Source organism: Rhodococcus sp. IEGM 1406 (genome assembly GCF_030056745.1).
Classification (GTDB): Bacteria; Actinomycetota; Actinomycetes; order Mycobacteriales; family Mycobacteriaceae; genus Rhodococcus_F; species Rhodococcus_F erythropolis.
The window spans coordinates 551827-607772 of record NZ_JASHKO010000005.1; the positions used below are offsets into that span (position 1 = coordinate 551827).

General features: G+C 59.9%; 65 protein-coding genes (2 of these 65 only partly in view). 26 read left to right on the plus strand and 39 right to left on the minus strand.

The genetic code is table 11. The features are described 5' to 3' along the window. The 17 genes from QM596_RS24590 to QM596_RS24670 all read right to left on the minus strand — a co-directional run. Positions 1-319: the beginning of a glycosyltransferase family 2 protein gene (locus tag QM596_RS24590; RefSeq protein WP_283310162.1), read on the minus strand. Its footprint begins 578 nt before the window's first position; only the first 319 of its 897 coding nucleotides appear in the window; the start codon lies at positions 317-319; the stop codon falls past the left edge of the window. Further along, on the minus strand, positions 316-1527 hold the full coding sequence (locus tag QM596_RS24595; protein WP_283310164.1) for an MATE family efflux transporter: 1212 nt from the start codon (positions 1525-1527) through the stop codon (positions 316-318). The genes QM596_RS24590 and QM596_RS24595 overlap by 4 nt, the downstream gene beginning before the upstream one ends. Beyond that, positions 1524-2735, minus strand: coding sequence for a glycosyltransferase family 4 protein (locus tag QM596_RS24600; protein ID WP_283310166.1), 1212 nt, complete (start codon positions 2733-2735; stop codon positions 1524-1526). Before QM596_RS24600 ends, QM596_RS24595 begins: the two co-directional genes overlap by 4 nt. Position 2736: 1 nt before the next feature. Continuing rightward, positions 2737-4047, minus strand: coding sequence for an O-antigen ligase family protein (locus QM596_RS24605; RefSeq protein ID WP_019747427.1), 1311 nt, complete (start codon positions 4045-4047; stop codon positions 2737-2739). Beyond that, positions 4034-5557 carry a sugar transferase gene (locus QM596_RS24610; protein WP_283310170.1) on the minus strand — a complete coding sequence of 508 codons (1524 nt, stop codon included), beginning with the start codon at positions 5555-5557 and terminating at the stop codon, positions 4034-4036. The genes QM596_RS24605 and QM596_RS24610 overlap by 14 nt, the downstream gene beginning before the upstream one ends. An 835-nt stretch (positions 5558-6392) precedes the next feature. Beyond that, positions 6393-6761, minus strand: coding sequence for a GNAT family N-acetyltransferase (locus tag QM596_RS24615; protein WP_349307330.1), 369 nt, complete (start codon positions 6759-6761; stop codon positions 6393-6395). A gap of 416 nt (positions 6762-7177) precedes the next feature. After that, positions 7178-8623 (minus strand): tyrosine-protein kinase domain-containing protein, encoded by a 1446-nt coding sequence (locus QM596_RS24620; protein ID WP_019747429.1) that lies wholly within the window; start codon positions 8621-8623, stop codon positions 7178-7180. A 682-nt stretch (positions 8624-9305) separates the two neighbouring features. Beyond that, complete coding sequence (locus QM596_RS24625; protein ID WP_019747430.1) at positions 9306-10631, minus strand: UDP-glucose dehydrogenase family protein; 1326 nt, start codon at positions 10629-10631, stop codon at positions 9306-9308. 52 nt (positions 10632-10683) lie between these two features. Further along, complete coding sequence (locus QM596_RS24630) at positions 10684-11652, minus strand: GDP-L-fucose synthase family protein (RefSeq protein ID WP_019747431.1); 969 nt, start codon at positions 11650-11652, stop codon at positions 10684-10686. Next, the gene (gene gmd / locus QM596_RS24635; RefSeq protein ID WP_020968749.1) at positions 11649-12680 is read right to left on the minus strand and encodes a GDP-mannose 4,6-dehydratase; all 1032 of its coding nucleotides are present in this window, start codon (positions 12678-12680) and stop codon (positions 11649-11651) included. Before gmd ends, QM596_RS24630 begins: the two co-directional genes overlap by 4 nt. Positions 12681-12780: 100 nt before the next feature. Then, positions 12781-13845 carry a polysaccharide pyruvyl transferase family protein gene (locus QM596_RS24640; RefSeq protein WP_020968748.1) on the minus strand — a complete coding sequence of 355 codons (1065 nt, stop codon included), beginning with the start codon at positions 13843-13845 and terminating at the stop codon, positions 12781-12783. Continuing rightward, positions 13838-15049, minus strand: coding sequence for a lipopolysaccharide biosynthesis protein (locus QM596_RS24645; protein ID WP_158510647.1), 1212 nt, complete (start codon positions 15047-15049; stop codon positions 13838-13840). Before QM596_RS24645 ends, QM596_RS24640 begins: the two co-directional genes overlap by 8 nt. Before the next feature lie 70 nt (positions 15050-15119). Further along, positions 15120-15659, minus strand: coding sequence for a DapH/DapD/GlmU-related protein (locus QM596_RS24650; RefSeq protein ID WP_020968746.1), 540 nt, complete (start codon positions 15657-15659; stop codon positions 15120-15122). Next, positions 15656-16945: a glycosyltransferase gene (locus QM596_RS24655; protein ID WP_024487405.1), complete on the minus strand. Its 1290-nt coding sequence runs from the start codon at positions 16943-16945 to the stop codon at positions 15656-15658. The genes QM596_RS24650 and QM596_RS24655 overlap by 4 nt, the downstream gene beginning before the upstream one ends. Before the next feature lie 17 nt (positions 16946-16962). Continuing rightward, positions 16963-17301, minus strand: a complete 339-nt coding sequence (locus QM596_RS24660) for a DapH/DapD/GlmU-related protein (protein ID WP_024487404.1) — start codon at positions 17299-17301, stop codon at positions 16963-16965. Positions 17302-17516: 215 nt separating this feature from the next. Further along, a complete protein-coding gene (locus tag QM596_RS24665) occupies positions 17517-18674 on the minus strand; it encodes a glycosyltransferase (RefSeq protein WP_283310176.1) in 1158 nt (385 codons plus the stop codon). A 110-nt stretch (positions 18675-18784) separates the two neighbouring features. Further along, the gene (locus QM596_RS24670; protein WP_502943434.1) at positions 18785-20305 is read right to left on the minus strand and encodes a sugar transferase; all 1521 of its coding nucleotides are present in this window, start codon (positions 20303-20305) and stop codon (positions 18785-18787) included. An 850-nt stretch (positions 20306-21155) separates the two neighbouring features. Here QM596_RS24670 and QM596_RS24675 point away from each other — a divergent pair. Together QM596_RS24675 and QM596_RS24680 are read left to right on the plus strand one after the other, a co-directional pair. Next, a complete protein-coding gene (locus tag QM596_RS24675) occupies positions 21156-22622 on the plus strand; it encodes a hypothetical protein (protein ID WP_232816784.1) in 1467 nt (488 codons plus the stop codon). Then, on the plus strand, positions 22616-24067 hold the full coding sequence (locus QM596_RS24680) for a glycosyltransferase (protein WP_029254697.1): 1452 nt from the start codon (positions 22616-22618) through the stop codon (positions 24065-24067). Before QM596_RS24675 ends, QM596_RS24680 begins: the two co-directional genes overlap by 7 nt. A 2-nt stretch (positions 24068-24069) precedes the next feature. On the opposite strand, the gene QM596_RS24685 is transcribed toward QM596_RS24680, so the two are convergent. Beyond that, positions 24070-25245 carry an O-antigen ligase family protein gene (locus tag QM596_RS24685; protein ID WP_283310179.1) on the minus strand — a complete coding sequence of 392 codons (1176 nt, stop codon included), beginning with the start codon at positions 25243-25245 and terminating at the stop codon, positions 24070-24072. 348 nt (positions 25246-25593) lie between these two features. Here QM596_RS24685 and QM596_RS24690 point away from each other — a divergent pair, with 348 nt between their 5' ends. Further along, positions 25594-25917 (plus strand): helix-turn-helix domain-containing protein, encoded by a 324-nt coding sequence (locus tag QM596_RS24690; protein WP_020968738.1) that lies wholly within the window; start codon positions 25594-25596, stop codon positions 25915-25917. 99 nt (positions 25918-26016) lie between these two features. On the opposite strand, the gene QM596_RS24695 is transcribed toward QM596_RS24690, so the two are convergent. The 4 genes from QM596_RS24695 to QM596_RS24710 all read right to left on the minus strand — a co-directional run bounded on the left by QM596_RS24695 (position 26017) and on the right by QM596_RS24710 (position 32398). Next, on the minus strand, positions 26017-26940 hold the full coding sequence (locus QM596_RS24695; protein WP_020968737.1) for a UTP--glucose-1-phosphate uridylyltransferase: 924 nt from the start codon (positions 26938-26940) through the stop codon (positions 26017-26019). 571 nt (positions 26941-27511) lie between these two features. Continuing rightward, positions 27512-28660 (minus strand): hypothetical protein, encoded by a 1149-nt coding sequence (locus QM596_RS24700; RefSeq protein ID WP_020968736.1) that lies wholly within the window; start codon positions 28658-28660, stop codon positions 27512-27514. 46 nt (positions 28661-28706) lie between these two features. Beyond that, positions 28707-30440, minus strand: a complete 1734-nt coding sequence (locus QM596_RS24705; RefSeq protein WP_019747446.1) for a glycosyltransferase family 39 protein — start codon at positions 30438-30440, stop codon at positions 28707-28709. Then, positions 30437-32398 (minus strand): hypothetical protein, encoded by a 1962-nt coding sequence (locus tag QM596_RS24710; protein WP_205907559.1) that lies wholly within the window; start codon positions 32396-32398, stop codon positions 30437-30439. The genes QM596_RS24705 and QM596_RS24710 overlap by 4 nt, the downstream gene beginning before the upstream one ends. A 306-nt stretch (positions 32399-32704) precedes the next feature. Between QM596_RS24710 and QM596_RS24715 the strand changes: the two genes are divergently transcribed. Continuing rightward, positions 32705-33427 (plus strand): hypothetical protein, encoded by a 723-nt coding sequence (locus QM596_RS24715; protein ID WP_019747448.1) that lies wholly within the window; start codon positions 32705-32707, stop codon positions 33425-33427. Between the two features lie 33 nt (positions 33428-33460). On the opposite strand, the gene QM596_RS24720 is transcribed toward QM596_RS24715, so the two are convergent. The 9 genes from QM596_RS24720 to QM596_RS24760 form a co-directional block, all read right to left on the minus strand. Continuing rightward, positions 33461-33658 carry a CsbD family protein gene (locus QM596_RS24720; RefSeq protein ID WP_019747449.1) on the minus strand — a complete coding sequence of 66 codons (198 nt, stop codon included), beginning with the start codon at positions 33656-33658 and terminating at the stop codon, positions 33461-33463. Between the two features lie 100 nt (positions 33659-33758). Continuing rightward, positions 33759-34022: a GlsB/YeaQ/YmgE family stress response membrane protein gene (locus QM596_RS24725; RefSeq protein ID WP_003943661.1), complete on the minus strand. Its 264-nt coding sequence runs from the start codon at positions 34020-34022 to the stop codon at positions 33759-33761. Between the two features lie 409 nt (positions 34023-34431). After that, on the minus strand, positions 34432-35016 hold the full coding sequence (locus QM596_RS24730) for a hypothetical protein (RefSeq protein WP_283310182.1): 585 nt from the start codon (positions 35014-35016) through the stop codon (positions 34432-34434). Next, positions 35013-35582, minus strand: a complete 570-nt coding sequence (locus QM596_RS24735; protein ID WP_020968731.1) for a DUF6286 domain-containing protein — start codon at positions 35580-35582, stop codon at positions 35013-35015. The genes QM596_RS24730 and QM596_RS24735 overlap by 4 nt, the downstream gene beginning before the upstream one ends. Beyond that, entirely contained in the window at positions 35579-35971 is a 393-nt protein-coding gene (locus QM596_RS24740; protein WP_019747452.1) for an Asp23/Gls24 family envelope stress response protein, read from the minus strand. Before QM596_RS24740 ends, QM596_RS24735 begins: the two co-directional genes overlap by 4 nt. Next, positions 35964-36143, minus strand: coding sequence for a hypothetical protein (locus QM596_RS24745; protein ID WP_003943629.1), 180 nt, complete (start codon positions 36141-36143; stop codon positions 35964-35966). The genes QM596_RS24740 and QM596_RS24745 overlap by 8 nt, the downstream gene beginning before the upstream one ends. Before the next feature lie 38 nt (positions 36144-36181). Next, a complete protein-coding gene (locus tag QM596_RS24750; RefSeq protein ID WP_223258031.1) occupies positions 36182-36370 on the minus strand; it encodes a hypothetical protein in 189 nt (62 codons plus the stop codon). A gap of 70 nt (positions 36371-36440) precedes the next feature. Continuing rightward, positions 36441-36725, minus strand: a complete 285-nt coding sequence (locus tag QM596_RS24755) for an Asp23/Gls24 family envelope stress response protein (protein WP_021343181.1) — start codon at positions 36723-36725, stop codon at positions 36441-36443. Next, on the minus strand, positions 36722-37186 hold the full coding sequence (locus tag QM596_RS24760) for an Asp23/Gls24 family envelope stress response protein (RefSeq protein WP_003943699.1): 465 nt from the start codon (positions 37184-37186) through the stop codon (positions 36722-36724). The genes QM596_RS24755 and QM596_RS24760 overlap by 4 nt, the downstream gene beginning before the upstream one ends. Before the next feature lie 186 nt (positions 37187-37372). Between QM596_RS24760 and QM596_RS24765 the strand changes: the two genes are divergently transcribed. Beyond that, a complete protein-coding gene (locus QM596_RS24765) occupies positions 37373-37951 on the plus strand; it encodes an RNA polymerase sigma factor (protein ID WP_020968728.1) in 579 nt (192 codons plus the stop codon). Beyond that, on the plus strand, positions 37948-38439 hold the full coding sequence (locus QM596_RS24770; RefSeq protein WP_225989303.1) for a hypothetical protein: 492 nt from the start codon (positions 37948-37950) through the stop codon (positions 38437-38439). Before QM596_RS24765 ends, QM596_RS24770 begins: the two co-directional genes overlap by 4 nt. Positions 38440-38659: 220 nt before the next feature. On the opposite strand, the gene QM596_RS24775 is transcribed toward QM596_RS24770, so the two are convergent. Next, positions 38660-38908, minus strand: a complete 249-nt coding sequence (locus QM596_RS24775; RefSeq protein WP_019747457.1) for a hypothetical protein — start codon at positions 38906-38908, stop codon at positions 38660-38662. A 165-nt stretch (positions 38909-39073) separates the two neighbouring features. Here QM596_RS24775 and QM596_RS24780 point away from each other — a divergent pair, with 165 nt between their 5' ends. From QM596_RS24780 to QM596_RS24795, 4 genes are all read left to right on the plus strand, one after another. Continuing rightward, a complete protein-coding gene (locus tag QM596_RS24780; protein ID WP_228117918.1) occupies positions 39074-39262 on the plus strand; it encodes a PI-type proteinase in 189 nt (62 codons plus the stop codon). A 259-nt stretch (positions 39263-39521) separates the two neighbouring features. Then, complete coding sequence (locus tag QM596_RS24785; protein ID WP_019747460.1) at positions 39522-39941, plus strand: STAS domain-containing protein; 420 nt, start codon at positions 39522-39524, stop codon at positions 39939-39941. Next, the gene (locus QM596_RS24790) at positions 39938-41425 is read left to right on the plus strand and encodes an alpha,alpha-trehalose-phosphate synthase (UDP-forming) (RefSeq protein ID WP_019747461.1); all 1488 of its coding nucleotides are present in this window, start codon (positions 39938-39940) and stop codon (positions 41423-41425) included. The genes QM596_RS24785 and QM596_RS24790 overlap by 4 nt, the downstream gene beginning before the upstream one ends. A gap of 136 nt (positions 41426-41561) precedes the next feature. Then, complete coding sequence (locus tag QM596_RS24795) at positions 41562-41939, plus strand: hypothetical protein (RefSeq protein WP_084325758.1); 378 nt, start codon at positions 41562-41564, stop codon at positions 41937-41939. Positions 41940-41963: 24 nt separating this feature from the next. Here QM596_RS24795 and QM596_RS24800 read toward each other — a convergent pair whose 3' ends face one another. After that, positions 41964-42266 carry a MerR family transcriptional regulator gene (locus QM596_RS24800; protein WP_084325759.1) on the minus strand — a complete coding sequence of 101 codons (303 nt, stop codon included), beginning with the start codon at positions 42264-42266 and terminating at the stop codon, positions 41964-41966. 358 nt (positions 42267-42624) lie between these two features. Between QM596_RS24800 and QM596_RS24805 the strand changes: the two genes are divergently transcribed. The 5 genes from QM596_RS24805 to QM596_RS24825 all read left to right on the plus strand — a co-directional run bounded on the left by QM596_RS24805 (position 42625) and on the right by QM596_RS24825 (position 44843). Next, positions 42625-42783, plus strand: a complete 159-nt coding sequence (locus QM596_RS24805) for a hypothetical protein (RefSeq protein ID WP_003943664.1) — start codon at positions 42625-42627, stop codon at positions 42781-42783. 84 nt (positions 42784-42867) lie between these two features. Continuing rightward, positions 42868-43413 (plus strand): Dps family protein, encoded by a 546-nt coding sequence (locus QM596_RS24810; protein WP_030535923.1) that lies wholly within the window; start codon positions 42868-42870, stop codon positions 43411-43413. Then, positions 43394-43621 carry a hypothetical protein gene (locus QM596_RS24815; RefSeq protein ID WP_279217751.1) on the plus strand — a complete coding sequence of 76 codons (228 nt, stop codon included), beginning with the start codon at positions 43394-43396 and terminating at the stop codon, positions 43619-43621. The genes QM596_RS24810 and QM596_RS24815 overlap by 20 nt, the downstream gene beginning before the upstream one ends. 48 nt (positions 43622-43669) lie before the next feature. Next, a complete protein-coding gene (locus QM596_RS24820) occupies positions 43670-44341 on the plus strand; it encodes an ANTAR domain-containing protein (protein WP_020968724.1) in 672 nt (223 codons plus the stop codon). A gap of 190 nt (positions 44342-44531) precedes the next feature. After that, entirely contained in the window at positions 44532-44843 is a 312-nt protein-coding gene (locus QM596_RS24825) for a WhiB family transcriptional regulator (RefSeq protein ID WP_037120154.1), read from the plus strand. A 9-nt stretch (positions 44844-44852) separates the two neighbouring features. Here QM596_RS24825 and QM596_RS24830 read toward each other — a convergent pair whose 3' ends face one another. Further along, complete coding sequence (locus QM596_RS24830) at positions 44853-45290, minus strand: hypothetical protein (protein WP_029254688.1); 438 nt, start codon at positions 45288-45290, stop codon at positions 44853-44855. A gap of 236 nt (positions 45291-45526) precedes the next feature. Here QM596_RS24830 and QM596_RS24835 point away from each other — a divergent pair, with 236 nt between their 5' ends. Both QM596_RS24835 and QM596_RS24840 read left to right on the plus strand, forming a co-directional pair. Further along, on the plus strand, positions 45527-45961 hold the full coding sequence (locus QM596_RS24835) for an ATP-binding protein (RefSeq protein ID WP_019747468.1): 435 nt from the start codon (positions 45527-45529) through the stop codon (positions 45959-45961). Positions 45962-46056: 95 nt separating this feature from the next. After that, positions 46057-46776: a SigB/SigF/SigG family RNA polymerase sigma factor gene (locus QM596_RS24840; protein WP_223258034.1), complete on the plus strand. Its 720-nt coding sequence runs from the start codon at positions 46057-46059 to the stop codon at positions 46774-46776. Positions 46777-46791: 15 nt separating this feature from the next. Here the strand turns inward: QM596_RS24840 and QM596_RS24845 are convergent, their stop codons facing one another. Continuing rightward, positions 46792-47040 (minus strand): hypothetical protein, encoded by a 249-nt coding sequence (locus tag QM596_RS24845; RefSeq protein WP_020968722.1) that lies wholly within the window; start codon positions 47038-47040, stop codon positions 46792-46794. Between the two features lie 316 nt (positions 47041-47356). On the opposite strand from QM596_RS24845, the gene QM596_RS24850 reads away from it, so the two are divergent. The 3 genes from QM596_RS24850 (at position 47357) to QM596_RS24860 (ending at position 49378) form a co-directional block, all read left to right on the plus strand. Then, positions 47357-47794, plus strand: coding sequence for an STAS domain-containing protein (locus QM596_RS24850; protein ID WP_070797274.1), 438 nt, complete (start codon positions 47357-47359; stop codon positions 47792-47794). An 86-nt stretch (positions 47795-47880) separates the two neighbouring features. Further along, entirely contained in the window at positions 47881-48858 is a 978-nt protein-coding gene (locus QM596_RS24855) for a YihY/virulence factor BrkB family protein (RefSeq protein ID WP_003943713.1), read from the plus strand. Positions 48859-49174: 316 nt separating this feature from the next. Continuing rightward, a complete protein-coding gene (locus QM596_RS24860) occupies positions 49175-49378 on the plus strand; it encodes a cold-shock protein (protein WP_003943666.1) in 204 nt (67 codons plus the stop codon). 128 nt (positions 49379-49506) lie between these two features. Here QM596_RS24860 and QM596_RS24865 read toward each other — a convergent pair whose 3' ends face one another. Beyond that, on the minus strand, positions 49507-49746 hold the full coding sequence (locus tag QM596_RS24865) for a CDGSH iron-sulfur domain-containing protein (protein WP_019747472.1): 240 nt from the start codon (positions 49744-49746) through the stop codon (positions 49507-49509). Here QM596_RS24865 and QM596_RS24870 point away from each other — a divergent pair, their 5' ends adjacent. Then, a complete protein-coding gene (locus QM596_RS24870; RefSeq protein ID WP_070797275.1) occupies positions 49747-50796 on the plus strand; it encodes an iron-containing redox enzyme family protein in 1050 nt (349 codons plus the stop codon). Here the strand turns inward: QM596_RS24870 and QM596_RS24875 are convergent. Next, complete coding sequence (locus QM596_RS24875; protein WP_019747474.1) at positions 50753-51451, minus strand: HemK2/MTQ2 family protein methyltransferase; 699 nt, start codon at positions 51449-51451, stop codon at positions 50753-50755. The two genes, QM596_RS24870 and QM596_RS24875, sit on opposite strands and share 44 nt — an antisense overlap. Before the next feature lie 110 nt (positions 51452-51561). Here QM596_RS24875 and QM596_RS24880 point away from each other — a divergent pair, with 110 nt between their 5' ends. From QM596_RS24880 to QM596_RS24900, 5 genes are all read left to right on the plus strand, one after another. After that, positions 51562-52329, plus strand: coding sequence for a GAF and ANTAR domain-containing protein (locus tag QM596_RS24880; RefSeq protein WP_047890189.1), 768 nt, complete (start codon positions 51562-51564; stop codon positions 52327-52329). A 233-nt stretch (positions 52330-52562) separates the two neighbouring features. Next, complete coding sequence (locus tag QM596_RS24885; RefSeq protein WP_019747476.1) at positions 52563-53267, plus strand: glycosyltransferase family 2 protein; 705 nt, start codon at positions 52563-52565, stop codon at positions 53265-53267. Next, positions 53264-54202 carry an acyl-CoA dehydrogenase family protein gene (locus tag QM596_RS24890; RefSeq protein WP_019747477.1) on the plus strand — a complete coding sequence of 313 codons (939 nt, stop codon included), beginning with the start codon at positions 53264-53266 and terminating at the stop codon, positions 54200-54202. The genes QM596_RS24885 and QM596_RS24890 overlap by 4 nt, the downstream gene beginning before the upstream one ends. After that, positions 54196-54954 carry a PIG-L deacetylase family protein gene (locus QM596_RS24895; protein ID WP_030535919.1) on the plus strand — a complete coding sequence of 253 codons (759 nt, stop codon included), beginning with the start codon at positions 54196-54198 and terminating at the stop codon, positions 54952-54954. Before QM596_RS24890 ends, QM596_RS24895 begins: the two co-directional genes overlap by 7 nt. After that, entirely contained in the window at positions 54951-55565 is a 615-nt protein-coding gene (locus QM596_RS24900; RefSeq protein ID WP_019747479.1) for a class I SAM-dependent methyltransferase, read from the plus strand. The genes QM596_RS24895 and QM596_RS24900 overlap by 4 nt, the downstream gene beginning before the upstream one ends. Before the next feature lie 52 nt (positions 55566-55617). Here the strand turns inward: QM596_RS24900 and tatA are convergent, their stop codons facing one another. After that, on the minus strand, positions 55618-55794 hold the full coding sequence (tatA, locus tag QM596_RS24905; protein WP_019747480.1) for a Sec-independent protein translocase subunit TatA: 177 nt from the start codon (positions 55792-55794) through the stop codon (positions 55618-55620). Continuing rightward, positions 55794-55946, minus strand: partial view of a Rid family hydrolase gene (locus tag QM596_RS24910; RefSeq protein WP_283310185.1) — the end only. It continues 519 nt past the right edge of the window; only the last 153 of its 672 coding nucleotides appear in the window; its start codon lies off the right edge, out of view — the gene reads right to left on this strand; the stop codon is at positions 55794-55796. The genes tatA and QM596_RS24910 overlap by 1 nt, the downstream gene beginning before the upstream one ends.

The window sequence follows — 55946 nt, forward strand, 5'->3', positions numbered from 1 at the left end:
TGAGGAGATTCGACAGCCAGTCGACATCGACGTACTCGTCGTCGTCGACGAAGACGATGTACCGACGATCTCGTGCACGGGCGAGATCGACCAGCGCACGTCGCGCCGGAGATACCCCGCCGAATCCGAGATGCAGTCGTTCGATCCCGTCGGCAACATACGTCGGTGTGGTGGATTCCGGGTCGTTGTCGCCTACTACGACCTGGGCGGAGACACCGGAAGCCTGGATCGATGCCCGGACGCTGTCGATGCATACAGCCAGTTCCGATTCGCGACGGAAGGTCAGAATCGCCACTATGACGCCGCTGGGATTCTTCATGAGAGGTCAACTTTCGGTCGGGCGCCACGGTTCATCGAGACCAGGAGTGCGACGCTCGCGCTGACGCACGCCGACGCGGCCAATGCTCCTGCGACGTGTACGGCGCTGTCGGTCAGTCCTGCCCCGAGAACGATCAGAAACTGCAGAGGCAACAGCAAGGCGCGAAATCTGTTGAGGTTTCCCGTCTTGTCCACGACGCGGATCGACGTGCCGACTCCCAGCAGAATCCCGTTGAACGCCACCGCCAACCCGCAGAGCAGAATGACCGGTATCAAGTTCGGAAAGTGCGGTCCGACCAGATGATCCATCAATCGCACTCCCGAGAGTCGAATCTCGAGTGTGAGACAGATCAGCGAAACGCAGATGATCGAAACCCAGAAGATCTGCAAGCCCACTCGGCGGCCGAGTGCCATGCACTCGCTCGCGCTCATCGCTTCGACACCACTGCCGAACTTACGCATCAGAATTGGCGAGATGCCCGCGAACATCAAGGACAGTGGACCGAGCAGTGTCTGGGCAGTTCTGATCTCACCGATCATCGAGATCGACGCCACCACGGTGAGTATCAAGAACATCGCTTGCTGCGCAGCTGATCCCATCAATATCTCGATCGCAAACGGCACGGATCTGTATCGGTGAGTGCGCGAGTACCTGACCGACGGCACCGGCGGTACCAGACGCATGGATGCGTGACCGAGCGCGAGCGCGACGAAGACACCGACCGTATAGGTCACGAGTGCAAGTGTCAGATTCTCGACCAGGAAAGCTGCAATAAGGACGAACGAGAGTGTCACGATCTGTATCGACGCAGAGATCCAACTCGCTCCGTCGTGCATCAGCATCGTGCGTATCACGTCCAAAACCACGAAACCAGCTGCAGCCAAGGCGTATACCGTGAGATTCATCGAGTCCGAGCCGGCGATCAGGAACAGTGCCCACACCGATGTCACCGATACCGCCGCCAGCACGATCGTGGGTGCCAACGCCGGTCCACGCTCGTCGGACCCCGCCCCTCGCGACAGCCAGACGTCGACGCCGATCGCTCTCCCCAGTGCCAGTGCCAACAGACCCGCCGATTGAATCACGGCAACCTGGCCGACTTCGATCGGACCACCGAGTCGTGCCACCGAGGTGAGAACGACAAAAGTGAGGACGCTCGAAAGCCCTTGATCGGCCATGAATGTCACATGCCGAGTGCGATCGTTCACGATCTCACCTCGTTGATGAGCTCACGCATCGACGTCGCCGCTTTGCGCGATGTGAAGCGATTCGAGTAGTGACGATAAGCGGATCTGCGTATCGCCGATCGGTCGTCCGCTCCGAAGATTCGGTCGAGGGCCTCGCGTATCGACGACTCTTCCAAGGTATGGAGAGGCGTTCCGCCCGGTCCGACGATGTCCGCGAGTGCACCGCTGGTTGCGTAGATGACCGGGGTGCCAACCGACATCGACTCGATCGCAACCCGCCCGAACGGTTCTGCCCACTGAGACGGCACCACGGACGCCGCACTGTCGCGGAGTATCTCGATCACATCTTCGTGTGAAGTGAATCCGGCCAGCGTGACGTTGTCGAGAGCTGCGCTTATGCTGGAGATCTCGCCGTACTGTGGTCCGTCACCGAGAACTGTGAGCGAGGGACTTCCAGCGCCCTGCGGCCAGTTGCGCACCAAGTCCAGGACGCCCTTCTCCGGTGTCAGTCGGCTGACGCACACAACCGCATCAGTGCTCCGGAACTCGGGTTCATTTTCTTCGAATCCGAAGTTCGGACGAACCACGACGCGGCCAGAATCGATCAGTCGTCCCTCGACCAGACGTGCTGTCATTGCGCTCGTTGCGACGAACCTGTGCTGCTTCCACCCCAAGACGCTCAGCTTGACCGCCGCAGCGCTCAGGTAGCAGACAAGGCTCTGCAGTCGGCTGTTTCCGTAGCATCCGTTGCGGACACAACTCGTGAAGTAATTGGTGGAACCGCATTCGGTGCACGTGCCATCTGCGCGCAACTTGGCTGACGGTGTGGCCAGGCGATAGTTCCGAACCGCCTGCAACGTAGGAATTGCGGCGGCTCGTGCGGCCACGAGCAACGAAGCCGAGAACGCCGGCCAGAGATTGTTCACGTAGACGATGTCCGGTCGCTCCGAACGAATGATGCGCAACGCATCGACGAGTACTCGAGGACTGAACACTGCGGTGACTGCCGCCCACGGTCCCCGGGAGATCTTGGAATTCTCGGTGGTGCACTGAACCGTCTCGTATCCGATCGATTCGAGGAGCTTGGATTCGTTCGCGAAGCTCTGCTCCTCACCACCCGGATTCCGATAGATCGCATGGAACATCAAGGCTTTCGGCGGCGTGGATCCACCGGCGGACGTCGGGTTCACTTCAGGCTTCGAACGCGCCACATCGAACGACTTGTACATCTCACTGACCTCCTCTTCGCTCCGGAGCGAACCCGTACGCACGACCCCTACGGATCGACAATTCGGCGTTGCCTGCACTGTGAGAGCGGTGCGTCGAGGGTCCGTACGGCGCCAGGAAGACCCATGCGATCAGCCACATGGCGCCGAAGAAGAGCGTCGACTCCGTCAAGTCCATCGAGAAGACGAGAACCATGATCGCGACGACGGCGATGTACTCCGTTCTGCTGCGAGCTCGCCCGAGCGCCGTGTTCAGAAGCAGGTAATAGCCGGCCAACAGCAGCAGGAATCCGATCCAACCGATCTGGAGACGAATGTCGAGCATTCCGTTGTGCGCGCTGGTCGCCGGAAAGGACAGCTTGGACCGGATCATCTGTCCGACAACGCTGTCAGGTGCCCAGACCGAGCCGAAGCCCCATCCGAGCAGGGGCCGCTGTTCGGCGTAGTACTCGGATACCGTCCAGAGATGCAGCCGGCCGGTCAACGTGACATCTCGCGAGAGTAGCGCTGCGACATCGGGTCCGAGCACCTTCATCGCGCCGGACACCCCGATGTACAGCCCGATGATCACCGTCGAGGCGAGGCGAGCGTTAGGTGTCCGTCGAAGGCACTTCAGAGCAAGCACTGTCGCCAGCGCAATGCCTGCAGCGACGAGACTGGTCTGGCTCCGGGCTTCGAACAACACGATGCCGGCAACAGCCAGCGCCGCCACCCACGGAATACGCTTGACGTCGGGAAGCATGAGCATGACAGCAACAAGGACAACTTCGATCGCAGCCATTCGGCCCAAAGTATTCTTGTGCGTGAAGATTCCGCGATAGGCAACAGTGCGGGTGTCCACATCGATGCCGGTCGAAGGATCGAGGACCACGACCATCAGCGACAGCACGAGTAGTACCAGCAAGGTGACGGCCACAGTCCGCACTCGCACCGGGAAGGTCAACTCGCGGGCGACCATGATTCCCGTGATCGCCAGGCACACGATGACGATGCCGGCGACGACGGAGTTCCGGGGCAACGTCGACCAGTACCAGCTGGTTGCCGGAACGCCGGCCGCGATCAGAAGCGTGAAGACAGGCCAGGACGCGTTGCGTGAGTATCGCCGGTCGAGGAAGTAGACCAACGCGAGTGTCGCCGAGAGAACGGCCGAACCGTGTACGAGCAACGATCCGAGCGCTGTCTTCTGCGTGTAGGCCTGAAAGGCTCCGCTCGCGCCGATGACTGCGATCACCAATGCCGTTCGCAAGATCAGCGGATTGTTCGGTGCCTCATTTTCGCAAGGCGCCGGTGCCGCATTCTTGTCAGTAGGCGCCATCACTTCCCACCACCGCCTTGAGCGTCTTCGCGACGATCATGACGTCACCCATCATCGACCAGTTGTCGACGTAGGAAAGATCAAGGCGGACAGTGTCTTCCCACGAAAGATCAGAACGTCCGCTGACTTGCCACAGGCCGGTGACACCGGGCTTGACCAGTAGCCGGCGACTGACCGCATCGTCGTACATCTCGACCTCGCGCCGAAGCGGTGGCCGAGGTCCGACGACGCTCATCTCGCGCCGAAGAACATTGACGAACTGGGGCAACTCGTCGATCGAGTACCGACGCATGAAGCGACCGACCGTCGTCACACGCGGATCATCTCGCATCTTGAAAAGCACTCCGGCGCCTTCGTTCTCCATCATCAGCGCCGTGACTTGAGAATCCGCATTCTGGACCATCGAGCGGAACTTGAGCATGGGGAACGGCTGCCCGTCCAACCCCATCCGCTCGGACTTGTACAGAACCGGCCCCTTGCTCGTGAGCTTGACTGCGATCGCAGCCGCCAGAAGCACCGGACTGATCACGGCGAGTACCACGGTCGAGAAGACGATGTCGAAGGTCGTCTTCGTGAACTTCTGCGCGCCGTGATAGCGCGGACGCTCGACATGGATCAGCGGAAATCCAGCGACCGGGCGCATCGACAGCCTCGGTCCGGACACATCCAGAATCCCTGGTGCAACAACAAGGTCCACATGATCGCGCTCGAGATCCCAGGCCAACGTGCGCAGCCTTTCCGGTCCGAATCGCTCCGACGCCGTCACTGCCACCGTGTCGGCACCGACCTGTTCGATTGCGTCCGTGACACTGTGCTCATCTCCGAGCACCGGAATGTCCCGACCGTTCACTGTGACAACTTCGCCCACGTCTCCTCCGTAGCCAGGTACGCAGACTCCGACGACTCGGTATCCATGGGCATCGTCGCGCTCGAGGTTGCGTGCAAGATCGACAACCGCCCCTCGCACACCGACCACAAGTACGGCAGTTCGAAATTCACCTCGGGCTCGCTCACGAGCAATCACCCGTCGCCAGATCCAACGACTCGCGATCAAGGCGGTCAATCCCATCGGAAACGCCACGGCGAGGTACAGGCGCGCGATCTCCAGGTGAAGGAGAAGGCTGGCAATCGCAATCAGTCCGAACAGGCGGAGCGTTCCGACAGCGATCAATCGGTACTCTTCAGGGCCGCTTCCGATCACGCGAGGAGATCTGGTGCGAAATATTCTCAACACGGCGAACCAGCCGATAATCAGGGCGAAAGACAGTGCGGTGTAGCTGAAATGGCCGAATGCTTCACCGTCGACGACATCCGCGTCGCTACCGAATCGCCACCATTGAGCCAGAAACACAACTGCCGCAACGATGATCGTGTCGGTGATCGCCAGACGACGAAGATACGCAGATTGCCATTTCCTGCGTGCGGAAACTCCACCAGCCCTCTCCGGCGCTACTCGTCGGTGTTGTTGTGGCCGTTCTTTCGTGGGCGCGGCCATCTCGAGAACCGTCATGTGTTCAGAAACCTTTCCCCATGCACAAAATTCGGCCTGAAGCTGTTCGCCGGCCGAGGTCCATCGGACCGCCTTGCCGAATCCCGAAACTTCGACAGCGAAGCAACTGCTCCGCATTGCTGCGTTCAGTGCGAATGGTCGCATTACGTGCGCCTTGCAGTTATCCCGGCGACTGTTGTCAGGCCTCGGCCCAACTGTCGATTTATGCGGCATTGCCGCAGCTCACACCCCATGATTGAAGCAGAGTCCACTAACGACCCAAACACAGGACGATCGGCGATTTCTCATCGCCCGCTGACGTCGCCAGCCTCGATATTGTCAGGACTCACGTCTTGGCAATTTTTCGGCTAGCTGGTCAGTACCAGTGAGGAGTTTGCCACATTCCGGACAGTGTGGCAATAGCGCTTTCCGAACTTCTTCCGAACGCCAGCGGTGAGGTCAGTTATTCACCCTCTAAGCAGGAGGGTGCGAACATTCCTCACCATTACCATTGCGTACCTATAGTTTTCATCGCCTTGATCAATTGGACTCCACGTTTGGACGGAAACCAGCACGCAGTTGGTAATCGCTCTGCAAACCATACTTTGATGCGTTCGGCGTCGCCTCAGACCTGGACGATTGTCCGGCACTTGGCCTCTGCGCGCTTGACTTTCGACTGGCCGGCAATGCGCGAACCTACGATCGGGCGACACCGAGAATTCAGACATGCGAAAGGAGGAGCCTGGACCGCCACTGACCGTCTATGCGGTGCAGAAAGATTTGCAGCACAATCCAATTCGAGAAGGGGGAATTGTGCAGCCGTTCGACTACAAAGCGGGGCGACCGCTACCGACGGCTATGTCCATGGCAAGCGTGCGCGGCCATGGCAAGTGTGCGCGGCCGCGTATAGGTCAACTGACGCTCGACATGCTCGTTGGCGCCCAGTAGCGGAGCGTGTCTCTCGAACAGCCGAGGTTGCGGTCGACTGATCAGCTGGGCGCACGCTCGCGAGTAGACCCCCGCAAACCTCGATGGCCTTGCGTGAACCCACGTTCATCTCGTTGCGGGCAATCAGGACTCGACCGAGGCCCACCGGTTGTGTGGCATACGTGAGAATCTCCTGCAGCGCCGTCGACGCGATACCTTGCCGGCGTTCCGGCGGCCGGACTCCATAGCCGATATGACCACCGAAATCGGCCAAGATCTCGTTCATGCTGTGCCGCATCTGGATAGCACCGAGATACCGGCCGCCGCGAGCGATCCACCAGTTGGTTGCCGGGACAATGTCGGGCCCCGTCCACGACTCTGGCTGCGCCAACAGCTACTGCACCCACTGCCTGAATCCAGCACGGGATGCCAAACCGAGATCTAGACGTTGCGCAACTCCAATCGCCGAACCGTGCTGGTCCGCCTGCGGTCCGCCATACTCGTCACACGACTCCAACAGGAAGCCACAACGGCTCGTCAGGCGCAACCAGATGAAAGCCACAGCGGCACCGGTCAAGTAGGACAGGTCAGACCGCAGCGTCGCAGACTCAGAGGACCCGACTAGTGAATTGCGTCCGATTCACCACATAGAGAAGGGCCCTCGAGCATTGCTCGAGGGCCCTGTGAGGCGTCGGGATTTAACGTACGACCAGATCAGTTGACTGTCGACGTTACCCTTCGTTCGCCGACTGGATTGCTGTCCACGGAACCTCCCACGGCCACGTCTGCGACAACCGGATCGGAATCGTAGTAGTACTTGTACTCGTAGACACCACGACCGTTCAGCGGGGTCATCGTGATGACAGTGCCGAGAATTGTCGCGCCCACACTGTGGAGATTGCCGACCGCCCTGCTCAGCTGATCCCTCTTCGTCGAGCCGTGACGAGCAATCACGAGCGCACCGTCCGCCAGCGCTGAAAGCACTGCAGCATCCGTAACCGGAAGCAACGGCGAGGCGTCGATGATGACGTAGTCGAACCTTCTGCGGAGATCGGTAAAGACTGCATGGGCAGTGTCAGTCCCCAGCAGTTCGCTCGGGTTCGGGGGAATCGGACCTGAAGCAAGAACCGTTAGGTCAGCGTTGCTCGTGACTTGAAGTACGTCGTCGAGATCTGCTTGCCCAGCCAAGACCGAGCTCAGACCGACGCTTCCGATAAGTCCAAGGTACTTCGAAACGCGAGGCTTACGGAGGTCACCTTCGACGAGACACACCTTCTTGCCTGCCTCGGCCAGCACGAGTGCGATGTTCACCGCGGTCGTGGTCTTTCCCTCGGAGGGAAGAGAACTCGTGACGACGATGACACTCGGTGGACGATCCACGGCCAGGAACTGCAGATTGGTTCGCAGTTCGCGGTACGCCTCGGCACTTGCGGAGTTGCCCTCGTGGAAGTTGATCGCTTGATGAACTTCGCGTTCCTTGTCGAACGGAATTGTTCCCACCATCGCCGCGCCGGCGATGTCTTCGACCACCTTGCGCTCTTTGACGGTGTTGTCCAGGCGATCACGCACGACAGCCAATCCGATCCCCAGCAGAAGCCCGATCGCGGCACCGAGCGCCACGTTCCGCGAAGTCTTCGGCGACACCGGTTCCGCGGGAGTTTGTGCTCGCTGCTCAACAACGACGCGCGCCGGCGCTGTGCCACCATTCGCGGGCGTACCCAGATCTTTGACCATCACGACAAACTCGTCCGACAGCGCATTTGCGATTTCGCGTGCCAGTTCAGGCGACGCATCTTGCACGCTCAAATCGAGAAGTACAGTATCCGGCGCCGATGTGGCGGTCACCTTCGACGAGATCTCCGCCGCGGACAGCCCACCCAATCGATCTGACCCCACTGCATCGATTGTTCGCTGCGCGAGCGTCTCCCCAGTGAGGAGCTTGGCGTAGGAGGTGACCAACTGCTGTGAAAGCTGGTTGCCTTGGTAAGCCTCGTTCACAGTCGTTCCAGTGGAAGTCGACACGAACAGGCGCGTGGAAGCCTGGTAGACCGGTGTCGCAATCAACGAGGCACCCAAAGCGCCCAAGATCACAACCACGGTGACGACAACGACTATTTTCCACCGTGCCTGCAAGATCTTCAGGTAGTCCCGTACATCCATCGTCGAATCTCCTTCGGCTCGAGCACGTAGTACGTATTCGAGTAGTAATCGACAGCCGCTTGTCGAGCCGCTGCACTCAATCCAGGCTGAACGAGGCAGCCAATCTTTTTATCGCGCGTCCCTGCGTCACAGAGAGGTCGATCCCGAAACAGGCAGGGACAAGAAACCTTCGTGGCATCTCACGCATCTCAGTTCGTGGTCCACACTTGACGGCACGACTACATGTTGACGCAGCGGCGAACCTGCGACACGGACATCGGGTCCAGTTCTCTTCGTCAGCCTCATCGGCCGACACCGCCACCTGGAGTTCACTGCACATCGAAGAGAGCGGACGTAACGTGCAGCCAGGCTGAACTCTACTGTGTCGTGGTTCTTTTCACCACCGCAACGCAGCATCGAAACCCCTCGATTTCGCCAGCCGAATGTGCTGACCACGCGAAGATCACACACCCGCAGCCGGCCGTAGGACCAAAGTCCGCGAACATCCAACAACGCCCGCCGCCACCGGAAGCCGGTGCACACCAATCGAACAGGGCAAACACCACTCGCCCCGAAATCGACGGGCGGCGATCGAAGTTTCCACACCGGAACAGTTCATCTACTGACGGACCTTCGTCCCAGACACGCGGGCACTCCCCTCGACGCCGTGCAATAGCCATCCCTCACTGATGGTTTCACCGATCTACGGCCTTCCAAGACCTCGATAGGTCCACCCTGCGTCGCGCCAGGTGGTCGGTTCCAGGCAGTTACGTCCGTCGATGATGACCTTCTTGCGGACGACCGCTTCGAGATCCGACGGCAACAACTTTCGAAACTCGGTCCACTCGGTCAGAACTAAGACGACATCAGCCCCTGCACACGCGTCAAGTGCACTCGAAGTGTAAGTGAGGGTGGGGAACAACGCCTTCGAGTTTCCCATGGCCTTCGGGTCATAGACATTGACGGCAGCGCCTTGGAGCTGAATCTGGCCGGCAACGTTCAGCGCAGGTGAGTCGCGCACGTCGTCGGAGTCAGGCTTGAAGGCTGCACCGAGAACCGCCACATTGGCTCCGAGTAGAGAACCACACGCTTCTCGAGCCAGTTCGACCATCCGAGTACGACGACGCATGTTGATATTGTCGACTTCGCGTAGGAAAGTGAGTGCTTGGTCTGCTCCCAGCTCACCCGCACGTGCCATGAAAGCACGGATGTCCTTAGGTAGGCAGCCACCACCGAAACCGATTCCGGCGTTGAGGAATCGCCTACCAATTCTCTCGTCGTGGCCGATGGCATCGGCAAGAACGGTCACATCCGCGCCCGACGCCTCGCACACCTCCGAGATCGCATTGATGAACGAGATCTTCGTCGCCAGAAATGCATTGGCTGACGCTTTGACCAACTCCGAAGTCGCAAGGTCGGTCACAACGAAGGGAATACCTTCGTTCAAGAGCTGCTCGTACACTTCACGCGCAACCGATTCCGCACGTCCGGGTCGATTACGGTCGACCCCGAGCACAAGCCGGTCCGGGTGAAGCGTGTCTTTCACCGCGTAGCCTTCCCGGAGAAATTCCGGGTTCCACGCCACCTCGACGTCTTGTCCGGCAGGGGCCAGTTCCCGTGCCCGCGAACCCAATCGCTCTGCTGTACCCACTGGCACAGTTGATTTCCCGAAAATGACGGTCGGCCTGGTCAAGAGGGGTGCAAGCGTCTCGATCACCGAATCGACAAAACGCATGTCGGCCGCGAACTCCCCCTTCTTCTGCGGCGTACCGACGCCGAGGAAATGGATGTCGGCGAACTCTGCGGCCTCCTCGTAGGAAGCCGTGAATCGAAGACGTCCCGCGGCTATGTTGCGGCGCAGCACTTCCTCGAGGCCCGGTTCGTAGAAGGGAACCTCCCCAGCTTCGAGCATAGCGAGCTTGTTCGGATCAACATCCACCCCGAGAACCTCGTGACCCAACTCGGCCATGCAAGCTGCATGTGTCGCCCCGAGGTAGCCGGTGCCGAATACCGCAATACGAGAAGTCATAACGATGTCTGCCTGTCGAAGTCGGGTTTACGTCGAATAATGCTGTAGTACTTCATGTCCTGATCGAATCGACATTCTGTCGATACCACTCCACGGTCGATGCGATCCCCGCACGAAGATCAATCCTGGGCTGCCACCCCAAATCTCGAAGCTTCCCGATGTCAAGCAACTTCCGCGGCGTCCCGTCAGGTTTCGAGTGATCCCATTCGATCTCGCCGTCGAACCCGATCTCGTCCGCCACGATCGCGGAAATCTCCGCGATACTCTGGTCCTCGCCCGTACCAACATTGACGTGTTCTGCTCCGTCATAGTGGTCGAGCAAATGAAGGCAGGCATCCGCCATGTCGTCGACGTGGAGAAACTCGCGCCTCGGCGTCCCGCTGCCCCAGTTCACGACTGACGCAGCTCCATCACGGCGCGCGTCGTCGAAGCGCCTGATGAGGGCCGGCAGCACATGAGAGCCCTTGGCAGAGAAGTTATCACCCGGGCCGTAGAGGTTCGTCGGCATCGCGGAGATCCACGGTCGCCCGAACTGCTTGCGAACAGCCTGTACCTGCAGGATTCCCGCGATCTTTGCGATGGCATATGCATCGTTCGTCGGTTCCAGATGACCGGTCAGTAGATACTCTTCGCGAATCGGTTGAGGCGCGAATTTCGGGTAGATGCAGGATGATCCGAGGAATAGAAGGCGATCTACGTCGAATTCGGCCGCCGCGTCCATCACGTTCACCTGGATGCGAAGGTTGTCGGAGATGAAGTCCACCGGCAGTGTGCTGTTCGCCAGTATCCCGCCCACTCTGGCCGCCGCGAGGACCACGTTCTTCGGCCTCTCAGCGGCGAAGAATTCGAACACGGCACCGCGGTCGCGAAGATCGAGTTCGGCGGACGTGCGACCGACAAGGCGATTGAAGCCGTCGGCTTCCAACCGACGCCAAATCGCTGAACCAACGAGTCCACGATGGCCCGCAACGTATACCGCGTCGCTCCGATCGAGGGACTTCTGCGTGTACTCCCCCGTCATCGAGCGTGCTCCCAATCCACCAGATTCGGACGGTCGATCCAGGGCTTGCCCTCACACGTCAGAGCCTCGATGTCCGCATCGACCATGATTCGAGCCAGCTCCGGGGTATGCACAGTCGCCTTCCAACCGAGCTTCTGCTCCGCCTTACCGGCATCTCCGATCAACGCATCTACTTCCGTCGGCCGCAGATAGCGCTCGTCGAAGCGCACGTGATCTTCCCAGTTCAGGCCGGCGTGCTCGAAGGCCACCGTCAGGAAATCCTTGACCGAGTAGTTACCGCCTGTCGCGAGCACGTAATCGTCCGGTTCGTCGGCCTGAAGCATTCTCCACATTCCCTCCACGTACTCCGGCGCATAGCCCCAGTCGCGGATTGCATCGAGATTGCCCATGTACAAATGGCTTTCCAGACCGGCCTTGATCCGCGCCACCGCTCGCGTGATCTTGCGAGTGACGAATGTTTCGCCTCGCCGGGGAGATTCGTGGTTGAACAGAATTCCGTTCACGGCAAAGATCCCGTACGCCTCGCGGTAGTTCTTGGTGATCCAGTACGAGTACACCTTCGCCGCACCGTACGGCGATCGCGGGTAGAAGGGAGTCTGCTCGTCTTGCGGAGGCGGTGTCGCACCGAACATCTCGGAACTGGACGCCTGGTAGAACCTGCATTCGAGACCAGCCATCCGGACTGCTTCGAGCAACCTGATCGACCCGATTCCCGTGGTGTCACCGGTATGTTCTGGCTCGTCGAAGCTCACCCGCACGTGGGACTGCGCTGCGAGGTTGTAGACCTCGTCCGGGCGTATCTGTGCGAGAAGAGTGACCAAACGCGCCCCGTCGCTGAGATCTCCGTAGTGAAGGAACAGTTTTGCATCCGGCGTGTGGGGATCCACATACATGTGATCGATTCGAGCTGTATTGAACGTGGACGACCTACGAATAAGTCCGTGGACCTCGTATCCCTTGCTCAACAACAGCTCGGCCAGGTATGAACCGTCTTGGCCTGTAATTCCGGTAATCAGTGCACGTTTCACTTGAAACTCCGTCCTCGAAGCAGATACTTGTCTGCGAGTAGTCATCGGCCGAATTGTGTTGTGTGGGAGTAACGAACCCACAACCAGAACTGAGAAACCCTCACGGCATTACTGCCCCCTTGATCCGCGATCTCAAATCCTCCAGTTCCGCGGCAGCGGAATCCATTCCGCGAGAGATACGGGTAGATTCGTCGTGCCCGAGATTCAAGCTGCCACCCGTCGCATCGTCCATCCAGGAGGCCTGCGGCGCGAGTACCGGTTCCAGCGAATCCCTCAGCTTCGGTACCGAACTGCTGCCCGCCATCACCGGTATCGATCCGCCTCGAGCGCTCAGGATCAAAACATGGAGGCGGTCACTGATGGTTACGGCAGCGCGCTCGTACAGGGCGCGGACAGCGGACTCCTGTTGCCGATGGGTCACGTCATCGTCCCATCCCACGTACTGAATACCCAGCGTTGCAGCAACTTCACGATTGTGGTTGTCGTCCTCGGCAACTTGGCAGCAGGCCACCAGATTCAAGCCGATTGCCTCGACCTGACTGTGGATCGACCGAAGAACCGCGTAGTTCACCGGTCGGTCATGCCGAAGTGAAAGCAAGGCTATTTCTCGGCTCGCAGATTCTCGGCCTGCAGACTTCGCTCCGTCGGATACGCCGGCCCGGAACGCGAGATCGGGATAGAACCGACTCTTGCCTCGCAGGTACTCACACGTCCTTTTGTCACGTGCCGCGTAGACGTCGGCTACGCCGACGAGGATCTTCTCGGGTACTGCCGCCATCGAGCTTCGCACCTCGATCGACCGTCCCAAAACGAGGACTCGTGTACCGAAAATGCGCAGCACCGCAAAGACTGTCACCAACAACGAGTGCTTGACGACGCTTGCTGCTGAAGCCCCCAGAACCGCCGGCCCAGGTGCCATCACGATCACTGCCCGCTTTCGGCGCACCGTATCGGACAAAATCGCTCGCCAGAAGCTGATACCCGAATCCATGACCTCGTCGGTTGGTTCCCAATCGAAGGCATCGACGTACTCCGCGCTCATACTGCCGGAAAAGACAACGGGTTTGAACCCCAGTTCACGCATGTAGTCGACTGCTGTTCGCCGTATCTCGATGTCACCCAGATTGCCCTGAGCTGCTGCGATACTCATGAAGAACCTACGCATGGGGATCCCTCCTCATTGCAACGACAACGACACAGGTCAGCAATGCGGTTTGAAGTACATAGCTGAGCGAGAGCGACCACCCCGCTCCGAGCGCCCCGTAACGGGGGGCAGCAAGCACGATTCCGACGAGGCAGATCAAGGTGCTCACAACCGTTATGTAGGAGACAATTTCAACTCTGCCCGTACCTTGCAGAATCGCATTCAATTGGGACGAGATCGCTGCGAAGATCAAACTGAAGCAGACGACCTGCATTACCGGTACCGCGTCTACGTACGCATCGCCCAAAATCGGTGGAACGAGCACAGGTATGGCAGCTGCGATCACACCGAAGATCACCGCGCTTGCGATGCATACGTACATCGCGGGTCGCAGAATGCCCTGGGTGATTCGCCCGGTCGTCGAGCGCGCCGCCGCCGGCATGAGAACTGCCGCAAATGATGTGGGAATCAGCCGCAACGGCGTGGTGATACGACTCGTCACGCCGTAGATTCCGGAGACGGCCGGCGACGTGACAAGTCCAACCAGCAGTACGTCGAAGTTGCGCGTCTGAGTAGCAACGGAATTCAACCAGAAGTGCGAAGACTTGCCGATGATCGACTTGTACGAGCGTCTCGATCTCACACGAGTGATCGCCGGTCCGAGCCGAATGGCCACGAAGACAGCGATCATCGAAGAGAACGCGAGGCCCACGGAATACCAGAACACTGCGTCGACTCCTGCGAGCCAAGCCGCCGCAACAAAAACGAGAGCAAGTGCTCGCCGGAGGAGCAACGACACCGCGTTCTGCCAGGTATTCCCGTCAGCGAGTGGTAGCGAGAGCAGCGTCTCGACGTAATTGTCCAGAACAACCCAAGCTGTCAACGGCACTACGAACCAAAGCTTCGGCTCGAAGACCGCGGCTACCGCCGCGGTAAATGCCAGCAATGCACCAACGGCCAGGTTGGCGCGGCGCGAGAACTCCAAGGTCGACGCGATGAGGGGGTCCTGGTCACCCAACGCACGGATCCGAACCAGAAATGGGGTGAACCCGAAGTTCAGAATGGTCTGAAGCACCAGTCCGACACCATAAGCCGCAGCGAAGATTCCAAAGCCGGACGGACCGGAGATACGCGCGAGTAGGACCATACTCAGTGCCTGAATCAACGCACCGACAAGACGTCCGCCGGCGATTCCCGTGAACTGAACCACCAGGGGGTTCGTCATCACCTTCATGTTCCACCACCCGGGCACTCGAACGAGTGCGGAACCCCGGCGCAGCGCGGTCGTGCGCCCTTCATGGTCGTCCGATCGACGAAACCGGGGCGCGGACGATCGAACTCGCCGGAACATCAGATGTAACAAGGCAATTTGCGCCGATAACCGAGTGGTCACCGACCGACGTGCCACGGAGAATTGTGGACCTGGCCGCAATCCACACTCCGTCGCCGATGACGATCGGTCCGTTGTCGAACTCGAAAGTCCGTGACTTTCTGCTGTGACTGCCCGCGCACAGAAAGACGTCCTGCGAGACACAACTGTTCGACCCGATACTCACCGGTTCGAGATTGAGGATCCATGCTCCCTCACCCACCCAAGTGTTATCACCGATCGACAGTTTCCACGGCCAATGGATCTTCACGCCGTGCCGAATCAGGACTGCATCACCGATCTGAGCGCCGAACAGTCTGAGAATGGCAACTCGTATGCGTGCCGGCACGAACCAGGCCCGGAACAGTGGTGCCACCGCGAGCCAGGCGACCTGCACTGATGCCGGACGTCCCTTGTCGTATCCTGCCCCGGTGAATTCACCGAGGGAGAGCTGCGGGTGTGTCATCGCGCTCGGGCTTGCGTCGGTCGAGTCGGCAAACTGTCTCGATTGATGAGTCCGTCGAAGAGGTCACCGAACGCCGTGGTGGCAGAGCCGGGAGACAAGGTTTCGTGCACGTACTCCCCCCCGCTTCGCGCGAGTTGAGCGGCACGGACGGGGTCGGATACCAGCATCTCTATTTCACGTACCAATGCTTCCGGATTTCCGGCGTCAACACGTACTCCCGCCCCGGACAGGGCGATCTCCTCGCCGGAGGCACTGTCCGAAGACGTAGCCGCGACGACGGGTACCCCTGAAGCGAAATACGATGTGAGTTTGCTCGGAACGGCCATACTGCGAAGATCGGCCAACTCGTTGAGAAGTAGTGCGTCCGCTGCTCGCAGCACATCGGTGAAGTCCTCGCCGCCAACAGGATCCATGAATTCGATCCCGGTGCATCCCTCGGACAGCTCTTCGAGATGGGCCCGCTGATTCCCATCCCCCATCAGCACGAATTTGATGTCGGACTGCCGCGGCCCAAGTAAACGCGCGGCGTCCACTACGTTCTCGAGCCCTTGCTTGGCACCCATATTGCCGGCATGCAGAACTATCTTCTGTTCCGGCCCCCAGCCCAATCGCTTTCGCGAATCTTCTCGGGTGCAGGCAGACTGGGAGAGATCCAGGTGGGTCCAGTTCCTGATGACTGTGACGCTGCTCGAGTCGACTCCGAGGTTGTCCTGAGCATGCTTCGCGAACCGTGGATGGATCACGACGACGTGATCGGACTTTCGCAAGATCCAGGATTCGGCTCGATCAACGAGAGACGACAGGCCTCCGCTCAGCTGACCGGTCTCGGACGCGCCCAGTCCGTAGAAGTCCTGCACCCACAGCACCACGGGTGTGCGCGACCGAAGGAGCCTGGTCCTGATGACAAATGCCGCCGAGGACAAAAGTGTAGGACTTAAACACAGTATGAGGTCTGCTCGATGGAAAAGAGTCGCCCAGGTCGCTCTCAAAGCGAAACTTGCCTCCATCAGAATTCTTCGCAGGAAGCTGGGATTCCGAGGGATGTAATGACGAAGTCTTTGAACCGTCAGATTTTCCGACTGCTCTACGGAGGACAGACCTGAGAAGCCATCCATCTTTCGCCAGAATGGATAGTGCGGATAGCCTGTCACTACCCTGACGTCAGCACCGGCATCCGCTATCGCATTTGCCAAACCCTCCGTGTACGGAGCGATACCGGTTGGCTCAGGAGAATAGTTTATTCCCACGATCAGGATTTTATTTCCCTGATTATCCATCGTGCTCATTTCCCTTTTCAGCTAACTCAGGACGGCAGTCCGTGCACAGCTTGCAGGTGTGCACTTCTCTGCGTGTCACTCTCGAATCGTTCGGCGACTTTCCGTGCCGGAACTCCGACATTCACCGAGAAACTCTCGACGTCGTTCGTCACGACCGAACCGGCTCCGATAACCGCACCGTCACCGATCTTCACACCGCTCAATATCACCGAACAGGCGCCTATCCATACGTCTGTTCCAATTTCGACAGAATCGCGGGCACCAGGCTGACGGTCCCCCACCCACGTCGACGCGAGCATCGGAATACCCACCTCGTCGATCGCGTGGTCTTCGCGCCCCACGATGTAGACGTTCATTCCGATCATGACGTGGGATCCGATGGAGCCATCTACCTGAATAACGGTTCGGGGTCCGACACTGACATTATCGCCGATATTCAGTCGGTGAGGCGCACTGATGATAGCTCCACGGCCGGCGTTGAAGTCGCGCCCTACTGAAACATTCCCGTTCGATATTGCGAGTCCATTCATAATTCCGCGAAGGGCTCGCCTGACACCTGACGGTAGGCGTGATCGGTTGCTCATCGTACGACCATCTCCTTGGGCCATCCCTCATTGTCGAATTCGACGACCTGACCTCGCAACGCAGCAGAGATCCCCGATGCCATGGTTTCGGCGGAATAGAGATCCCCGACCTTCGCTGAAACTTCCTCCGCTGGAACGGGATTGGAGACAAGATGCAGGAAGTAGTCTCGCAGCGCCGCAGCCAGCGACTCCTCGGTCGTCGGTGAGTAACTCTGCATAGGACCGACAGCAGCAAGTTCGATCTCGGGGGCGTGCGGGGCGTCCTCGGGGTACAGCATCGGGACTCCGAATCCCAAACTCTGAGTGACACTCAACCCGACGTATCCGGGAGAGATCGACATGATTGAGCGTGCGTAGATTTCAGCAAGTTCGATCGGACTTTCAATGCGACCGTGTACCACAACGGACTCTTCCAGACCTAATTCGAGAATTTGCCGTTCTATCGTTTCCACCGCATTGCCGAAACCCACGATTTCCAACACGGCACCCTCGTCTACGAGGCCCGATCGGTGGAAAGCTGGAACCAATTGATCGACGTTCTTCTCGGCAACCAATCGGCCGACATAGACAATTGATCTACGCGATTCGCCGATGTTACCAGCGTTGATGTCAGCGCGTTTGTACAAAGAATTGGGTGCAACCCAAACTGGTTGGCCTGGAACCTCGAGCTTGGCTGGGACCACACTGGCGTACCCGTAAAGAATGGTCCCCTGAGACAAGCGGCGCATCGTTCGCCGAAGGAAAGCCGTCTTCGACGAAGAACCTTGCCTGGGATGCAAATGGCCCCAAAGAAGAGTACGGCGACGCGCTATTCGCCGAAGGACCAAAATACTCCACGATGTGAGACTACGGGGATTCAAATCCAGGATAGTCACGGACGCGGAAAGCGGATTTTTCCAAGAACCCACCTGAAGAAGAACCTTGTCACCGAAGATTCCGATCCGTCGAACGGGGTCGTAGAAATCCTTGTCGATGCCAGTTCGCACCGTGGAATCCAGCCCGTAGTCCGAAGCGAGAATATCGAGATTTCCTTCTTCCATCTCACGCAACACCTCGATGCACGGATTCCGATAGGTTGGAATCACCGCCAAATACATCGAGTATTTTGTTGACGACATCGAGCCTGCTCCCCCAAAGTTCTCATCGAGCACCACCGATTGGCCAGTGTGCATTGCGCAGTTCCCTTACTTCGGATCCCAGGCAGAGTTCGCCGGGAATGGCGAATCGGATTCGCGATACGAATACGAAAGACTGACTGAACGGATCAGTATGCGCCGTCACTAGCCATTACGGCTTTGAGCGTCTTCACGACGATCATCACGTCCCCGACCATCGACCAGTTGTCGACATAGGACAGATCCAGCCGAACGGTTTCTTCCCACGAAAGATCCGAGCGCCCGCTCACCTGCCACAAACCGGTGATACCCGGTTTGACCAGCAGTCGCCTTTTGACGGCCCCGTCGTATGCCTCTACCTCACGCCTCAACGGCGGTCTCGGGCCAACTACGCTCATCTCGCGACGGAGCACATTGACGAACTGAGGCAACTCGTCAATCGAAAACTTTCGAATGACGCGCCCCACCTTGGTAACCCGAGGATCGTCACGCATCTTGAACAGGACGCCGGCGCCCTCGTTATCCGACAGCAGGCTGTCGACCTGCGTCTCTGCGTTCTGAACCATCGATCGGAACTTCAGCATCGGAAAGGGAACCCCGTCCAATCCCATTCGCTCCGACCGATAGAGCACAGGACCCCGACTGGTGAACTTGACTGCCAAGGCCGTCACGATCAAAACGGGACTGATCAAAATGAGAATGACAGATGCGAAAACGACGTCGAAGGCTGTCTTGGCGAACCGTTGAGCACCATGGTATCGCGGACGTTCGACGTGAATCAGTGGAAGGCCCGCCACCGGCCGCATCGACAGTCGCGGACCGGAAACATCCAGGATTCCCGGTGCCACAACAAGATCGACGTCCTTACACTCCAGATCCCAGGCCAGTTTCCGCATACCGTCGTAGCCGAGGTGTTCCGTCGCCGTAACCGCCACCGCATCGGCACCGACCAAATCGAGTGCGTCGGTCACGTCGTGCTCGTCGCCTAGGACCGGTATTTCGTTGCCGTCGACCACTATGACTCTGTCGCGACGTCCTAGTTGACTGGGTTGGCAGACGCCCACTACCCGGTACCCGTCACCGGGAGCTCGTTCGAAGGTCTGGGCCATTTTCTTGACTGCAACCGGGCTTCCCACGACCAAGACGGACGTCTGAAAATCGCCGCGAGACCGCTTCCGCGCGATCACCTTTCGCCAGATCCAGCGGCTCGCCATCAGTGCGGTCAGACCGACCGGAAATGCGAAGGCCAGATAGAGCCGTGCGATGTCCAACTGCAACAGCAAGCTGACAATCGCAATGAGACCGAAGAGGCGAACTGTCGCGACGAAGATTCGTCTGTACTCCTCGGGGCCGCTGCCGATCACACGAATCGAGCGAGTGCGGAAGATCCCCAAAGACGATAACCACATCGCCGCCAATGCAATTGACACACCGGTGTAGCTGAGTTGCCCGAGGATTCCGGGGCTTACCGCACGGCCGTCTCCGCCGAATCGTAGCCATTGAGCCAGAAAAACCGTCGCCACGATGATCACCGAATCGCCCAGGAACAGCCTTCTGCGGTATGCCGTTTCCCATTCCCTCCGAGAAGTCGATCCGCGGCGGAGGTCGGGCACTGCGCGGGGAAGCGTGTGCTTGGTCTTGCCCAGTGTGGACACGTCGAGCGCCGTCACGTGATCAGTCCCTTCCTCATTCGTGGAATCCGTGTGTCGTTGAATCCGTGTGTCGTTGACAGGTGTTGAGCGTGATTCACCAGATTTGAGCAATCCACTGGAACAGCAAATTGCTCGCTTCGATCCGAGGAGTGCAATTGTTCGAGAATCGGAACGCTCTCACGCTCCGATTGGATTACATTGCAGCACTGTCCGAGCGCAGGATCAAACGCAAAGTCATCCCAGTTCAGGCCTGTAGCCGCCCACACCCCCACCTATTCCAATATGGCCGCAGCGCAAGCGCTTTGCCTCTCGCCCTTCCGCGGCGGATCGACTGGAACAACTGGACGAGAAATCGATTCAGAAGCAACTATCGCGTTACTTCAACGAAAGTGCGGCAAACGGGAGGACCTTACTCGCCAGTAGGCGGTTGCCACAGGGCACCGCATTACCGATACCGCCTGAACAGAGGATCATTTCCATTGGTAACCAACGCTATGACTTTCGCCGACAGAAGGTGCCTGCGCCGTTGGGGACCTACGTCCCCGACAGGGATCTTGGTCCCTATTGCCGTTTCGATGTGCAATTCGAAGGCGAATAGCACTACAGCCCTTGCTGATACAGGCATCAACATCAGAACAAGAACAGGTCGCTCGTCCAGTTCGCAACTAACCGGCCCCGAAAAGAAATTTTTCCTTCGTCTCAATATGTGAGATTCTTAGCCGGCTTCGGCCATTCCGCATCGGCCGGTGTGCGGATTCGCACCTTGCGATCGATCACGTAAGGTCGACAAAAGTCGGGTTCGCTGACACAACCTCGCTGCAGCCGACACGGCCGGAGTAGACGACCAGTTCGAATAGGACTACATATCTTGAAGATTCGCGACCTACGCACGCAGTCGGGAATTATCCCCCGCCTCACAGTACGTTGGCTGATGATTGCAGCCGCGACAATCTTTGCTTTCTGGCCTACCTGGACCAATTTGTGGAGGAGCACCGCGAGCGGTACCGCCATCGGATACGTTTTTGTCCTCCCCTTGCTCTGCCTGATAGCCGCCGTCGGAACAGATTTGCGGCGAGGCCCGGACCTTCCGATCCACGACCGCGAGACGGACAAGATTGTCGGCGGTATCGGCTTACTTGTCTCTCTGGGTTTACAGGCACTCCTCATGCCACGTTTTGCCGAGAACTATGAACTGATGCATATCGATGTAATCGCGGCTTGGGTATTCGTCTGGAGCGCAGCGGTTCTCATGTTCGGGCTGCGTCCGGTGAACCGCTACTGGGCAATCTGGGTTGTTCCGATCGTCCTGGCGCCGCTCATCTACCGCACGCTGGCGACTGAACTCGGCGGCACTCGATTCGACTACAGCATCATCATGGTGCTGGTCGCTTCGGCCGCAACGACGATCGCCGTCAGTAGGACCTGGAGACGAGGATTCGCCGGGTTCGTCGGCTCGTCCGTCCTGGGTGCCGCCTTGGTCTACTATCTCTCCCGTCAGTACCCGACTGCACCCTTGTTCAGCATCCAGCTGCTACCAGCACTAGGTAGCGCTTTACTGGTAGGCGGGTTCTTCTACCTGTACGAGCGACGTGGAAGGTCATGGAAGCCGTTCGAGCGTCCGCTCCGGAATCCTTCGACGTCGACCAGCAACTGGACGATCCTGGTGGTGTTCGCCGCGGCGATCGTGATGTTCTTTACGCCGGTGCCCACCGCTCAGGGCGTTCCGGTCTCGGTAGGCCCGCCGGCGACTGCTGATCCACGCCTCATCGTCCCCGCTGGTTGGCGTGAAATCTCGACCAACGAATACGATTGGCCGAGAAAATACTTCGGTTCCACTTCGGCACTCACTCGCCAGACGATTCGTGCTGATACGCCCAATCCTGCCTGGGACACCCAGATGCGCCCACGCACTGTCCAAATGGACGTTGTTCAAGTGCGTCGCCCGTCTACTCTGTCTGTCTATCCGAGCAATACAACTTATGATCTCCAGAACGCACGTGTCAGCCCCACCGTACGAGTCGAGTTGAGTCGTGGAGTCGTCGCGGAAATGTACACAGTTGTCGACGACTCCCTCCTACTCACCTGGAGCAACCTCAATTTCGTGTGGACACGCGGCGACGGTGCCGCACAACGCGTCACACTCTTGACAGTGGACAATCATGAACCGAATGCCTTGTTCCCCGAACCGAAACCATCAATGGCTTCGAATGGAAGCAACACCTTGGCCGTTCTACTCAGAGGCCGGATATCGACTGTGGACAGCGAATCTCAGTACAAGGATCTAGGTATGCTCCAGTCACTCGGAAGGCTCGTCGTGGAGGCACAGAAGTGGTAGATCCCGATCTCTCGGTTGAGGGCGAAAGCTCCGAAGAATTCAAACGAGCCGCACTCCACGACGCTGTGAACGGACTGCGTGAACGCAAACCGATTTCATCGGCATCAGTTGCGTTCTATCCGTGGCAGCGCAACATCCTGCTCCTGATTCTCGTGATCACCATGGTGTGTCTGGTCTTCTTCCTTACTCCCACGCTGATCGTTCTCACATTGGCGTGCACTCTCGGTTACGTGTGGGCGATGGTTGATCGACTCGTGCTGTTCACAAGAGGTTTGGATGCTTCCTCGATCATGACGATCAGCGATCAAGAGGCAAGCTCGCTTTCGGACGAAGAACTCCCGCACTACACAATCCTTGTTCCGGCATACAACGAGCCGGAAGTAGTCGGAGACCTGATTTCCGCTATGCGCGCGATCGACTACCCCTCGGACAAATTGCAGGTGCTCTTGCTCCTCGAAGAGGATGACACTGTCACTATCGAAGCTGCGACTGCCGCCGGAGTCGATGCTGTGGTGAGTATCTTGAAGGTCCCTGCTGCAGATCCGCGCACCAAACCCAAAGCCTGTAACTACGGATTGCACTTCTCTACGGGCGAGATAATCACCATCTACGACGCCGAGGACTCTCCGGATCCGCTCCAGTTACGTCGTGTGGTAGCAACTTTCGCAAAACTTCCATCGAATACTGCGTGCGTTCAGGCGAAACTCGCATTTCACAACGGAACTCAGAATTTGTTGACCGCATGGTTCACGGCCGACTACGCCCTCTGGTTCAATTTCATCCTCCCTGGGCTGATGCGCAGTCAGTCACCGATTCCTTTGGGGGGCACGTCCAATCACCTTCGGCGAAGTGTGCTCGACGAGATCGGCGCCTGGGATCCCTTCAACGTCACGGAGGACGCAGATCTCGGAGTTCGCATCGCCGAGAGCGGCTACCGGACCGCTGTTCTGAACTCGACGACGCTGGAGGAGGCCAACAGCGACACGATCAACTGGATCCGACAACGCTCACGCTGGTACAAGGGCTACCTGCAGACTTGGCTGGTTCACATGCGTCAACCCGTGAAACTGTGGCGCGGACTCGGCACGGTCGGATTTCTACGCTTCACGATCTTGATGGCGGGTACACCCGTCGTGGCGACGCTGAACATGGCATTCTGGCTGATCAGTCTCGGATGGATCCTCGGCCAGCCTGAGGTCATCCACGACGTATTTCCCAACTACGTCTACTTTCCGGCACTCGTGTCACTCGTCTTCGGTAACGCTGCAGTCCTTTACATGAACTTGGTGGCGTGCCGCGAGACGCGGAATCCCATGCTGCTGATTGCCTGCCTCACCGCTCCGCTCTACTGGGTACTGATGAGCATCGCAGCCATAAAGGGCACCTATCAGTTGATACGCAATCCGTCGTACTGGGAGAAAACCTTCCACGGACTGAACACGTAGCCTCAGTTCCCGATCGGAGATTGTTGCGCCGGTTGAGCTTTGGAGCTCGCGGTCCGATCGCTGTCGGTCGAAAGACACGCAAACGCGAGTACGACCGGTAGCCAGTAGTATGCCTGCTCGAAAAATGCCGATGTCAGAGCGAACGTCATCATCGAGACCAGAACGCCGGCCGCGGCGGCGTTCTTGCCGGACTTCATCGATCTGAACGCAACCAATGCCGACGCGCAGATGATCAGTGCCACAGCCAGGGCAAGCACCACCCCGCCTTGGTACCAGGATCGTAGAAACACATTGTGGACGACTGTGACGTTGTCGAACGAGGCCGCATTGGCCGCGTTCAAACCCACCCCGGACAGCGGATGCGCACGAATAGCGTCCCAAGCGAATCCGTAAGTATCGTTACGGATCTCTAGAGTGCTGACGGCCTTGGTCTGCCCTGTGACCTGAAGGTATCGATCGGCCGGCGTCTCCAGGTGCTTTCCGAACTCGGTGTAGGTGATTTCGATCCAGAAGAGGACGGAGGCACCGACAAAACTCTTGACGATGGTGGCGATCTTCACTCGCGAAGAAATCGCCACCACGATCAATCCGATCGCGCACGCCGACAACGAACTCAAGCTACCGGTTGCCAGCAGTCCCACCGCGTTCACAATCGAGATCAGCACCAGAACGACCCGATTTCCGACCTTTTGCACTGCAGCCCCCAGGCACAGAATCAGCGCAAGTGAGGACATGATGCCCAGAACGTTCGGGTGACCTGCCAGACCTGGAGCACGACCGTTCACAACACCGAAACCGAAGACGGATGAACCTGCCAATTGGATAGCGGCGACCAGAGCAGAAACCGATTGGCTTGCTATGAACGCAATACATACACGCCTGACAAATTCCGGATCGCGCCGGACATTGGCGACCATCACAAATATTCCGAGCCCGAGAACAATGAAGAGTTGGATTCCAACGTAGAGATTTCCGGTGACGTCACTGCCACGCGTTGCTGTTACCGTGGCGACAAGAGCGGCGTAGCCGGCGATCAACCAGACGCCGACAAACTGCGGCCGAGCAACTCGTCCCAGTGCTACTGACGCCACGATGACCGCAAGCACTGCCATCGCCCACAACTGCGTGACGGCGCCGGGCAACGAGCGGTATATCGGAACTACGACCGCGATCGCCATCCAGACGGCGGTAGTCGGCGACAAAGGAATTCTGCCTGTTCGCCCTGCCGTCGGAGCGGCATCATCCCGAAGGCCTTCAGGTCTGATTTGACTCGGCGTTGTCATTGAGTTCCTGCTTCCGACAATCGAATTTTATGCATTTCACCCTCAATTTCACCCTTCGCCAACGCCGGGCTGAATAATCCCCGCTCAGCGCAGAAGTCAGCCTCAGTCGGCGACGTCGCGTAACTGCAAATAAGCGAATCGTCGACGTAAAACTTTGCCACGACATGGCAGATATCCAATTGTCCTCGACTCGTGGCCGAAAGGAAGTGGCATATACCTCTCGGCTCAGGCAATATGACCGCTATGAGTGGTTTCTCCGCATGGGTCGAGAATCAACTGGAACTTCGCTCGTTCGGCGACATCCAGGAAGCTGCGCGTGCGCTGAAGATTCGACCTTCCGAGCTGAGTCGATGGCTGTCGGCCAAGCGCCCTCCCACGCAGGACACGATGCGGACGGCATGTCAGGTCTTCGACGCTCCGATCATGGAGGTCCTCGTAGCCGCCGGTTATCTGACCTCTGAGGAGGCGGAGCCTGGAACGACTCCACCGTCGGTCGTCGCGACGATTGCGACACAGTCCCTGGTGGACGAACTCACCCGACGCGGTATCGACAAACGCAGCGAATGAATCCGGGCTACCGACATTCACATACGCACTAACCGAAAATGGTGCGGATTCTCTTGCACCAAAACATATTCCGATCTCAGCTGTCATGGACGGCATTCTTCAGTACGTCAACTGCGGATCCGGCTGATCCAATCGTTCCTTGAGCCAGACTCGCAACTCCGGACCGTACTCGGTGCGACTGAGCGCATGGTCGAGAGATGCTCGCAGAAAGCCTCCCGGGTTACCCAGATCGTGGCGGGTTCCGTGATGGACGACGACGTGAACCGGATGCCCCTCCGCGATCAACAGCGCTATCGCATCCGTCAGCTGCAGCTCACCACCTTGCCCAGGCAAGATTCGCCGGAGCGCATCGAACACGGCGCGATCGAGCAGATAGCGTCCGGCTGCGGCGAGGGTGGACGGAGCATCCGCCGGGTCCGGCTTCTCCACCATGCCGACGACCGCGAGCACATCGGGGTCATCGCCTTCCTCAGGCGCTTGGACGTCGAATACTCCGTACGCACCCACACGATCGGGCGCGACGTCGAACGCGCACAGCACAGAACCACCACGCTCGGCACGGACCTTCGCCATAGCGTCGAGAACGCCGCAGGGGTGAACCAGGTCGTCGGGAAGCAGCACCGCGAACGAGTCCTCGTCGGCATCCAACACCGACTCGACAAGACCGACGGCATGACCCAAGCCGAGCGGGGTTTCTTGGACGACAGGCTTCACCGATATGAGGCCAGGTGCTCGACGCACACGCTCGAGCAGATGGTGCTTTCCACTCGCGGCGAGCTTGCCCTCGAGCACCAGGTCCTCGACGAAGTGACCGATCACCGATGCCTTGCCTGGCGCGGTGACGATCACCAAGCGTTCTGCACCGGCCTGAGCCGCTTCGCTGGCAACCAGTTCTATCCCGGGCGTATCCACGACGGGGAGTAGCTCTTTCGGGATCGTCTTGGTGGCCGGAAGGAAGCGGGTCCCCATCCCGGCAGCCGGTACCACCGCAGTCCTGAAAGGCCGTTCAGAGTATCCAGTCATCGTTCACCTCTCCGCTCACGCGATGCTCCACACACTTACCGTTACGCGCATGCAGCGGTCGTCCCCTCATTTCGACGACCGAAAGCTCACATCGCATGTACAGCCTGCGCACAAGGTCTACCGGGCAGCCGATGCCGTCGCAAGTCGACTCGAACTCGGAATTCGTTGCGCGCGAGAGCTACACACCACCCCACATTGTCACTTCCGCGAGGGCCGCACCGAACTCCGCTCACTACCCGTTACCGCGGCGAACGGTCGTGCCCGCATTTCGACGTCAATCGGAAAGGGACTGCTCTGTCAACCAAAGGGGCAGGTACAGCGCAACTTCCGTTGCCGGCGTCTCGATTGGACCGTCCTCGCACAACCGGACGTAGGTCCTGCGGGTGCCACGTCGATAGTCCTGCTTGGTCCCGCGGGCCTTCAAGTTCGGTTATCCGCAGGTGAATGCCACTGAATACCATTGGATGCAAACGAAATACGGTCATCACGTCACAACGCCAGGTTCAGGTTGTTATCAGATCGTGACCATACTCCCACTGGGCGGAACTCCTAGTGGACTACCAGCAGTGTCCTAACTTGCCAGTGAAGCGATCACGTCGAAGAGTGGATCGTCGGGCCCGATGTCCATTGTGCACTCGTTCGGCCGCGGATCCGGTACGAAGGCCCACAGGAGAGCTCCGGCCGTGCCGGCCGCCTTCTGCCCCGTCAGCTTCGTCTCGATATTCGTGGCTCGGGTTGCCAATGATTCACAACTGCCCGCCAATTCGCCTGTCTCAGCGACCAACAACGGCTTCGAGACGTTCGTGGCCTGTTCGATGCGACGCGCCAGTCCGTTCCACTGGTCGCCCGGAAGCGGAACCCCGTCTGCTCCGTAGTCGTGATACTGCAGAATGTCGACGAAGTCGGACTCGCTCACGTATTGGTAGTCGTCACCAGCAGTGCCGCACTGACCGCCCCCGACGTATCCCGCCGTGATCAGGGTGTTCGGATCGATCGCCCGAAGTTCGGCGCCTGCCGTGTCGAAGAACTCCCGCAACACCTGCGCGGAATCAGACGGGCACGTTCTTGTCCACCAATTGCAGGCGGCGTCGGTACACAGGCTCGGTTCCGGCTCCCCCACCAGTTCCCACGCCGCGACGGAAGGCTCGTTCTTCCAACGGTCGACGGCGGTGTGCATCCAGTCCTGAAAGCTCATGGTGGCTCGACCTGGGATCAGGTTCGCAACCTTCCAGTCGTCGGTGTACCAGTCCCTGGATTTGAACAGCCCGTCATCACACCCGCTGTCCTGTGGTGAGAGCACCGGAATCGTGAACTGGTTGTGTCGCGCCGCAGCGTCGAACACCGCGTCCATCGGTCCGAAATCCATCTCCCCGGACACCTTGTTCACCGCGAGCGCTTGGAAGGCGTTGAAACGCGTGACGGAATTCGGTGGCAGAGAACCGAAGTAGGCATCGAGATCGACCATCGCGCCACAGCCGAAGTTCACCGACCAATCAGTGGCCAGTTGATAAGCATTGAGCCCGGTGGGCCACCACGGCTGTCCGTCGAGTGTCAGTCCGCTCGACGACGCTCCGACCCGAACCGTCTTGGGCGAATCGGCAACCACCGGCGTCGTGAACATTCCTGTCACGACCGCGACGGTTGCAAAGCTGACTACAGCGGCAGCGATACGGCGACGCACTGTGCCACGCACACGCGGACGCGCTTCTTCAGAAGACATCTACAACCATCCACGTCATACGGACAATCCTCCCACACGAATTCCCTCATCGACCCGTTTGACGTTCACCGGTCACGCGATACAAACGCCAGGCCGAAGGGTCCATGCCGCCGTCGTTGGGCACCTCGAGCACCAGTGCTCCCACACCGCCGGCACCAGTGTCGTACATCGTCGGATAACGCCGATTGACCGCGTCCGACACACCGCGACCGGTGTTCGGAACCGACAGGATGTACTCGACGTGATGTTCGGCCGGGTTGTTCAGTACGCGCACGAAGTCCGCATCGGAAGGCACGACGAATTGCCGAGGGTTGTTCGACGACGCCACGACGGCATAGCTCTGTACGGTGTCGAGCAGAACCGACCCCTCCGGCAGAGCCAAGTCGTCCAGGTACCTGGCGATGCGACGCTCGGCCGCAAACGTGCGTAGATTCGTCTGCTCCTCCAGGTTCTGGCGGCCCGGAATGATCGCGCTGGCAATGGAATGCTCGAGCACTGCGATCCGCGCACTACCCATCGCGACAAACGTGACCAGCGTCGAACCGACCAGCAAGCACAGGGAGATCACAAGAGGTAGAGACGGTCCCGCCTGCTCGGGGTACGTCGACACCGAGCGCGACGCAGCAGCCCCTGGTCGACGCGTGATGACCGGCGCTCCGCGAGGAGCGATCAGGACGACCAATACGAAACACAGCGGAATGATCGAAATGTAGAAGCGCAGAAGAGGAAACGTCGATCCCATCAGGTAGAGCAACGTCTGCGCTCCGAGGATGGCGCCGAACAGCACAAGAGGCACCACCACTTCGGTGTCGCGCCGCCGAAGTGCGTAGATGACTGCCAGGACCACGAACACCGGGAGCGCCGGCCCGAGTACCGCCATTTCGGTGATCGAGAACGCAAGGCGGGCAACCGGTGAGTCGGTTCCGGCACCAGCCTGTTCCAGGATGGAACTGTTCCCGTACACCGACGAGAACTGTTGGAACGCTTGACCCGTGATGAGCCAACTGGCAAACGACCACAAGGCGAAGGCCAGGAAACCCGGCATCAGCACGACGGCGCCGTCGAGCGCTGCTGCCCAGAGCCGCAAGCCAGGTCCTGCGCCCTCGCCCCGCTCCTCCGCTGTCGGTTGAAAACGAAGCCAACTCACCACGGTCACCAGCACCACCGCGACAAACAGGGGTGCCAATGCGTCGTATCGAGTGAGGTACGCCAGAGCGAACGCGAGGCCCGCACCGATGAGGTCGTGTACGTCGTCGCTGCGCATCCACCGAATCAGTCGACGTGTCGCCCACAGAACGAAGAAAAGGAACGGAGCTTCGCTCATTCCGCTCGCCGCGTACATGACGATCATCGGATTGACAGCGAACAGCACGGTAAGGACGACGGTGACCCATCGCGGACACCCACGGTCGCGGCTGATCCCGCGTATCTGAATCACCGCGCCAGCCATGAAGGCCGCGGACATCACGACCGCAGTGATGTTCCACCGCAGCAGATCCGGCCACCAATGACCCATCAGGCCCATCGGAATCTGGACTGCCGCCGTCAACGGGGTGAACACGAATCCGATCGCCGCGAAGTGCGGATCACGGCTGAGCAGCATCGCCGACACCGCGGCGACACGACTGAGCGAATCGGTGAAGATGAACCCGATACCCGCGTTCATCCATACGCCCAACGCGGTGTAGATCGCGAAGAGCACGACGAACATCCGCCATGGCTTCCGGCCCGGTAGATCGTGGACCGCGACGGACAGGGCCGGGCGATCGGTGACGGTCACTGTCCGCGACGCCGAGCCACGAGCACACCACCGACGGCAACAGCGATCAGAACCACGGTCCCGAATCCGATCCAGCCGATCGTGACCGCGCTCAGTCCGGTCTCTTCTTCGGCCGAGGTCGCAGTGCCCAACGGGGCGACGTCGACTCCGACGTCGAACGGCTCACCTCCGCGAGGTGCGACCAGTAGATCGCCGGTCAGTTCTGCGAACCGGTCTTTCCCACCTTCCAACCAGTTGAGCAGACCGTCGGCATCGGCCGCATCACCCTCAGACGTCAGCGCCACTACTTCGTTGTGCGAACCCGAAACCACCTGCAAGGCACCGTATTGTCCACCGAATTCCAGACCCTGCAAGCGCAGGAGACCTTGATCTGCCGTGTCCATGGGTAGAGCCACCGGAGTGGGCAGCGTCCCGTCCGCCGCGATCAACAACGCCGGCAGCGAACTGGTCGCCGCGTCGCCGAACGGGAGCACGCGCGGTTGCAGCGGCAGATAGCTCAACCGCTGCATCGCGACAACGAGGCGCTGGGCTCGAACGAGATCTGCGAAATCACCGTGACTCAAACCGACATCGAGTGTGGGCAGCATCGACTGAGGCAAGGACTGGAATCCTCCAGGCGTCGGCGGGAATCCGGTAGTGGACGTGATGGTGCTGGCCGGATCCACAGTGAGCGAAGAAGGGCTACTGGTGCCGCACTGGAAGTCGCCGGTCACATCCATCGAGACCTCGAACGTCAAGTCGCGACGCAGGAGTTCGTTCGGAACATCGACGCCGATGTCGAAGCGCCCTGTCTCGTTAACCGTCTGCGAGGCGAGTCGTCTATCCCCGAGTGAGATCGACAGTTCTCCGTTACGCGAATTCGGTAGCGGGACATAGGAACCAATCATTCGCACCGAGACATCCTTCATCGGACGCCCCAGTTGCGACTGACTGAACGGGACGCCGACCTCGATGTGATTGAGACCGGAAGCCGTCAGCGTTCCGAGCTTCAGCTCACCGACGGTGATGGCGTCCTGGGAAATCTGGGCAACCGCGTTGTCCGGTGACGCCAGCGCTCTGCTCGCCGCCCAGTAGCCGTCGAAGTTCGCCGCCAAGAGACTGACCTGAGGAACGAGCATCTTGTCGTCCCCTGAAATCCGCAGCACGGGTGAACCATTCGGCGCCGTCGCGAGATCGATGCCGGCGTCCCCACTGTTACCGAGCACTACAGCTCTCTCGAACAGTCCCGGCTCAGCGGAGGGCAGACTCTGGCCGTTCGGCAGCTGCTCCACCACCACGGCACCAGGCTGACTTCCGTACTTGTTGACAATCGCTGCACTCAGTTGCAAAGCCGCACTCTGCTGCGCCCCTGACGAACCATCCGTGACGTAGATGGTTGCCTTCCTCAAAATCGGTGGGAAGAAGGTTGCAACAGTTGTGGGCTGTCGCTCTGCACCGTCGTAGGCGACAAAGGCATCCCGGAGCGCGAGGGGCTGGTATCTCGTTCGGTCGTAGCAGCGGTCGTCGACGGGAACTAGGTGAGCGATCATCGACACGGTCACACTACGGTCGACCACTTCGAGACCTTGCAAGGGAACCGAAATCGGTAACCCGGCCCCGGCCTGCCCGGCGTCGAAGTCGACGCGGCTCACCAATCTGCCGTCCGAAGTCACTTCGAGCCAGCCCCTACTGAAGTCGGTCGGGGCGGTCAGGATTCCGGTCACGGCTGTTGCGGTGAGTCCGTCCGGCACCGGCACGGTCACCAACACTGGTGCGTCATCGGAAGAGAACACGATGTCCGTTCCTCGGCCGAGTTCGGTGAAGGAGATCGGAGTTGTGGCTGCGGCGACCACCGAAGTATCTGCGTCGTCCTCGAAATCCTGGGCCGAGGCGACACTGCCGAGAGGAAGCAACAAAGTCACCGCGACAGCCACCGGCATTGCCAGCGCGCGCGTCAGCCAGGTTCGAGAGTGGCCCATCAGCGTGTCTCCTCGACATTTCTTGTTTCCGCGCAATCACCAAACACAAATCACGAGTAGCAATCTCGCCAGTTCGCGACGGTCGCAGGTCCGATCGCACCGTTACGGACAAACGAACCATAACGACCAATTTGTGCGTTTGGCTAATTATCCCGACCGGCGAGACTTTTGTTACGGCGCGTCACATGATTAGCAATCGCTGCCGCTGGGAAGCCGAAAGAAACCGTCCGCAAGCCCGTCAACACGCCTGAACGTCCGTCCAGTCTGGGCGCTTCGGGGGGCGGAGAATTCTCAGACAAGGAAGCTGTGACGCTCAATTCGATCATCCCCGCCGGCAAGAGCGCGATCGGAAAGCTGGTCGGCGCACCGTTCCACTTCGCATCATCGCTGCGCATGGCCAGGGTTTTTCACCCGCACGGGATCGAACTGAAGGGAACATTGAAGCCGGCCACCCCGTGGTGGCCGGTAACGGAGTCGTCGACGATTACCGTCACCGCTCGAATGTCGAAAGCACTCGGAATTCCGGGAGACCTACCCGACATACTTGGCCTGGCGCTTCGGTTGCACGATGTCGGCGCAGATGAAAACCCGTGGGACATTCTTCTCGCAACATCAGGACTTTCTACCTTCTCGAAAATGTTTCCAGCTCCGGCTTTCTCGTGGAACGGCGCGAGATACAGCACACTGGTTCCTTACTCACGCGCGGGCGGGGCCGCGGCGTGGCTGATCGTGACACCGCGCGGCGTCCACCCGGCCGGCACTTCTTTGTCTGCATTAAAAGCTGCGGTCGATCATTCCCCGCTGCACTTCTCCGTGTACCTCGCGAGAATTCAACTTCAGTTGATACCGATCGGACATCTCTGTCTCGACGAAGTCGAGGACCACCCGGATTGCCTCCAGCCGTCCTTCGATCCGATCCTGAACAGGCCGGCACACATGCGCATGCTTCCGGAGTGGCTCGCGGAAACGCGGAAGCTAGCGTATCGCGGTAGCCGCGACGGCCGAGGAGACACACAAAAGCGCGGTTGACCGGACATGCCGGTCAACCGCGCCGAAACTCATTCAGCTTGTGAACTTGTCCTTGATATCCGAGACCTTGTCACTGACAGTGTCGCCGGCCTTCTTGACCTTTGCCTCGCCCTGATCGGCAACACCTTCGGCAGCCAGATCGTCATTGCCCGTGGCATTTCCGATCTTTTCCTTGGCTTCGCCGATGAGATCCTCAGCGCGGTGCTTTGCCTTGTCGATGAAGTCAGACATGTGTTTCTCCTTCTTGAATTCGGTGTGGATTCGGTCGTGCGTTCGGCCGTGGGATTCGGCCTTGGGATTCAGTCGAACTCGAACTGCGTGGACAAATGTGTCAGCGCTTTCCGGTGACTGCCTTGACCAGGAACAGCAAGATGACTGCACCGAGAAGGCAAGTGAGGAAGCTGAAGATCCAGCCTGCACCCTCGACATCGACGCCGAAGACTCGAAGCAGGAAACCACCGATCAGGCCGCCGATCACACCGACAACGATGTTGAGGAAGATCCCCTGCTGCGCATCGGTTTTCATGATCTTACTGCCGATCCAACCCGCCAGCCCACCGATGATGATCCAGGCGATGATACCGAGAGGAAGCATTTGAACTCCTTAGAGTAAAGAGGGACGGCGCAATGAGTGACTGCCGGTGAAGGGAGAGTTCCGAGCGATCGGCCCGCGCAACTAGACCGTGATCGCGGGTTGTGTTTGCACACAACCAGACTCTCCGCCGCACGACGCGGGGGATCGTGCACTCAGTAGCAGCCACATTGTCTGCTTACCTTTCTATCAGGTGTTCACGACAGAACCAAAATGACTGGCGATTCACCACATACGAGAAACGACACTCACCGACGCGCACATGATCAGCGTCACTACGATCGCGATCGCCATCGAAGTGACGGTCGCAAGGAGCACCGTGACACACAGTGCCACAGCAACATCCATGACTCTGTGCACGATCGGGAGGTCTACCAATACCCGGTCACCGGGAGGCTCAAACCTCGATTGATCAGAGAGTTCTCGGCTCATCGCGTTTCGCGCTTTCCACGGCGATGTGAGTTCTGGTCGCGGCGGATGGATCACCGACCATCGACTCGACTTGATCCCCCGTGTCAGTGACGCGAGAAATCAACTCGGACAACGTTTCCGATCCGGATACGACGCTACGTCTCAATGTCACTCGCAAATCGATCGTGCGAACTCCACGATCGAGCAACGCTTTTCCTCGGACACGCGACACTTCGTCGAAGTCCTCCAGTGATGCGCTCGCCCCTTCCGCCACCGCACCCAGATCCGCGGTGATGGAATTGTGTGAGTTCGACCCAGGGACCGTGATCTCCTTCACCCGACGCAGCGGCACATGCGCGATCAACCACCGCAACGCGAGGAGGACTAGCAATACTCCCCCAGCTCCGACAGCCCATGGCCACCACGAGTGATCGACAAGATCTTCAGCCCACGGGATCTCGATACGCGCCGGGAAATCCTTGATCGCGTCGAGATTCCACAGGATCGCTGCAACTCCCAGCGCTACCGCGAGCATCCCCACCACGCATGTCGCCACGCGATCCATCGCCGTCGCCGTCCGAGTCATGACATCGATCCCGTCTGGATACGAACCTTGATTCGCGGCGATGGTGACAGCGACCCGGCCAAGTCCCCCAGCACCGCACGGATCTCCGATTCAGCGGTCGCGGCTCCATCGGGCGTGACCGAGGCCTTCACTTCCAGCTTGCGCCGGGTCGCGTGTGACGAAGCGGATCGAACCTGGGCCAGTGACTCGACGCGAACAGACGCTATCGCCGCTACATCGGCGGGATCGATCCATGTATTCGCGACTCCGACCAAGGCATTGGCAGTCTTTCGTCGCGGTTTGAGTCCGAGGATGACGAACCACAGGCCGAGAACGACGGCTGCGATCCCCGCCGGCAACATCCAACCCTGGTACGCGAGCCCGTCCACATATGCGGCAGCACTTGGTATCCACTGCGACCCGGTGATCACGCCGGTATCCACCAGCGCGTCGCGGACGCCGACCACGCCGAGCGCGAGTAGCGCCGCGGCGATGAGGAATCCCGTGACGGCCGATCCGGGCGCCGCAAGGGGAACAGGAGCAGCAGCCCTCGAGGCAGTGGGTGGTGCGACCTTGTCGGCGGTCATCGCACTTTCCTTCCCGCGTCACGCTTGGTCGATGCCGGGAGAACGCTCACGATCGCCACGTCCACGCCGTCTACGTCCAGGCCCGATACAGACTGCAACTGGGTTGTCACGTTCTCTCGCACCGCGGTACCGATGACCGACAAGGATCCGGGCCACTCGATCGCGATGTCCACCTTGGCCCGTACCCGCTTGCCGGATACCAGCACTCGCGCCCTCGGCAATTCGCGCCCGGTCAGTTTGTCCATGCCGGCGGCGTGATGGCGCACCCCCGGGGTTCCGCGCGTCGCCTCGAGAACCAACTTCTGCGCGACTCTGTCTCGAATCGTCAGCGTTCCGCGATCGCCCGGCTCACCAAGCACAGACGACTCCGGTCGAGCTGTCTCAGCCACGTCCGCGACCCTTCAGCATCACACCGAGATCGAACTCGCCGTCACGCTGACCACCGACGAGGTATCCGATCACACCGAGAACCAGAGCGATGAGGAATCCGGTGAAACCGCCTGCAGCAGCTGCGACTCCGAGAAGTAGTCCTGCCAGTAGGCCGACAGTCGAGGTGGTCATGTGAATCCTCCGTTGTGGATGATGTTCGATGGTGCCTGTCAGATCTCGGTGTAGGTCTTTGCACCCGGAAACCGAGCGCGCACCCGCGTGTACTGGGCCCGAACGGGTTTGGCTATCTGTCGCATCGTGCCGCGCAGCGACGTGCGCACAACCACACCGATCGGGGATGCGAAGTCCCGGTCGACGCGTTCGAGTGCTCGATTGAGCGCGTCGGCAGATCCGCCCACGTCGGGGTGGTAGTTCCTGATCGCCTCTCGGCGTGCGGATCGTCGATCGGGAACTGAACCCCGAGAGTGCTCAGGCATCGCGTCCACGACCGACTACGTCTTCCACTGTCACGTTCACGGGGCCTGTAACGAGTCCTGAAACCGCTTGGCGGATACGTAAAGCCGTGTCTCGAACGGCGGCGTCGGCGAAGATGCACACATGGATGTCTGTCGACGACTCCGTCACCCGCACGCCGACGACGCGGCGACCGGGGAGGTACGTGCCAACCTCGCCGAACATTCCGGCATGAAGCGAGGCGACCCCAGGTACCCCCGTCACAGCCGCCGCGATGGTGTCAGCGATTTCGGAACTCACTGCACCCGTGCAGTCTTGGGCTCGCCGGTTTCGTCGTCGCTGCCCTCGTCGAGGTGGACGTCGTGAACTGTGATGTTCACCTCGGTCACTTCGAGACCCGTCATCCGTTCGAGCGCCGCAATGACGTTGCGGCGAATGCCGGTGGCCAGATCGGCGAGCGATACGCCGTACTCGGCCACGATGTCGATGTCGACCGCTGCCTGCTTTTCGCCGACCTCGACCGATACTCCCTGGGAGTGGTTGACACTCGCGCCGGGGATCCGCTCGCGCAGTGCCCCGACAACCCGGGACGCTCCGCCGCCGACGTCGTACACACCGCTCACCTCTCGCGTGGCGATGCCGGCAATCTTCGAGACAACGGTGTCGGCGATCGACGTCTTTCCTTGAGAGCTCACGAGAGCCGAGTCGTTCGATGATGCAACATCCTTCGTAGATGCTGTCGCAACCTGTGTGCTGACCATTGTCATCTCCTCCTGTTGATCGATCTACCTGTGTAGTCGTCACTCGAAGGCAAAACCGAATGCCCCAGTCAGGTGACGTGCATCACTGACACTTGTTAGTTACTGTCCGTAACATTCAACGCCCCGGCCGGGCGAACAATCTTCGAACGCAGCCGAGTTTTCCGCATTTCCGCGAGAGGAGCGACTGTGGCGTTACCGCACACACAGGGGCTCACCGAAGCACCTGACGGCTTGGACACCGCAACGGTGGACGCTGCGATACTCGGCGACCGAGAAGCATTCGAGTCACTGGTGCACTACTACGGACCTGCACTTCACCGCTATGCGCGTCGAATGCTCGCAGATGAAGGCGACATTCTCGAGGTAGTCCAGGACACCTTCGTGGCCGCGTGGCGCCGACTCGATTCATTTCGTGGCGAATCGTCGATGCGAACATGGCTTTTCGCGATCTGTTCCCGAAAGATCGTGGACAGCTATCGAATCAAGAGAGCGCAACCGATCGACGACAAGCTGCTGGATCCTCTCGTGCCGTCTCCCGAGGCCGGCCCGTTCGACACGACCTCGAACGCCGCGTTCCTGGAGGCACTGGAAGAAGCGTTGGGTGAATTGCCTTATCGCCAGCGTGCGGCCTGGACGCTGCGAGAGGTGGAGATGCTCACGTTCGTTCAAATCGGCAAGATTCTGAGACTCACTCCGGATGCAGTGCGAGGGCATCACCATCGTGCACGGGCTAACCTGAGTGAACGAATGACGAGGTGGCGATGACTGAATCACGAACCGACGCATTGATGGCGCACGCATCCGACGTCCTGCGGAACGCTCCCGAGCCAGGCTGGGATCGAATCAGCGACAAGGTGATCCGGGCGCTACGGTCGACCTCGGCGTCCGGTTGGCCGCTCGACGCACACGCGTCCGAAGGTCCACGTCTAGGCACGGTGTCGGTGAGCGATCACGTACTCCGCACCCATTTGGCCGCCGAGATACGTTCTCGACACCACTGCTCGCCGAGCAGTATCGAGTTCTTCGTCGACGGCCACGAAATACGTTCACTACGTATCGAACTGGCAGCGCCATACGGAGTGGATCTGGCCGAACTGTCGGACCGGGTTCGATTCACCGTCGTCGATGTCGTTCACCTGATCCTCGGTGACATGGACCCACCCGTCTCTGCAGAGAGCGTCCACATCGCCGTAGTCGACATCGTGGATGATCTACCTGCCGAGGAGAACACCAAAAGCCACTCCGAGCACTAGGTGTTTGTTCGGCAAGTGTTTGGGAACCCGGCACTCATGACCACGCCCCCACCACCGGATCCGGGCCCCGTCCCCGATCCGGGGTCGCCGACACCACCCGCGCCGGCACCACCCGATCCGCTGAATCCCCCGCCCGTGCCACCGACTCCGACGCCACCGAACCCGTATCCCCCGGATCCGATCCCGCAGATCTGAAGTCAGCTGCCCCGAACTTCAGACTTCAGCCGCCGAGTTCGGCGATCATCTCGCTCAACGATTCTGCGGCGATACGTAGTTCACCTTCGTCGGGGTTGTCGGGCGAGGACGGTAGGCGCTCGGCCAACTGCTCGCGAGTGACAAGCGAGATACCATCGAGGCCGAACCCTTCTTCATCGGGGACGTAGATCTCGATCTCACCCCCAACCGCTACCAATTCCGAATGGGGCCCGCTGCCCAGCAGTGCACGCAGGTGTTCGGTCGTCACGGTCATATGGTTCACGTGAAATCTCCTGCTTCGGTGACAGCTGACTTTGCCGGTATGGCTCGACGTGACGTACTGACTCGACGTGACGTACTACCCCTATTGAGTACCCCTCGCGGGTGAGCAAGAAACGACAAGTACATGAACACCAACCTTCAGAGAGACGCAGCCACCATGAGTGAACGAAATTCCACCGACCGCACTGATCAGACGGACGAGCCGCAGACCACCGGCACCGACCACGGTCCCGGAACCGGGGCCGATGCCGCACACAAGGACGTTCAGACCGATCCGTCGGGCGAGCGTACGTGGGCCGACGAGGGTGGAGCCTCGAGTACCGGCCCGGCAACCGACACCGACTGATCGCGCAAGAGCTCAGTCATCGGGACCAAGGTCCCGTGGGCCGACGCTCACGGGTCCTTGAAATCCTTACGGATCTAACGCTTTTCACCTGGGTTTTCGCGATGCGGTAAGGTAGGCACTCAGCACGGTTGAGTACCCAGCCGTTGAAGACGAGCACGGTTCGTGCGTTGCTTCCCGTGCCGTTTCCCGGTTTCGAACGAAACCGTTTCGAACCAGACCGTTCGAACGAACCGTTTCGAGCAATCCGTCAGGAGTTTCGATGAACGAGTTTTCGAGAACTACAGATGAGCGTACGGACAGTCCCCCCACATTCACCACGACGTGTGCGGAAAACATTCAATCACTCGTGGTCAGCGGCGAGATCGACGTCCGGTCCCGAGCTGATTTCGCTGCCTGCGTCGACGACCTGATCGGTGAGCGTCACCCGTTCGTACTCGACTGCTCGGACGTCCAGTTCATCTCCGTCGGAGGTCTTTCCATCATCGAGACTCTGTCGGCCAAGGCACGAAGGCTCGGCGTTCCTTGGACGCTCGTCGCAGCGCACCCCGTCAGGCGCCCGCTGTCTCTTCTGAAGATGGACGCAGACATCGTGTTCACCGACTCGACAGCCGAGGCGGTCACATACCTGTCCTCGACCACCGTGCTGGACGAGACCCTGGCGGAGCCGATGTCGGCGTGAGTACCGATCTCGAAAAGCTCTCCGAATTCGTCGTCGTCGCAAACCGACTACCCGTCGATCTCGAAACCGACGAGGACGGTGGCAAGAACTGGAAGCGAAGTCCGGGTGGACTCGTCACTGCTCTCGAACCCATCCTGCGACAGCGAGACGGCGCTTGGGTCGGCTGGCCGGGCGTCGCGGACGAGAAGGTAGATCCCATAGTGGTTGACGGCCTTCGTCTGTTTCCCGTCGAGCTGACCTCTCAGGACCTCGCCGAGTACTACGAGGGGTTCTCCAACGACACGCTGTGGCCGCTCTACCACGACGTCCTGGTGGCACCGACGTTCGAACGGTCGTGGTGGCACACGTACGTCGCGGTCAACCAGCGGTTCGCCGAGGAAACCGCCCGTTGCGCCGCGGACGGAGCCACCGTCTGGGTGCAGGACTATCAATTGCAACTCGTGCCGGCAATGCTGCGCGAACTGCGCCCGGACCTGACGATCGGGTTCTTCCTTCACATTCCGTTTCCTCCGGTCGAGCTCTTCATGCAGCTTCCGTGGCGCAAGGAGATCGTCAAGGGAATGCTGGGCGCCGATCTGATCGGCTTCCACTTGCCTGGTGGCGCAAACAATTTCCTGTTTTTGGCCCGAAAACTACTCGGACTCAAGACAACGACCGCGGGCGTCGGTGTTCGAAGTGCGCTCGGGCATGTGGATTTCGACTCTCGCGTCGTCAAGGTGGGGGCATTTCCCATCTCCGTCGATTCGGCCGAGCTGGAGCGCCAGTCGAAGAGCGAATCGGTCCTGCGCCGCGCACGCGAATTGAAGGAAGAGCTCGGAAATCCCGAAAAAATCCTGCTGGGAGTCGACCGCCTGGACTACACCAAGGGCATCGACCTGCGACTGCAAGCCCTCAAGGAACTCCTCGACGAGGGCCGCTTGGATCCGGAGAAGTACACGATGGTGCAGCTCGCCACGCCCAGTCGTGAACGCGTGCAACACTATATCGACCTTCGCAGTGTCATCGAGGAACAGGTGGGCCGCATCAACGGCGACCACAGTCAGATCGGCCGCCCCGTAGTTCACTACCTGTATCAGCCGGTCGACCGCGAAGAACTGATCGCACTGTTCGTCGCTGCCGACGTCATGCTCGTGACGCCGATGCGTGACGGGATGAATCTGGTGGCCAAGGAGTACGTGGCCTGCCGAGGCGACCTCGGAGGCGCTCTCGTTCTCAGCGAGTTCACCGGTGCTGCAATGGAATTACGACAGTCATACCTGGTCAACCCGCACGATTTGGACGGCGTGAAGAATACAATCCTGACCGCAGTTCATCAGGATCCGAAAGAGGGCCGTCGCCGTATGGCTGCGCTGCATCGCCAGGTCATGACGCATGATGTGCATCAGTGGGCCGAGTCGTTCCTGACTGCACTTTCGCCGCCCGAACCGCGCCCGGACAATCAGTTCGTCACGGAGCGCGAGTCTGACTTTGCACGCAACAACTGACCCCGTGGGCTTGCGTCAAGGGTGAGCGGAGACTCGAGCTAGGATTGGTTTCAGTTCATCGTCAAGCAGCGGCTGCGAACTGATCTCCTCAACATAGCCGTGCAATGCTGCATCGGCCCAGAAAGACAGGCCGACCATGCCCCTCACGGTGAAGTACTCCGAAACCTACAACGACGCTCTCATCGCGCTCGCTGCTGCTACTCATCGGCCGGCCAATGTGGTGAACCTGTTCGGCGAGTACGCCATTCGTGTCGATCTCGAATACAACCGTTATCTTCTGGCGACCAATACCGCGGCCGGACTCTCCGATCGACCCGACAACGGAGAATCGTGGCTGGTGCGGTTCTTCCAATCCGAAAACACCGACACACCGGATCGCCTCCTCGCGGAAGCGTCGCATCAATGGTTGGTCGATGCTTTGGACGCCGTGCTCGAACAGATCGAAGCGGCAGGCAACAAGATCTCCGCCGACGCGGACTTCGGCGACCCTACCCGTACCGAAACTCCATCCTGAACGGCATCGTATGGAGCAACGCTACTAGTCACCCTCGTCGGTCAACTGGCTGATTCGAGCCGCTAAGACTGCATTCTCGGCCTCCAGGGACAGAATCAGACGGATACCGACAAGATTGACTCCGTCGTCGATCAGCGCGGTGATTCGTCCGAGCGTATCCAGGTCGGCCTCGCTGTACCGGCGTGTACCGCCATCCGTGCGGGTTGGTGTGAGCAGGCCCCTTCGCTCGTAAAGGCGCAGCGTCTGAGGTCCTACCCCGGACAGTTCTGACATCACTGAGATCCCGTATACGCCGCGCAGCGCCCGGGTCTGGGATTCCGACGTCACTGGAACCTCCTAGTTCGGTGTCGGCTGTCTCAATCGGCGTCATCCGACCTTAGCATCATCACGCAGTGAATCTGACGCCCAGGACATAGATTCAAGCGTGTCCAGGGCCACTCATGACAAAAATCGTCGAGCCGAGAAGGCATGTAATGGCAGATCAAAGCCGATTTCGACAAGATCGCACAGCGAGCTTCCATTAGCTGTCGAATCGAAGTAGCCTTGCCAATTATCTACATCGGCTGATATAGATTTTGTAGCACTTGAAAGCGCCATAACCGGCACTCGAAGGTGTAGAACACTCAGACGTCGGAGTCGGTGGTTCAGCCGACTCCCTCACGGCACACTCTTCACCGGGAGCAAGATGACGACGATCGACATCCCGCCCACACAGGGCGAGAGCACCACCGGCATCGGAATCACTGTTGCAAGCGCGACTTTGACAACCGAAGAGGTCAAGCGCCGAATCGCGATGATGTACGGCGACCCGGTGACAGAGGAGCCAGTAGCACTCGCGCACTGAACCTGACCGACACGCGATCCGATTGACGATGGCGCGAGACCGCCCCGTTCGCGGGCGATCCCCATCAAGACGAGAGGAAAACATATGTCCGAGTTCACCGTACCGGGACTGAGCAGCGCAGACGGTTCGTCCGTCGCCGATATTCTGCAGGAACGCCTCAGCGCCTACAACGACCTTCATCTGACGCTCAAGCACGTCCACTGGAACGTCGTCGGACCCAACTTCATTGGCGTGCACGAGATGATCGACCCACAGGTAGAGCTGGTTCGCGGCTACGCCGATGATGTGGCGGAACGTATCGCGGCACTGGGCAACTCCCCCAAGGGCACAGCGGGAGCGATCGAGCGCGATCGGACTTGGGACGACTACTCCGTCGGCCGCGACGACGCTCGCGCCCATCTGGCTGCGCTCGACCTCGTCTACACCGGGGTCATCACCGACAGCCGCACTGCAATCGACAACGTCGGCAAGATCGATCCGATCACAGAAGACATGCTGATCGGCCAAACGGCACAGTTGGAGAAGTTCCAGTGGTTCGTTCGTGCGCACCTCGAGAACTCCGGCGGCAGCCTCGTACACGAAGGCGCGTCCACCGAGCAGGATGCCGCAAATGAGGCGCGTCAGAGCTGACGCACCGTCCGCGATTTCGGCCGATCGGGGGTCGGCCGAAATCGCGATCCCCACAACAGGAAAGGGCAAGAGCATGTCTGCGGACTCGCGCGGCACGTCGGCACAAACACGTCGCGAGTATCAGATGTTCGTGTTGCAGCAGCGTTTGTTGTTCGGATCGATCGTGGCAGGCACCGCCCTTGGAGTTCTCGCGATCAATTACTTCTGAAATATCAGGGGCCGCAGCCGTCGAAGACAGGACAGAAACGACACAATCATGAGTTCGAGCACTCTCCGCTCGATCGTTCGAAGCGATCGATTTGCGGCAAGCACTTCTTCTCTTCTGCTCGTGGACAGCGATTTCCGTATCCAGGGCGCAAACGACGAATACCTTGCCGTGTCCGGCCGCAGCCTCGATCAGTTGCACGGAGTGGAGGTGTTCGAAGCCTTCCCCGACAATCCCGACGACTCGTTTGCCGACGGAATCTTCTCGTTGACAGCGTCATTCGAGCGCACGATGCACTCCAGAACTCGGGACGCACTGCCGACTCAGCGTTACGACGTGCGCGATGAGCGAGGTAGTGGGCTGTTTGTCACGCGCTATTGGAATACGGTCAATTCCGCCGTCACCGATGATGACGGCAGGGTGATCGGAGTGCTTCATCGTGTGTACGAGGTTCAACGACCCCAGGCTCAGCAGTCCAGTTCAGCGTCAGACGTCCTCACCCGCCTTCGCGCGGAAAACGACGAACTGAGAAGAGCTTTGGATTCTCGGCCCGTGATCGAGCAGGCCAAGGGATTACTGATGGCCGAGCGCGAGTGCTCGGCCGACCAAGCCTTCGACCTTCTGGTCGAGATGTCGCAGGAATGGAACGTCAAGGTGCGCGACATCGCTGGTGGTCTTGTCGCCGCAGCAGAGAGACGTGCCGTCGATCAAAAGAATTCCTGACGACCGGGATTCGAAGGTTGTACGGCTGGGTAATGACCGACCAGAGGTACCCCCGAAATCTTCCCCTCGAGGGAGGAGCCTCGAAGGTCCCGCCGGTTCAGGCCGGCGGGACCGAGCTTTGCCTTAACACCCGACCCGGATCCCCGATCCGAGTCGAGTTCGTCACGCAGCGAAGGGAACGTCCATGTTCATGCGCTCCTACACATCTCCCAGGCCCCTTGCCGACGAGTGGGATTGGCAGCTGTCCGGCACCTGCCGCGACACCGACCCCGCCCTGTTCTACGACGACACGAACGAGCGCGGCTCCAGGCGAGCGAAACGCGAGAGTTCGGCGAAGCTGGTGTGCGCCAGGTGTCCTGTCGTTCAGAGATGCCTCGTGCACGCCATCCAGACCGGGGAACCCCACGGTATCTGGGGCGGCATGACCGCGACCGAACGAGAATCGTTGCGTAAAGGTCGAACTGAACCACTGATCAGTGCCGCTGCGAACTCACCGGAGTAGGTGGCAACCTCAAGGCCTGGCCTCGTGATGCCGTAAACCGTGCGTGCGGCGTCGCTCCTTCATCTCGGCTTCGAAGAGGTGCGGCACTCCACCGGCCAGCTTGTCACGCACCACCTGTTCGCATTCGCGAAAGAAGGACCAGTAGTTTTCGTCGAACTCCTCGACCAGCTGGAAGGTCCAGCGCCCTTCGACCACGTTCCGGCCCATCAACTCTTTCTCGACCTGATCGGCCAGCTCGTCGTTACCGCTGGTTCGCAGTAGCTCTACGACCTCGTCGAGCATCAGATCCGCATGTCCGATCAGCTGATGGAAGTCGTACAGAGCGCCTCGCGCCCGCTCCACCGTTTCGAGGGCGTTCGACAACACCCCTGCTGCCTTCACCTCGTCGTCCGTGACGCCTTCCGGTCGTGCGTGTACGGGGATCTGCCTGTCCGCCTGAGTGCCCATGAAACGGACGTACCCGAACGGGTCACAAATGAAAGATGGGATTCGGTACGAGCGCACCACAGGTGATGTGTCTCACAATTCATCCTCTAGTTCGGGTAAAGAGGATTACTTCGCCGGGCGAAGGGTAATCGAAGGCCATGAATACTTCCGGGGTAGAGATGGCTGGCACGCATGGCCGGTACCGTTCCTTGCCTCGGTCCGCCGGAATTACGCCACATCTACCTACAGGAAGCCCCTTGATTCCTCTGTCGAGTCCGACCGAAGCCGAACTTACTCACGACTCCATTGCCTCGCTCCGCGTCCGAGCGTCGTACTCCCAACTGCCGACTCTGCGCGGAATCACCCGCACGGTTGCCAACAACACCGGATTGGACGTCGACGGGACAGCCGACCTTGCTCTGGCGATGGACGAAGTCGCGAGCATCCTCATCGGCCATGCGATACCGTCCAGCGACTTGACCTGCCGATTCGAGACCTACGGTCGCACTCTTCGGATCGTCGTGTCGGTGATCGCGCACTCCGAAATACCCGACAAGTCCCACAGCTTCGGATGGTTCGTTCTCGAAGCACTGGTCGACTCGGTCCGTTTGGAGCAATCGGAAATCGACGCGGACGGTCACATCACCCTGACGATGACGCTTGAAAAGGGCTTGCTCCAGGAGCGTGCGTGACCGCTGTCCCACCGGACGATACTGTCCCACCGGGCAAGGCTGTACCACCGGACAAGAAGGACCAGTACGAACTAGCTGTCGAATTGTTCGTCTCGATGGCGTCGCTTCCGCCGGATGATCCGACCCGAGAAAAGATCACCAACTCGATCATCGAACTGTGCCTACCGCTCGCCACCCACGTTGCACGTCGCTACCAGGGGCGCGGCCAGCCTTTCGAGGACTTGGAACAAGTTGCGCGCGTGGGGTTGGTACAGGCTGTGCAGCGATTCGACGTAGACAAAGGATCGGATTTCCTGTCGTTCGCAGTCCCCACCGTAATGGGCGAGGTACGCAAGCATTTTCGCGATCACGGCTGGTCCGTACGCGTACCTCGCAGCCTTCAGGAACGACATCTTGCCCTCAACCGGGCGCTCACGTCGTTGTCGCAGACGCTCGGCCGTGCACCGACGGTAGCGGAACTTGCGACGGAGCTCGACATCGAGCCGGACGAGGTCGAACAGGGGTTGACCGCCGGAAATTCGTATCGAACCACACCGCTCGACACCGCGTCAGCCGGCGACGGGAGCGGACTGACTCTGATCGATACTTTGGGACAGTACGACGAAGCGATCAGTCGGATCGACAATCACGAAACCCTGCGACCCGCGCTCCTTGCACTACCGGAGCGCGAGCGCACGATCGTGGTTCTCAGATTCTTCGGTCATCTCACCCAGTCCCAGATTGCCGAAAAGATCGGCATCTCTCAGATGCATGTATCCAGAATCCTCACTCAGACACTGAAGCAGCTGCGCACCGAGATGGGTGAAATCTTCTGAAGTAGGTCCCCAGGATCAGATGTATTCCTGCGCAAGACGTTCCATCTCGTCTCGGTCAATGAGCCCGGGCTGGCCGATGTCGAGAGCCTCGAGATACTTGTTGGCGAGACGGTAATCGTGCCCCCACCGGCCGTGCTCGCCGTCCTGCTCGGTGCGCTGAACACTGGAACCGGGCGGAACCTCGTCCTGCAGACCGTTGGTCTCCGCACCGATCAGTGTGTCGAGCTTGGTCGAGATGGCCGTGAGTGCATCGCGGTCGTTCATCTGAATCCCTTCGTCAGGTGGCACCGATCCCCAACCATACCGAAGTCTTGAGCCAAAAACATTGCACCGCTTAATGTTCGACTACAAGCCTGGACCGATCCAAGCCCTCGAGCTACACTGAGCGATACCGAGGTTGAGAATACAGCCGGGGCTGAAGCCGCTGGCGCTCGGTTCGCATCAGGACTCTGGATTCAGGTCACAACTTCCTGCGTACATCCATTGGGCTCAATGCTTTCCACACCTGGACTCTTCCACTTTCCGTGCCGCCAGGTCGGTCGTCAGCCTTTCGACGAAAAGCACACAGACCGGATCTGCCATGAATCTGAATGAACTCGACCACACAGCGATCGATTTCGTCGATCCCTCAACACAATTGGGTCCGATCGTGGACACACATGGCTTCGCGGCCTGGCGGATAGCACCCTCGACAGTCCTGATCCAGGTCGACGTCGACCTCGATAAACTGTCCGCCCCAGAACTGAGAGAACTTCTCAACTCGTACGCTGCGGAGTGGTCCCGCGTCATTCTCGACCTGTCAAACTCACTGTTCGTCGGTGCGGTCTGCCTCGAACTGTTCGCCGAACTGAACTCCCGTTCACGAGCGCACGACTTCCAGTGGTCCGTCATCGGGTCACACCCGCTTCGACGCTTGCTTCGGGCCGCACGGGCGGAAGAGGAATTTCCGGTCACCAACTCTGTCGAGGGAGCAATGCGCGCGCTCGCCGAAGCAGAAAAGTCACTCGAAGCCTCCTGACGCCAAGCCTGCACCGGCGTCGAGCGCCGCGCGCTCGCAGCGACTAAGGTTCGTCGGGCTGTCCGACGAGCTGAGAGAGACCGAGAATGACAATCGCCAAGCGCCTCGATGCCTTGCAACAGAAGCATCCGGCCCTGGGGTTCCCGATAGCGGTCCTCTACAAGTTCCTCGACGATCAAGGTGTTTATCTCGCCGCGCTGATCGCGTACTACGGCTTCGTCTCGCTCTTCCCTCTTCTTCTGTTGCTCTCGACCATTCTCGGCTTCGTGCTCTCTGGCAACCCCGAGCTTCAGCAACAAATCTTGGACTCCGCTCTGCATCAGTTTCCGGTGATCGGTGACGATCTGGGCAATGCGCAACAGATCGGCGGCGGTGTCACAGGGCTGGTGATCGGAATCGTCGGTGGTCTCTACGGTGGCCTCGGTGTCGCTCTGGCTTGCCAGAATGCGATGAACACGGTGTGGTCGGTGCCCCGAAACATGCGACCGGATCCCATCCGCGGGCGTCTTCAAGGGTTACTGCTCCTGGGCACCATCGGTCTCGCGATCTTGGGGACCACCGCTGTCTCCAACATCGGCGGTGCGCTTCATCTGGGCGGTTCGTTCAGCTTCCTGTTGACCCTTGCGGTAGTCGTCTTGAATGCAGGCATCTTCATCGTCGCTTTCCGGCTCACCTGCGCCCGCCCGCTCTCGGTAGCCGATGTGGCGCCTGGAGCGATCGCCGCTGCTGTTCTCTGGCAAGCACTTCAGTCCTTCGGTGCCCTCTACGTGACGTCCGTGGTGCGGGGTGCCTCCACCACCAATGGCGTCTTTGCCATCGTTCTGGGTTTGTTGGCCTTCTTGTTCCTCGCTGCCGCCTCGATCGTCATGTGCGCGGAAATCAACGTCGTGCGAGTCGACAAACTCCATCCGCGGGCGTTGTTGGCTCCGTTCACCGACAACACCGAACTCATCGAAGGCGATCGGCGTACCTTCGCCGATCAAGCAAAAGCCCAACGCGCGGTTCCCCACGAGAACATCCATGTGACGTTCGACGGGCACACCAAACCCGACGATTCGGACTGATCTCGACCCCGATCGAGTTGGGTATTTGGTCCCCTCCTGGGTATCGGGGTGGCATTCTGCGCCGCGAATCCAGATTTAACACAGGTGTTGTCATTTCGCGCTACATCGAAGCGACGAATACATCACAGCAGGTAAACGCGCATAGTTGAACAATCACCTGCTTCCGACGTGGTCCAGGAACGGGACAAACCCGTCAAATACTGCAACTCGCCATGCATGTAATTGGAGACAGAAAAAGAAGAGCATGGCAGGATCAGGTGTGAGACCGGACTCTCGATGGGAGGGCTCGGCTCGATGGATCCAGGAGAATTTGGTTATGGCTCAGGGCAGTGTCAAGTGGTTCAACGGTGAAAAGGGCTTCGGATTCATCGAGCAGGAAGGTGGCGGACCGGATGTGTTCGTTCACTACTCGGAGATCCAGGGCAGCGGCTACAAGTCCCTCGACGAGGGCCAGAAGGTCGAGTTCGAGATCGGACAGGGCCAGAAGGGCCCCCAGGCTCAGAACGTTCGCGCCATCTGAGTTCGATCCCAGTCTGACTTCAGACTGAAAAGGCTGGACGCTGCACCGCACGGTGCCGGCATCCAGCCTTTTCTTGGTTTCAGGGCCGTCTTGGTTTACAGGTCGGGCTCGTTCCGAGTTGGCCCCGGTTACGTCGCTCGCGCCCGCTTCTTCTTGTGGGAGCTGTCGCAGAACGGCGCAATGCCGGTCCGCCCGCATCGACACAAAGCAACCGTAGAGCGCTTGTTCTCTATCGGAGTGCCGTCGTCACGGAGCAACTCGAAGTCACCACGCACCAGCAGCGGGCCGTCCGAGCAGGCGGTTATGGTGGTGTTGTTACCGGCAACACTCGGTGTTTCGGCAGATGACGATTCGGGAAACGCGGTCATATGTCCTCTTCACTTCTCGATTCGGCCACTGGCGTGCCCACTTCCATGCCTGTTCCACAGGCTCGCGGCCCACTGAGCGCCACTCTCGTTTCCATTCTGCGCTCCTCGGCCGATCCGAGGGAGCTTACGGCTGCCGCTGACGCGTACGAGGTTGCACGGTCCATCGACCCCACCTACGACATTCTTCGAGACGACGACGCTCAGTTGACTCTGACGCTCCTCTACGAGCTTCATTTGCAGGGAATCGAGAACGTCTCGGACGCGTGGGAGTGGAATCTGGACCTGCTCGCGGCGAGGTCGCGTCTCGAGACGAATTTCGAGGCCGCCATCGTGGAACTCGTGGGAAAGGTTCCGTCGTCCGGTGACGTCGTAGCCGATTTGTGGGCGATGACGGCTCCCAGTGCAGGCCCCGGTCTGGCGTCCTTTATGGCGAAGGACGCCACAATCGATCAGTTCGCGGAGGTGCTGATTCACCGTTCGCTCAATCAGCTGCGTGAAGCGGATGTGCACACCCTTGGAATTTCGCGCCTCTCCGGTGCCGTCAAAGCAGCCCTCGTCGAAGTGCAGAGCGACGAGTACGGAGGGGGCAGCGCAGAGCGAATGCATTCGCGTCTTTTTGCCGACACCATGCGGGCTGTCGGCCTTTCGGACCGCTACGGACACTACATCGACGCTGTTCCCGCGGTAACCTTGGCGTCGTTGAATGCTCTCTCGCTCTTCGGTTTTCATCGCCGACATCTCGGAGCGCTGGTCGGGCACCTGTGCGCCGTCGAGACCACGTCGGCGCTGCCGAGCAAACGGTACAGTGCCGGCTTGCGCCGACTCGGATTCGGTTCGGACGCGACACTGTTCTACGACGAGCACGTGGAAGCGGATTCCGTTCACGAACAGATCGCCGTTCGGGAACTTGCCGGCGGTCTTGCTTCTTCGCAGCCGCACCGCACTGATGACATCTTGTTCGGCGCTGCAACGTGCCTCGCGTTCGACGACCTTCTCGGCGATCACCTCACATCGAGTTGGGAGAAGGGCGAGACTTCGTTGCGCGAATGATCACGAGTTGTTCGATTTCCTGACCGGTGGTGATCAACCCTCGTGCCTCGAGCATGGTGCGCCTCTCGCGCATCACGGGCCCGAAGGGAATGTACTTCCGGGCCGAGATCTCCACGGCCATACCGTGTTCCTCGAGTATCGCCTCGGTCTTGTCGACCCCACACAGTACCGACTGCAGAAGAAGTAGTGTGCCGCCGGGGACGAGTACTTCGTGAACGGTGGCCGCGATTCTGTCGATGAGGGCGCGTCCGTCCTTGCCTGCGTCCCAAGCCCGTTCGATTCCAGCGGTAGGTAGATCGTCTGCCAGTGCAGGGACGTACGGCGGGTTGGAGATCACCAGATCGAAGAGTTCGCCGTGTACCGCCTCGGTGAGGTCGCCGCGACGGGAATCGATCAAGGTTCCGTTGAGGATTCCGTTGAGACGAGCATTGGCGCACGCTCGGCGAGATATGTCGACCGCGACGACGTGGCCTGCACCAGCCGCCGATGCCGCGACGGCGAGGGCGCCGGTCCCCGTGCACAGATCCAGGACCCGGCTGCGAGCGGTGAGGTGCTCGAACAGCAGCGCATCCGCCAGTAACGACGTGTCGTGTTGCGGTCGATACACACCAGGTAGACGCAGGATCATCATCGGCTCCTCTTTTTCAGGCGACATCGCACATCGCTGCGTGCGGCTACCCAGGAACCTCGGATTTCATGCGAACATCGCAGCATCGACTGCCCGGAACGGTTACATCGTCGCAGTTTGCGGAGTAGACCTGAGTCATGACAGGCAATGCGGACGCTCCTCAGGTAGCCGCGGCGTTTGCTTCCGCAGCAGATTCGCTCGACACACTCGCCGAAGCGATTGCCGGACTCCGGTCCAGTCTGAACACGGACGAGCATCTCGACTCCATGCTCCAACGTCTGGCCGAGACCGCGGTCAAAGCACTGCCTGACGCCGATGCTGTCAGCGTGACGGTGTTGTCCACCGATGGCCCACGAACTGCTGCGTCCACCGCGGACTACCTTTCCGAGATAGATGACGCCCAGCACTCCGCTGATCGTGGTCCGTGCGTTGACGCCGCGCGCACGGTGTCCTCGGTTCGGGCAAAGGTGGGTGATCACGTCGACGAATGGCCGGAATTCACCGACGAAGCCCGCAAACAAGGCGTCCGGTCCTACTTGTCCGTGCCGATCACCATGGGCGAAGGGAACACCGAGCTGCTCGGCGCTTTCAACGTCTACGGATTCGCCTCGACAGAGTTCAAGGCCTTCGACGAAGAGTTGATGAAATTGTTCACCGCCGGTGCGGGCGCGGCGATCGCAGATTCACGACGCTGGCGTCAAGCACACGAGCACATCGCACAGTTGCACTGCGCCATGGAATCTCGGGCCGAGATCGAACAAGCCAAAGGTGTCCTGATCGCCGTCCACGGCATCGACGCCGAGGAAGCATTCAGCCGTCTTGTGCAGCAATCGCAGAACACCAACGTGAAACTGCACGAGGTTGCCCGGATGCTCATCGATTCGGTGCGCCACCGCCGGCTCTGAAGATTCTTCGGTGCAAAACCCCGTTTTGCACCCGAAAGCACAGTCGCAAAACCCCGTCTTGTACCCCGAAGTCACAGTTCCCAAACGCATCCAGAGATGTTTCACCGAAACAGTTTTCGACCTGCGTGACTGCTGGCGGTCGAGCGGCGGCACTCGTCCGAAATGTGGTTATCTGTTGAGAACCGGGACGAAAGAAGACCCGACCGTACCAGGGTGAGGAAAGGATCGTCACTGTGCCAATCGACCAGGTTCTTGTCGTAGTTCCCGCCCACAACGAAGCCGAAGACCTCCCCAGTTGCCTTCGCGCACTCGCAACAGCGGCGTCGGCTTGCGTTGTCCCCGTCCGACTGGTTGCCGTCCTCGACAACTGTTCGGACGGAACCGCCGGTGTCATCCCCGACGGGGTCGAAGTACTTCGCGTCGAGCACCAGAACGTCGGACGTTCGCGAGCGACGGGCTTTTCCGAGTTCGGCCGAGAGTTGGGAGCTTCGGCGTGGTTCACCACCACCGATGCAGATTCGGTGGTCGGCCCCACCTGGATTGCGCGCCAATTGGAGTATGCGCGTACTGCGGACGTCGTCGCGGGAACCGTACGCATCGCGGATTGGGAAGGCCATCCACACTCCGTTCGTGAACGATACGAACGTATGTACCACGCACATCCATATGGCCGACACGGTCACGTCCACGGGGCCAACCTCGGTGTCCGCGCGGATATGTACTGGAGCGTCGGAGGATTCTCCGATCTCGAAGAAGACGAGGACGTCGATCTCGTCCGGCGGTTGAGCGAGGCTGGTGCCTGTATCGCGTGGGCAGAAGACATTGCGGTCACCACGTCTGCGCGTCTCGACGGCCGAACTCCGGGCGGCTTTGCCGGACATATCCGTAACCTGGGTTGTACGACCGCCGATAACGAAGAAGCGGAGCTGGCACGATGAAACGACTACACACACTCCTGGACGCAGGTGGACTGTACTTGCCGCTTCCCGGCGGCGGCGCGACAGCCGCGCGGTGGACCTCCCTGGCAGAGCTCACGCGCGAGAATGTGGTTCTCGGGCGGATGGCTGAGGCTCACACCGATGCCGTCGCGATACTCACCGAACTCGACGGGCCGGATCCCGAACCCGGGCAGCTGTGGGGAGTGTGGGCGGCCGAGCCACCCGAACCTGTGGTGAATGCGTCTGAGCACGTAGGGATCTGGACGCTCACCGGCCGCAAATTGTGGTGTTCCGGTGCCAACACCTGCACGCATGCACTGATCACCGCCTTGGTCGACGGAGTACCCTCACTCTTCGCAGTTGAGCTCGGACTACCTGGGGTGCATCCCGTTCCCGATTCGTGGAAGGCCGTCGGTATGGCCGAAAGCGACTCCAGCGCGGTCGACTTCGACATGGTTCCGGCGATACCGGTCGGGACGGCAGGCGACTACCTGAGCAGGCCGGGGTTCTGGCACGGCGCGATAGGCGTGGCTGCATGTTGGTACGGCGGTGCCTGCGGCGTTGCAGATCCGTTGTACGACAAGGCTGCAAGCAGCGACGATCCCTACCTACTCGCCCACCTCGGCGCGGTCGATGCGGCGCTGGCCGCAGCGCGCAACGCGCTCGCAGTCGCGGCGGCGGAGATCGACGCCGATCCTTTCGACGAAAATGCCGAGGCCATGCAGCGGGCACTCCGTGTGCGGGCAATTGTCGAGCGCGCCGCCACCGAGACCCTGGATCGGGTGGGACGCGCTCTCGGCGCCGCACCGCTCTGCATGGACGCCGAGCATGCCGCGCGGGTAGCCGACCTCACCGTCTACTTGCGGCAGAGCCACGCCGAGAAGGATCTCGCCGAACTGGGCCGGATTGCGGCCAAGGGGAAACGGCCGTGGTGAACTCGAAACTGTTCGCGCAGAAGCCTGTCGACGATGGCGGCACTCCCGAATCGACATGGCAGGAGTGGGGACGCAGCTTTCCGGAACTGGATCTCACCGGGTGCTCGCGATTGATCGTCGTCGCCCCCCATCCCGACGACGAAATACTCGGACTGGGTGGAACTGCTCTTCTCGCAACGCTTTCCGGCATCGACGTTCACGTGGTGTCTGTCACCGACGGTGGAGCCTCACATCCCGATTCACCAACAGTGACTCAGCCTGAGATGGAACATCTCAGGCGGTCCGAGTCGGATCGAGCAGCGCGTGTACTCGGAATTCCCGCACCGGTTCGATTGAGCCTTCCAGACGGGAAGATCAGGGAGAACCGACAGGAGTTGACCGACCGTCTCAGCTCGATTCTCGGTGATTCCTCGACGGGTACCTGGTGCGCCTCGACATGGCGCGGGGACGGCCACCCCGACCATGAAGCCACCGGGGAGGCAGCAGCGAAGGCCTGCGCGGACACTGGATCACGATTGATCGAGTACCCCATCTGGGCGTGGCATTGGGCTGAGCCGGATCATGCAGCAGTCCCGTGGGAAAGGGCCAGAAGAGTGGCCTTGCCCTCCGACGTTCAGGCTGCAAAATCCGCTGCTGCCAATGAGTTCACTTCACAGATCGCCCCGCTTTCCGACCATCCCGCGGATGCCCCCATCCTCCCCCGACATGCGATGGAACGACTACTGCGACCGTACGAAACGGTGTTCGTATGACCGATCGTGAGCTTCCCGCGGACTACTTCGCCAAGATGTATGCGGCGCAATCCGATCCGTGGGACTTCGAATCCCGGTGGTACGAGCAGCGAAAGTACGCGCTCAGCGCCGCGATGCTCCCCAAACCTCGATACCGTCGCGCATTCGAACCGGGATGCTCGATCGGGGTTCTCACCGAGAAGTTGGCAGAGCGCTGCGACAGCGTTCTCGCCACCGACATCGTCCCGGCCGCACTCGAGAGCGCCCGTGCGCGGCTTACCGGACGTGATGCCGAATTTCGTCTGTGGGCGTTGGGTGACGACTGGCCCGACGAGACTTTCGACCTCGTCGTCATCAGCGAGGTCGGCTACTACCTGACCTTCGAAAAGCTGATCGAGGCAATGCTGCACGTCGTCGAGCATCTCGAGCCTGGTGGAACGCTGCTGTGCGCCCATTGGCGTCACGTCGTACCGGAGTATCCGCAGAACGGTGACGCCGTTCATTCGGCTGTGCGCCAGACACCGGGGTTGGCGCAGTTCGCGTCGTACCAGGACGAGGACGTGCTGATCGATGTCTTCGTGAAGGGTCCGCCGTCACCACCATCGGTAGCGCGTTCCGAAGGTCTGATCTAGAAGACCTGTGCGCGGTTGAGGAGTGTGGGGACTCCTCAACCGCGCACAGGGGTCAGTCTCGCTTCTCCAACGCGAGGTCCGTATCCGAGTGCAGTTCACCGACTTCGGTCTTGAGGATCCGCATCGACCTGCCAAGGCCGCGGGCCGCGTCGGGCAGCTTCTTCGAACCGAACAGCACCACGAGCACTACTGCAACGATTGCCCAGTGGGTCGGGCTGAGCGCGCCCATCAGGCGGGTTCCGTGCCATCGGGGTACACCGCGTCGACCTCTACCTCGACGAGCCAACCGGCAACGGGCAGTCCGGCAACCTCGAGGGCGAAGCGGGTGGGCCGAGCGCTGTTGCGCTCGATCGGAGCGATCGGCTCGGCAGTGCCCATCGG

Excerpts from the sequence above, each read along its gene's own strand:
- QM596_RS24805 (WP_003943664.1), top strand. The coding sequence starts at position 42,625 with ATGACGACGATCGACATCCCGCCCACACAGGGCGAGAGCACCACCGGC.
- QM596_RS24810 (WP_030535923.1), top strand. The coding sequence starts at position 42,868 with ATGTCCGAGTTCACCGTACCGGGACTGAGCAGCGCAGACGGTTCGTCC.
- QM596_RS24615 (WP_349307330.1), bottom strand. The coding sequence starts at position 6,761 with ATGCGGCACAGCATGAACGAGATCTTGGCCGATTTCGGTGGTCATATC.
- QM596_RS24600 (WP_283310166.1), bottom strand. The coding sequence starts at position 2,735 with ATGTACAAGTCGTTCGATGTGGCGCGTTCGAAGCCTGAAGTGAACCCG.
- QM596_RS24650 (WP_020968746.1), bottom strand. The coding sequence starts at position 15,659 with ATGACACACCCGCAGCTCTCCCTCGGTGAATTCACCGGGGCAGGATAC.
- QM596_RS24825 (WP_037120154.1), top strand. The coding sequence starts at position 44,532 with ATGCGCTCCTACACATCTCCCAGGCCCCTTGCCGACGAGTGGGATTGG.
- tatA (WP_019747480.1), bottom strand. The coding sequence starts at position 55,794 with ATGGGCGCGCTCAGCCCGACCCACTGGGCAATCGTTGCAGTAGTGCTC.
- QM596_RS24660 (WP_024487404.1), bottom strand. The coding sequence starts at position 17,301 with ATGATCGGAATGAACGTCTACATCGTGGGGCGCGAAGACCACGCGATC.
- QM596_RS24735 (WP_020968731.1), bottom strand. The coding sequence starts at position 35,582 with ATGACCGCCGACAAGGTCGCACCACCCACTGCCTCGAGGGCTGCTGCT.
- QM596_RS24775 (WP_019747457.1), bottom strand. The coding sequence starts at position 38,908 with ATGACCGTGACGACCGAACACCTGCGTGCACTGCTGGGCAGCGGGCCC.
- QM596_RS24710 (WP_205907559.1), bottom strand. The coding sequence starts at position 32,398 with ATGGGCCACTCTCGAACCTGGCTGACGCGCGCGCTGGCAATGCCGGTG.
- QM596_RS24875 (WP_019747474.1), bottom strand. The coding sequence starts at position 51,451 with ATGTCGCCTGAAAAAGAGGAGCCGATGATGATCCTGCGTCTACCTGGT.
- QM596_RS24830 (WP_029254688.1), bottom strand. The coding sequence starts at position 45,290 with ATGGGCACTCAGGCGGACAGGCAGATCCCCGTACACGCACGACCGGAA.
- QM596_RS24890 (WP_019747477.1), top strand. The coding sequence starts at position 53,264 with ATGAAACGACTACACACACTCCTGGACGCAGGTGGACTGTACTTGCCG.
- QM596_RS24620 (WP_019747429.1), bottom strand. The coding sequence starts at position 8,623 with ATGGATGTACGGGACTACCTGAAGATCTTGCAGGCACGGTGGAAAATA.
- QM596_RS24630 (WP_019747431.1), bottom strand. The coding sequence starts at position 11,652 with ATGACGGGGGAGTACACGCAGAAGTCCCTCGATCGGAGCGACGCGGTA.
- QM596_RS24605 (WP_019747427.1), bottom strand. The coding sequence starts at position 4,047 with ATGGCGCCTACTGACAAGAATGCGGCACCGGCGCCTTGCGAAAATGAG.
- QM596_RS24655 (WP_024487405.1), bottom strand. The coding sequence starts at position 16,945 with ATGAGCACGATGGATAATCAGGGAAATAAAATCCTGATCGTGGGAATA.
- QM596_RS24760 (WP_003943699.1), bottom strand. The coding sequence starts at position 37,186 with ATGGTCAGCACACAGGTTGCGACAGCATCTACGAAGGATGTTGCATCA.
- QM596_RS24700 (WP_020968736.1), bottom strand. The coding sequence starts at position 28,660 with ATGTCTTCTGAAGAAGCGCGTCCGCGTGTGCGTGGCACAGTGCGTCGC.
- QM596_RS24690 (WP_020968738.1), top strand. The coding sequence starts at position 25,594 with ATGAGTGGTTTCTCCGCATGGGTCGAGAATCAACTGGAACTTCGCTCG.
- QM596_RS24795 (WP_084325758.1), top strand. The coding sequence starts at position 41,562 with ATGCCCCTCACGGTGAAGTACTCCGAAACCTACAACGACGCTCTCATC.
- QM596_RS24855 (WP_003943713.1), top strand. The coding sequence starts at position 47,881 with ATGACAATCGCCAAGCGCCTCGATGCCTTGCAACAGAAGCATCCGGCC.
- QM596_RS24640 (WP_020968748.1), bottom strand. The coding sequence starts at position 13,845 with ATGCGTAGGTTCTTCATGAGTATCGCAGCAGCTCAGGGCAATCTGGGT.
- QM596_RS24720 (WP_019747449.1), bottom strand. The coding sequence starts at position 33,658 with ATGTCTGACTTCATCGACAAGGCAAAGCACCGCGCTGAGGATCTCATC.
- QM596_RS24860 (WP_003943666.1), top strand. The coding sequence starts at position 49,175 with ATGGCTCAGGGCAGTGTCAAGTGGTTCAACGGTGAAAAGGGCTTCGGA.
- QM596_RS24780 (WP_228117918.1), top strand. The coding sequence starts at position 39,074 with ATGAGTGAACGAAATTCCACCGACCGCACTGATCAGACGGACGAGCCG.
- QM596_RS24625 (WP_019747430.1), bottom strand. The coding sequence starts at position 10,631 with ATGACTTCTCGTATTGCGGTATTCGGCACCGGCTACCTCGGGGCGACA.
- QM596_RS24850 (WP_070797274.1), top strand. The coding sequence starts at position 47,357 with ATGAATCTGAATGAACTCGACCACACAGCGATCGATTTCGTCGATCCC.
- QM596_RS24610 (WP_283310170.1), bottom strand. The coding sequence starts at position 5,557 with ATGACGGTTCTCGAGATGGCCGCGCCCACGAAAGAACGGCCACAACAA.
- QM596_RS24865 (WP_019747472.1), bottom strand. The coding sequence starts at position 49,746 with ATGACCGCGTTTCCCGAATCGTCATCTGCCGAAACACCGAGTGTTGCC.
- QM596_RS24870 (WP_070797275.1), top strand. The coding sequence starts at position 49,747 with ATGTCCTCTTCACTTCTCGATTCGGCCACTGGCGTGCCCACTTCCATG.
- QM596_RS24770 (WP_225989303.1), top strand. The coding sequence starts at position 37,948 with ATGACTGAATCACGAACCGACGCATTGATGGCGCACGCATCCGACGTC.
- QM596_RS24900 (WP_019747479.1), top strand. The coding sequence starts at position 54,951 with ATGACCGATCGTGAGCTTCCCGCGGACTACTTCGCCAAGATGTATGCG.
- QM596_RS24685 (WP_283310179.1), bottom strand. The coding sequence starts at position 25,245 with ATGGCGATCGCGGTCGTAGTTCCGATATACCGCTCGTTGCCCGGCGCC.
- QM596_RS24840 (WP_223258034.1), top strand. The coding sequence starts at position 46,057 with ATGGCGTCGCTTCCGCCGGATGATCCGACCCGAGAAAAGATCACCAAC.
- QM596_RS24815 (WP_279217751.1), top strand. The coding sequence starts at position 43,394 with ATGAGGCGCGTCAGAGCTGACGCACCGTCCGCGATTTCGGCCGATCGG.
- QM596_RS24880 (WP_047890189.1), top strand. The coding sequence starts at position 51,562 with ATGACAGGCAATGCGGACGCTCCTCAGGTAGCCGCGGCGTTTGCTTCC.
- QM596_RS24845 (WP_020968722.1), bottom strand. The coding sequence starts at position 47,040 with ATGAACGACCGCGATGCACTCACGGCCATCTCGACCAAGCTCGACACA.
- QM596_RS24725 (WP_003943661.1), bottom strand. The coding sequence starts at position 34,022 with ATGCTTCCTCTCGGTATCATCGCCTGGATCATCATCGGTGGGCTGGCG.
- QM596_RS24745 (WP_003943629.1), bottom strand. The coding sequence starts at position 36,143 with ATGACCACCTCGACTGTCGGCCTACTGGCAGGACTACTTCTCGGAGTC.
- QM596_RS24820 (WP_020968724.1), top strand. The coding sequence starts at position 43,670 with ATGAGTTCGAGCACTCTCCGCTCGATCGTTCGAAGCGATCGATTTGCG.
- QM596_RS24645 (WP_158510647.1), bottom strand. The coding sequence starts at position 15,049 with ATGACGAACCCCCTGGTGGTTCAGTTCACGGGAATCGCCGGCGGACGT.
- QM596_RS24785 (WP_019747460.1), top strand. The coding sequence starts at position 39,522 with ATGAACGAGTTTTCGAGAACTACAGATGAGCGTACGGACAGTCCCCCC.
- QM596_RS24730 (WP_283310182.1), bottom strand. The coding sequence starts at position 35,016 with ATGACTCGGACGGCGACGGCGATGGATCGCGTGGCGACATGCGTGGTG.
- QM596_RS24695 (WP_020968737.1), bottom strand. The coding sequence starts at position 26,940 with ATGACTGGATACTCTGAACGGCCTTTCAGGACTGCGGTGGTACCGGCT.